Source organism: Endozoicomonas acroporae, from assembly GCF_002864045.1.
Lineage (GTDB): Bacteria > Pseudomonadota > Gammaproteobacteria > Pseudomonadales > Endozoicomonadaceae > Endozoicomonas > Endozoicomonas acroporae.
Window position 1 is genome coordinate 1 of the sequence record NZ_PJPV01000171.1, and the last position, 57,671, is coordinate 57,671.

Sequence of the window (57,671 nt, forward strand, 5' to 3'; positions counted from 1 at the left end):
TTATTAAGAAGATTCGTTTATTGTCCGTGAATAAACAGACTTGAACGGATGCCAGTAGGCCGGTCTGATCATTTTTTAATCAAACTGTCCGGGTGGCCTGAATTGACAGGTGTTTGTAAACGACTCCAGAGCGTTGATATCACTGTTAGCAGAGGGTTTTGTATAGGAAAGAATAAGTAGCTGGCCATATGGAATCACATATTTCTGGCTACTTGGGCAGGTGCTATGCGAGGCACAACGGAGGGAGCATAGCCGTAGCTATGTGACCGGAGTTGTAACGAAGCAGAGCACCTGAACAAGGAGTCAGAAATATGTGATTTCATATGGTTAGCTACTTACAATATTGCTGTTCGCCGTAAATCACAGGGCTGTTATTAATGATCTCTTCTGTCTGAATCGTGATTTCCTGGTCTTCCAGCCCAATCACGTCAGTGCAGCGTTCACTGTTTCCGGAAAGTGAGCTGCATTCCAAAGTAGCAAAAGAGAGAGGGGCCCATAGAGTGAAAACGATAGGGGGAAAGCACTTTAGAACGATCGAGAAAATATTATACAACATAACTGATTACTGTCAGTGCCATCACTTCGCTCACACTGAGATAAAAGATGGCCAGACCCTGTTTTATTATTCTAACGTCTGACTGATGTTACAGACTCTATAGAGTTGGAAACCAGCCTTATCAGATCAGGCTTATATACCTAGTGTGACGGATTTTTCACCCAAAATCCATCCGGTCAAACAGCGTCGTATAACAAAGTGGAGATTGATGATGGCTGGTTAGTCCGGAGTCACTGTAAATGTCATCGTATCGATGTAAGTGCCTGCTGGCTTATTAATATCTGGCACTATCACCTCTACGATCATGTTTGTTGATGAACATTGATAGTCATCGGTGGCTGAAAACCCCTCTTGGTTACTATTTTTATCGTAAGACTTACTGGTTGCTTTGGAGTCTGTAACTGTAAGTTCATAGTTGATGTAATTGTTATCTCCATTTTTCAGAGCGAATTTTTGTTCAGGCCGACTGGTTCCAGTCAGGCTGGATGCTTCCAGTGAAAATGTATTAGAACCCATGGCATAAACACAGAACCGGTGGCTACCTTTGGCAGAGTTTCCACTGGGAATAAGGGGAATATTGCCCAGTTGTGATATTTGAATAACAGGCAATATCTTAAGTGTGACCTCAAATTCCATCCAGGCGGGACCAAGGCTTTTACCGTCCATAGTGGATTCAGAACTAAACCGGAAAAGGCTGCGATAGTTTCCTGTCATTCCAGTTTTCAGGATGTCTTCCTGGCGAACAGTCGCAGTAATAATCAGCTCATTATTTCTGCACAGGCTAAACCCATTATTGCCAGTCAGGGTGATCGACTGCCCTGGTTTAAATTCAGTTTTATCCTGGGGGGCTTTACCCGCAACAGATTCGATTTCAAGGGTTACAGGTACAGAGTGGCCGCCATTTTTCAAGATATATTTGCTATCAGATGCGGGGCCATAAATACTGACTTGCGGATCAAACATTGTACGAGGTCTGCCTTCTAAATAGGCAATGGTACAAAACTGCCTTTTACCGCTGGTTTCGGTATTTCCGGGAACAGACTTCTGGCCATTCCAGTCAGGCAAAGGCAGCATATCGGGCAGGCGCTTCACTTTAACCCAGTAGTTACCGTCCTGATCACAGTTGTTGCCAACACAGTCTCTATCACCATAGGCCGTTGTTACTTGAAAAGCGGTAATGCAGAAAAGAAAGAACAGGCAAGTTGAGAGAGGTTTTGCCTTTTTTTTATAGGTTTGTGTGACCACAGCGCTCACAGTATGTCCTGATAAATAGGGATTGGTTGGTTATGTTTCCAGGTTTTGACAACCTGTAGCGTTCTGCAGGCTGACTAACGGGTAGAAATGACATTATTCGTCAATAGCATTTCGCCCGGTAATCGCCAGCTGGCCTTCCAGCAACGGTGCACACTGGGCATCGGCAAGATCGATGGTGCCCATCTGCAATACATAACCGGCATCCAGTGGTTTAACCGGTAGCTGACAGAGCCAGCCATTGTTCAGTTCTACCTGCAGGTTACCGACATCGGAACGGGTTTCCAATTGGAACATACCGATATCGTCTGTGCTGCCAGGGTAGAGGCCACCGTTAATACGGGCGCCTTCCAGTGGTAGACCGTTCAACAGTAGTCGTCCAAACAGCAGCTGCAGGGGAATCGCTTCGTAATCCAGAGTCACCACATTGCCGGGGTAGAGGGTGACGGTCTTTTCCCGCTCATCAAAGCTGTACAGGGTTTCACCGGCCGGGCTCAGGCTGACCCGGTATTGCTCGTAGGGTGACAGGGCAATAATGGATGGGGAGCCGGCAATGGCATAACCACGACGCTGGCCGTTTACCTTGACGTCAAATACATCACCGGGGCGGCCATCCAGATTCACCACCAGGGCGCTCTCGGCACGCTCTTCACCACCCAGGGCAAAGACTTCACCATCCGTCAGAAAGCTGGTGCTCATACTGCCGCCCCAGGAGGTGATACTGCTGTCACTGCTCCGGGTATGGCTGGCACTGAAGCTGGCCCGGCCATAATGGTTGGCGTACTGCACGCTGCCATCCATACGTTCATCACCGGTGCCGCCTTCAACGCCGGCATTGAACCGCAGATCACCATCCAGCAGATCGCCATCATCCCAGGAGGTAGAAATCCGCAGTCGTTCAGAACGGTCAGTTACCCCATCGCGCTTGCTGATCTCAGCCCGTGGCGTGGCCCGAAAGTCCCAGTGGTCATCACGATAACGGAAACTGAAACTGACCAGGCCAATCCTGGTATCGCTGGATTTGCCCAGGCTCAGGGTCATATCGCCATCGTAATCAAAGGTGCGGAACAGGGTACGGCGATAGTCCAGGCTGTGAGTACGGGTCGGGTCCAGCGGGTCATTATTGTCGTCAAAGCCTTGGTTCAGGCTGTAACGGTAGCCCAGGCTGCCATCGAATAGGGGCATGGAAGCGGAAAGCGAGTGCTGCTCAAAGGCGTTGCCAAACAGGCCGGGGATGTCATTGCCATCATCATCAACATCATCGGTCAGTGACTTATTGTGCCATAAACGACGATAGTTGCCTGAAAGGGATAAGTCTCCCAGACTCAGACGACTGTTGACGGTAAAACCCTTGCTGCCATTATCCGCCAGCATCAGCGATGGTGAGATCTCATAACGGTAGCCAAAGTGGTAAAGCCCGAACTCCATCAGGGCATCGTCATTATTGATGGCCACCGCACCTGTGGCGGCCAGAGTATCAAGCACCCGGCGACTGGCTCCGGCGCGGGTCAGCCATTGTTCCGTCAGCTCTGGCAGGGCTTTCTCCGCTTGACGGTTCACCACCCGGCCGGTTTCCATAAAGAACAGCCATTCGCCGTTGGGTGGAATCTGGCTCTGCTTGGCAAAGAAGCGGGTTTCCGTGGTGATCCGATTGCCGCTCTCATCGAGAATACGAATTTCAATATCGTAAGCGCCACTGGGAAAGCTGCTGGTATCCAGCTGCTGGGAACCTGCCTCGAAGAACTCACTGTCGATCAGTCGGTCATCCTTGCGCACTTCCACCCGGCCACGGGTGGGCAGGAACACTGCCACCGGCATACCACCGGAGAAGTCCAGGTCTTCCCGGGTATTGTTGGAACTGTTAATGCGCAGGCCGACCATCGGCTGGTCAGAGGTCAGGTTGAAGCCAAAACCGCTGGTGGATAACAGGCCAGCGTTGTATTCAACCCCTTCAAAGTCCCGCTGGCCGTACAGCTGATTGACAGAGAAGTGGCTGGTATCGGAATAGTCCCAGCTCCAGTAGAGGCTGTTCTCTTCCCAGGCGGCCATGGTCAGGCCGTTGAGTGTATAGCTGTTATCGCTGCCCTCGGCTGTGGAGCCGGAAACCGCCGCAGAAAAGTTCTGCATCAGGGCAAAGCCCGCATCGGAAGGGGGCAGGTATTTGCGCACATCGGCGGCGCGGGTCAGCATAAAACGACGATTGATGAATATATCCACACGGAAGCGGGATTCGTCAAAGATTACCCCGGCCACCGGCGTTTCCAGGATACCGCAGTTTTGTGATGAATCATTCAGGCACACCCGATCACTATGGCTGTTCAGTTCGCCGGTCAGGGTGCTGACAATAAGGGTAGGGTCATTCAGATTACCAATCTGGCGCACCAGCTCGGCGGGGTTGGGCAGTTCAATAATGCCGGGGCTGAACGAGGCCAGCTGGGAGCCGATATAGCGGTTGCCGAAATAGATATCCACCAGGGATTGCTGGGTGCTGCTGAGATCTTCAAACCCGGCGGGCGGGTTGTTGGCGGCGAGAAAAATAGGGCCGTTGGCAAATGCCATGTGACTGACAGCGTACATGGAGAATGCATAAAGCAAGTTAACGATGCACTTCCAACGACGCATAATGATTGAAGCTATCTCCGGTTGATTGTTTTATTGACAACGCTTATTGACTCTTGTGGGTTGTTGTGGCTGTTTTTGAACCACAAAGGCACAAAGGCACAAAGTTTTTTTCCTCAAGGTTTGAGGAGGTTTTTGTTCCCATATTTTTTATGGGGATATTTTGTTTAGAGGTCGGCAACCTGGGAGTGGTTGCCGACATTGGGTTTATCTTGCTTCAGGGGCTTTCATCGGCAGCTTGGCTGGATGCACGATGAAAGACCTGACCCCGGTTTTTTGACCCCGGTTTTTGACCCCGGTTTTTGCGATGAAAGACCTGATCCCGGTTTTTCTTCGGTTATCGTAACCCCGGTTGTCGTTCGGACTCCGGTTTTGCGGTCTTGTGCTTATATAGGAGCAACTGTTACGGTAACAGTGTCTTCAAAAGTACCTTCTGTATTGTTGGGAGTTCCATCTAAAGCAACGGCTAACTGGTTAACACATGTACCAGAGGAAACTTTTGGATCTGTCGTCTTTGGCAATGAACCAGTGGTTGTTCCATTGTTATTTGAACCAGCTCCCCACTTGAAGATATCTGAGCTATCAGAAGCTTTTTGTAGAGCAACACTATATAAAATTGGGTTTCCACCTCCATCATTACCCAATGTCAAATTATTTGTACCCGTACCATTACTTGACTCGATAGTCATGTTGTAATTGGCTGCATTGGTATATACACAAACAGGTGTAGTGGTTTTCTGGTTTGGGTCTGGATTTTCAGTTCCTGACACCTGATTTGCGATCAATGTAAGATCTTCTAATCCGTAAACTTGTATTTCTGTAGCATTAAACAGAGTAATTTTGAATGAACCTTCAGATGATGTTGCACTCAGCTCACCATCTGTAGCAGCAACTGCTGTGACAGCCCCAAACACCCCCCCAGAAACCGCCGCAACCAACGCCAATGCTTTTATCGTTTTCATTTTTACCCCCACGCAGTGCTTAACTGCCCTTCACCTGTGATTACATTATAATCAATTGTCGTTTAGTTGATGAATAGAGAAAAGGGAAGTATCAAGAGTGAACAGCCACCAGAGACATATGCCTAAAGTTAAGCCTAACCAATCACAATCAATAATTCACACCTTCCAAAATCCAATCACAAATACTTCCGGACAAACACCAATAATGCTTAACCTCCAACCAAAGTCTTCTACTCAAAGAGCCTGATTTCTGTTGCAAACACTTGGCCACTCATTATATTGAACCCTGATTGTTAAATATTACGGACAAATACACAAGACTTTTGAGACCTGTATCACAATAAATTTTGCAATTTCTCTGTTTTTACCAGTGGCGCGATTGCAGCAAAAGGCAGAGGAAACTTGCCTCGGAGGCACGGAGACAAGGAGGTTGCAAAGTTTTTTCTTTACCGGATATTATCACAAATCTGGAAGTTACTTCAGAACTATTCCTTAATATCTGCCATAAATGGCACTCTTACTCCCCGGCGTTCACCAATCTGACCTGATAACGGGGGAAGACAGCGTCAATCGAGATCAGTTCCAGGCCTTCTGCCTGAGCCTGGGCAACCAGCAGGCGGTCAAACGGGTCTTTGTGAATCATGGGCAGCAAGCCGGACAGCTCAGCATGGTAAGGGGTGATAGAGAGCGGTGAAAAGCCTTCATCTTCAAGGCAGGATGTCAGTTGGTCAGGGGCATTAAGTTTACCGATTCTTTTTTTTATGGCGATTTCAAGCATGCTGGCCGCACTGATATAAACCACATTTTCAGCATTGGCAATTAATGAGCGGGTACGCTGGCCAAGCCTGGGGTTATCATCAAGCCACCAGAGGAAGGCATGGGTATCCAGTAACAGGTGTCTGCTCTTCATTCCCCGCCCCCGAACAGGTCAATTACGGACTCATCTGCCTCGTCAAAATCATCGGACAGGTGAATTTTGCCTTTGAGCAGTCCAGGCTTACGGGCTTTTCGCTCACGGTACGGAATCAGTTCAAGGTAGGGTTTGCCAGCCCGTGAGATCACTACCCGCTCACCACGCCAGGCGAGCTCTCCCAGCTGAGATAAGCGACTTTTAGCCTCATGCATATTGATGATACGGTCAGGTTCAGAAGCGGGTGACTCAGACATAGGTAAATCCTTCAGTTTGATTAGCTAACAATAGCTAACCTTTGAGGCACTGACAAACCAGTCTGAATGTCATGTCCTGACATTATGTTATCAACGAATGAACTGTTAATCCCTTCTTAAGCTTTTACGAGCAGCAGGCGAAAAGCGCCCCCAACCAATACCCCCCACCCCCCAAATACCCTATCATCACCCCTCTACCACTAATCGGATCTGCCCATGCTTGATGTTGTCCTCTACCAGCCGGAAATCCCCCCCAACACCGGTAATATTATCCGTCTCTGTGCCAATACCGGATTTCGTCTGCATTTGATAGAACCCCTGGGCTTTGAGCTGGATGATCAGCGATTGAAACGGGCGGGTCTGGATTACCATGAGTTTGCCGAGCTGAAGATTCACCCGGACTACCCGGGCTTTCTGGAATCCGTCAAACCAGGCCGGGTGCTGGCTCTGAGCACCAAGGGAACCAGTAATTACAGCTGCTGCACCTTTCGAGAAGGGGATGCCCTGCTGTTTGGCCCGGAAACCCGTGGCCTGCCAGCAGAGATTCTGGACTCTTTGCCGAAAGAGCAGGTGCTGAGATTACCCATGCTCCCGGACAGTCGGAGCCTGAACCTGTCCAATACCGTGGCGGTGATGGTTTATGAAGCCTGGCGGCAGATGGGGTTTGTTGGTGGGCGGTAAGCGTTGTTAAACCACAAAGACACCAAGGCACAAAGGAAAAGCTTGTCACTGTTACTTTGTAGCCTTACTGCCATATTGTACGCAATAAAAAGGCACAAAAGACTTCGTGTCTTTGTGCCTTTGTGGTTACAAGCTTTCAAAGCAAAGCTATTTGTTAATTAACCGCTTCCGGCTGCTGCTTGGCAGACTGCTGTTCGCGGGCCTGCATATACAGCGCGTCGAAGTTGACTGGTGCCAGCATAAGCGGAGGGAAGCTGCCGCGCAGTACCAGGTTGTCGATGGCTTCGCGGGCATAGGGGAACAGGATGTTCGGGCAGAAGGCACCCAGGGTACGATGCAGTTCTTCTTCATCCAGACCTTTGGCCAGGAAGACGCCTGCCTGATGTACTTCAGTCACGAAAGCGGTTTCCTTCTTATCTGAAGGGTTTTTGCCGGAACCGTTTTCCACGGTTACCGTCAGGGACAGAACCACTTCGTACAGACCTTCTTCAAGAGGGCGGTTGCTGGTGCTCAGGTCCAGTTTGACTTCTGGCTGCCACTGCTTCTGAAAGATCTCAGGGGCCTTTGGTGATTCAAAGGAGATGTCTTTCGTGTAGATTCGCTGCAACGCAAACTGCGGAGCCTGCTGTTGTTGAGAAGCCTGCTGATGATTTTCAGCCATTGTCATTTCCTTACTTTTGATGAGCTAATGATAAGCCAAGCGAATATCGCATTTTGGTAATGATCGTGCAGATTGTCCAGCCAGAGCCTATTTTCGGACCACTGGCAGGTTGTCAGAGGCCCAGGTGGACATACCACCCTGTAGTCTGACCACATTGGCAAAGCCCTCGGTTTTCAGGGTTTTGCCAACACTGCCGCTGTGCTGCCCCATGGCATCTACCACAATAATGGTCTTTTCGCGGTATTTCTCCAGTTCACTGGAACGTTCCCTGATTTTTGTATAAGGAACGTTAATGGCGTTGACGATATGACCTTTGGAAAAATCTGCCTTTTCCCGGACGTCGATCACCACGCCCTGGTCCTGGTTGACCATCTGGGTCAGCTGGGCGGTGGAAACGCTCTGCCCACCCTTGCGCATTTCAGTAAAGGCCAAAGCGCTGGCCAGCGCCACCAGTGCACCAACGTGCAGGGGATGGTTAATGATAAACTCGATGAATTGTTCCATGCCGACAAGCTGTCAATCTATAAATTGAAAGGTGGCAAGTATACTGATCCCGTCTCAGGAAAGTAAGGGAATGACGACGGAAAAAAGTGCTGGCCGACTTTTTGTGCGCCTTTTTGTATGTACGGTGCGTTAGTACAAAAAGCTATCGCCAACTAAAATGACCTACAAACGCTGTCGGTGATATTTGTGCGGAAAGTTTCAGAAAATTGCAGAGACTTCCAGGAGATATCGCCGGTTGACACCCCCTGGTGTGATAGTTTGCGCTGTTCACTCAAGAGCAGGTATTGCACTGGAAACCGGCGGCAAAGCAGGTAGAATGCCAACCATTCCACTCACCATAAGGTTGGTTCAAGAGATCGCGCTGATAAGTCAGACATTCAGCCTCTTCACCAGCCTTCCCGTTCGCCAAGGTTAAGACCCATGACTGATAAGCGCACACCTACCGCCCTGATCATCCTTGATGGTTACGGCTACCGTGAAGAAAAAGACAGCAACGCCATTCTGGCCGCCAAAACGCCGGTAATGGATCGTCTGTGGCAAGAGAACCCGCACAGCTTCGTTTCCGGTTCCGGAATGGACGTTGGCCTGCCCGATGGCCAGATGGGTAATAGCGAAGTTGGCCATATGAACCTGGGTGCAGGCCGCGTGGTTTACCAGGAACTGACCCGCATTACCAAAGCCATCCGGGACGGTGACTTCTATGAAAATGAGGTGATTACCAGCGTTGTCGATAAAGCCATTCATGCCGGTAAAGCCATTCATATTATGGGGCTGGTATCTCCGGGTGGTGTTCACAGCCATGAGGACCATATCCATGCCATGGTTGAACTGGCTGACCGTCGTGGTGCCAGAGAAGTCTATGTTCATGCCTTCCTGGATGGCCGTGATACACCACCGCGCAGCGCTGAAGCGTCCCTGGCAAAGCTGGATGCCATGTTGCAGGAAAAAGGCATTGGCCGTGTTGCCAGCCTGATTGGCCGTTACTACGCCATGGACCGTGACAACCGCTGGGATCGTGTCCAGCAGGCTTATGATCTGATCACCGATGGCCAGGCCGAGTTCACTGCCGCAACCGCGGTTGAAGGCTTGCAAGCCGCTTATGAGCGTGACGAGAACGACGAGTTTGTTAAAGCCACCGTGATTGGTGCTGAAGCCGCCAGACTGAACGATGGCGACGCACTGGTATTTATGAACTTCCGTGCTGACCGTGCCCGTGAAATCACCCGTGCCTTTGTTGATCAGGACTTCGATGGCTTCCAGCGCAGCCGTGTGGCCGATCTGGCCGGTTTTGTGATGCTGACGCAGTACTCTGCGGACATCGATGCCCCCTGTGCCTTCCCGCCCAGCGAACTGGTGAACACGCTGGGTGAATACATGGAGAAACTGGGTAAAACCCAGCTCCGTATTGCGGAAACCGAGAAGTACGCGCACGTTACCTTCTTCTTCAGCGGTGGTCGTGAAGAGCCGTTTGATGGCGAGAAGCGAGTGCTGGTGGCCTCACCAAAAGTCGCTACCTACGACCTGCAGCCAGAGATGAGTGCTCCGGAAGTCACTGATCGTCTGGTTCAGGAAATCCGCAGTGGCGAGCACGACCTGATCATCTGTAACTACGCAAACTGCGACATGGTTGGCCATACCGGTGATTTCAATGCAGCGGTTAAAGCGGTGGAAGCAGTAGACGCGAGCATTGGCCGTGTGCTGGAAGCCCTGGACGAAGTCGGTGGCCAGTGCCTGATTACCGCGGACCATGGTAATGCCGAACAGATGGAAGACCCGACCACGGGTCAGGCTCACACTGCCCACACCTGTGAGCTGGTGCCACTGGTGTATGCTGGACCACAAAGCATTCAGCTGAAGGATGGTATTCTGTCTGACCTGGCACCCAGCCTGCTGGCGCTGATGGGTTTGGAACAGCCTGCCGAGATGTCAGGAAAGTCCCTGCTGGTTAATTAAGCTGCTCTGTTTTTTCGATTAAAGTCTGAAGATAAGTGACAGGCTTATCTTCAGATGTTGTCGGACAACACAGGTTAAATGCCTTCACGTCGGTTTCTGTCAGGATAGTGATGGCTTTGATGATATTGCTTCGGGTGAAAGGGGCGGTCAGAGTCAGGTTCTACCGCCGAAGAATGCCTTTGAGTCGGCACTGGCTGTGTATGCCAGTTTCGATTGAGTTCTACATTAGATGATATGGCGGTGCGCACTACTTGCACAGTTTGTTGATCAGGGAGAGATCTGGCCAGTAAAAGATCATCAACATAGGGAATCTCGGTAAAACCCTGCGCCAGTAAAGCATCCGGACAGAATTTACTTAATTCTTCCGGAGTAGCTTGAAAGGTTGTCTGTTTGTATTGAGTCACTTCTCTATAACAAACTGATCTTGTCGGCTGGGACTGACATGAGGGGCTGTCATCATTTGGCTGTGAAGTGGCCTGATGCATGAAAGAAGTAGGTTGGGCTGATGCACACGGTAGACCGTTTGCAGTCTTGGTGGTCATTTGGGTAGGTGAAAATGGTGTTTGTTGAGGCCTGTCTGGCATCGATGTCTGCGAAAATTGGCCGGGCAATGGATATTTGCCTGACTGACCAAAATAGGAATTAAAATTATTCATCGGTAGCGTACCTTTAAATCTTTTATCAAGTTATTTCGGTCTCACGATTTTTACAAAGTATCATAATAGATGAATATTTATTTTTAGTTTGATTTTAAATTCGAAAAGAAACATTTATTTCATTTGCAGCGGTTATCAAAGATCTGAGGAGTTGTTCAGATCCCTGTCGGTAAAGACAGGGATCTGCAAGGCCCTGATCGATCAGGAAACAATATCCAACAGTTCCACTTCAAAAACCAGCGTCGTGTATGGACCGATGGCACCACCGGCTCCACGCTCACCATAAGCCAGGTGATAAGGAACAAACAGCTTCCACTTGGAACCTGTGCTCATCATTTGTAGCGCTTCCGTCCAGCCGGCAATCACACCGGATACCGGAAATTCTGCAGGCTCTTCCCGTTGCACCGAGCTGTCGAATACGGTTCCGTCAATCAGTGTGCCATGGTAATGGGTTCTTACCGTGCTGGCACGGGTTGGTTTTTCGCCATCGCCTTCAATCATTATTTCAAACTGCAGGCCGGATTCCGTGACCTGAACACCTTCACGTTTGGCATTTTCCGCCAGGAACTGCTCACCTTCGGCAGCAAGCACCCGGGCCTTTTCCGCTTCTTCTGCCTGCAGGCGTGTTTGCATTTCAGTAAAGGCCGCGTGCAGGTCTTCGTGGGCAACAGCGCTTTCGACACCGTTCAGGGCATCTGCAAGGCCAGCCAGAACCGCATCAATCGATAAGCCCGCGATGGGGTTGGAGGCCAGTTGATCGCCCATCTGGCGACCAATACCGTAGCTGACCCGCTCTTCCATGGTTTGGTAAATATCAGACATCAATTATCAACTTCATATAGGAATTAAGCGTGGGAGTATATCACGATTAGCAGGCCATCCATTGATATCTGATGGTCAGCAATACCTGACTGTCTACAGTATGAACTCACTTGGTTAATTGCCAATGTGTGCATATTAATTGGTTCAACCCATTTTCAGGCGATGGAGTTGGCAGGCCCAATCATCGCGATCAGTGCTTTGATAAAATCCCTCCCCTTGATCTGGTAATTATTCACAGGCGGATTGGTCAATAGCAAGTCGTTAACCCTGTGCTCAAAGTCATGACGGCGAACATGGTTACGCAATTTCATTTGCAGATTCTCAGTCAGTGCATGAAGGCGTTGTTGTTCCTGAAGCAGGTCCGTCAGGTAGTCTGGCTCTTTGGGGGGGGCAGCAGATGGCAGGGCGATAAACTGTCTGGCTTTATTCAGGGTCAGCAGGGAGCGCATAAACAAGCCATAAATACGCTCATTGGGGCTTTCAGGGTGATTGAAAAGAATGGTGCGTGGTATTGGAAATACCGTGCCTTTCTGCAATTGTTCGGTCAGTGGGTCAAGGTTATCAGCGAGGTATTCCAGCGTATTGTTCAGTAATTTGATCTCTTCATTAAACGGCAAACACCATACCGGCCGATCAACGCCGGAAACCTGAATGGCTGCTGCCTTCGCATCGGTTACTCTGTCATCAATATTGACCTGGAGTCCCATTGCTTTCATGCCCAGATCACCGTCTTTCAAATCAATATTGTAGGCATATGGCAGTTTAATCGCCCGACACCCCGGGACTCGCCAGATGACGACCCCCTGAGGAATGTCTGAATCCTTGTCGGTATTCAGTGCCCGCAGTTTTTCAACGAGCGTTTCGGCAGACACTTTTGTCGTGCAGATAATGTCAATATCATTAAATGATAAGCAGCGGTTCTGTAAAAAACGCGCGTATGAGCCGGTAACCAGGATGGGTGGATTGGTATGAGAGTGGTTGATTTCCTGGATAATCTCCAGAGCTTTCAGCGTGAGCCCATTTAACTGCGGAACCTGATTGTCAGAACGCTCCGGTCCACCTGTTGCTGGCCGCTCTGTTGAACCGTGCTTTTGAGTTTGAGCCGCATTGACGGTAACTGCGGCAGACGTATTTTCTGTTTCTTTGAGGTATTCCTTAACCTGATAAGGGTATGGAGCTGCTCTGCCAGGATTGACGGAGGATGGCGCTGGAGAGGCAGGGGCTGCATATCCACGTCGGTTATAATTGATCCGCCCCGGAGCAATGGCATGTTCCTGTCTGATCAGTAACTCATCCATCAGGTTGGCTGCGGAACTGTATTGTTCAAACCAGCAGCCCAGGGCATGGCGCAGGCTGCTTCCCCGGGGAAAACTCTGAAGGGACTCCAAAACCTCATTCTTATGGACTTGTCGTCCATTAACCGGGCGTCCGGTGATACAGCAGTGTGCCAGGAAGAAAAAATGCAGGCGTGAGTTCTGAAATGAGCACCTCAGTGTTGTGATGGATTGCAATACCTGTTCTGCTGACACGCTGCGATGATCAATGGTCAGTTCATACTGCATCGCCATGAACTTCAATACACATTTCAGCCGCTTCTGGAGATCTTTAGCCGGTGCGCTGTTTAAGATTTGCCAGGCCGTTTGAATGATCTCCTGATCTTCGTTGACTTCATCGTACCACTGAGGTTGTTTCAACCTCTGCATCAGGTATTCAGCTTGCCTTGAAGAATGATTCCCGGAGGCTTTATCAAATGCTGCCAATACAATCTGGTTGTCCAGGGTGTTGCTATTCACTTCACTGGCATTCAATGCCAGCTGAGCATAAAAAATTGCTCTTTCGAGCAACCAGTTGCCCCGTTCATAGGCCTTGATCACTGCATCCTGGCTGACCTTCCGGCCATTCAACAGCAGGCCTCTCAGGCAACATTGTTCCTTGAAGCGTACTAACCCCAGTTTGCCTTCCGGACTCTTCGGGAAGGCCCTGGCCACTGCATCCGGCGTGACCGGCTGGCCATTCAACAGGAGGTCTCTCAGGCAACACTTTTCCTTAAAGCGCGCCAGCCCCAGCTGGCCTTCTGAAGTATCCGGAAAATCCTTGATTACCGCATCTGGAGTGACCGGTTGGCCATTCAATTCGATTCCCCTCAGGCAACACTCCTCCCTGAAGCGCGCTATCCCCAGTTTGCCTTCCGGACTATTTGGGAAACCCTTGACCACCTCATCCGGTGTGACCCGCTGACCTTTCAACCTCAGCCCCATCAGACAACATTGAAGCCTGAAGTGCGCTACGGATATTTTACTCTCAGGATTATCCGGGAAAGCCTGAACGACACTATCCGGTGTGATCTGCTGGCCATTCAACAGCAGGCCTTTCAGGCAACATTTTTCCTTAAAGTGTGCTATGCCCAGTTTGCCCTCCTGACTATCCGGAAAATACCTAATCACGTCATCCACAGTAAGCTGCTGGCCATTAACCGACATTCCCCTCAGGCAGCATTCCGCCTTGAAGCGTGCCAGAGCCAGCATTGCTTCAGAGGCCTCATAACCCTTAATCACTGCATCGGTTGTCACCGGTTGGCCATTCAACAACAGCCCCTTCAGACAACAATGTTCTTGAAAGTGCGCTATCTCCAGTATTGCTTTAGTGGCCTGAAAATCTTTAATGACTGCTTCCGGTGTAACCCGTTGGCCGTTCAACTTCAGGCCCTTCAGGCAACATTGTTCCTTAAAGCGTGCTATCCCCAGTCTACCTTCCGGACTATCCGGGAAATCCTTGACTACTGTCTCCGGTGTGACCTTCTGGCCATTCAAGGCCAGGCCCATCAGGCAACATTGTTCCTTAAAGCGGGCGATCTCCAGCGTTGCCCTGACTGCCCGAAGATCCTTAACCACTGCATCCGCAGTGACCGGCTGCCCGTTCAACGGCAGGTTGCTCAGGCAACACGACGCCTTAAAGCGCGCTAACGACAGTTTGCCTTCCCGGCTATCCGGGAAATCCTTAACCACCGCATCGGCTGTAACAGGTTGGCCATACAACGGCATTTTCCTCAGAAAACATTCCTGCTTGAAGCGCGCTATCGCCAGTTTGCCTTCCGGACTACCCGGGAAATCCTTAACCACCGCATCCGTTGAGACCTGTTGGCCATTCACCGGTAGTGCCTTCAGGCAGCATTGCGCCCTGAAGTACGCTGCCCCCATTTTGCCTTCCGGATTATTCGGGAAATCCTTGATCACCGCATCCGGTGTGACCTGTCGGTCATTCAACGGCCAGCCATTCAGGCAGCACATTGCTTTGAAGCGTGCCTGCTCCAGTGCTGCCCTGGCCATCTGAAAACTCTGGATTATCGCATCGGGTGTGACTGGCTGGCCATTTAATGGCAGGTTCTTCAGAAAACATTGCTCCATAAAGTAAGCCAGTTCCAATTTTGCCCCGGCCATCTGAAAATCCTTAACGACTACATCTGCTGTGACCGGCTGGCCATTCACCGGCAGGCGGTTCAGGTAGCATTGCGACTTAAAGCGCGCCAGCTCCAGTATTGCCCCGGAGACCTGAAAATCCTTAATCACCACGTCCGTTGTGACCGGCTGGCCATTCAGCATCAGGTCTCTCAGGCAACATTCTGCCTTGAAGCGCGCTATCTCCAGTATTGCCCTGATGGCCTGAAAGTCATTAATTACCGCATCTGCTGTGACCGGCTGGCCATGCAATGGCAGCTTCCTCAGGCAGCATTCCTCCTTGAAGCGAGCTATCCCCAATTTGCCTTCATGGCTATCCGGAAAAGCCCTAACCACCAGATCCGGTGTGACTGGCTGGCCATTCAATAGCAGGCCTTTCAGGCAGCATCGCTCTTTAAAACGCGCCAGCTCCAGTGTTGCGCTGGCTGCCTGGTAATCCTTGGCCACCGTATCCGCTGTGACCGGCCGCCCGTTTAACATCAGGCCCTTCTGGCAACATTGTTCCTTAAAGCGGGCCAGCTCCAGTGTCGCCCCGGCTGCGTGATAATCCTGAACCACAGCTTCTACTGTGACCGGCTGGCGATTCAACGACAGACCGTTCAGGAAACATCGCTCCTTCAGGCGCCCTATCTCCCGCATTGCTCTGGCTGCCTGATAGTCCTTGACTACCTCATCCTGTAACACTGGTTTGCCATTCAACATCAGACCCTTCTGCCAACACAGTTCCTTAAAACGTGCCAGCTCCAGTGTTGCGTTGGCTCCCTGAAAATCCTTGATCACCGCATCCGGTGTTACTTGCCGACCATGCAATGCCAGGCCCTGCAGGCAACATTCCGCTTTGAAGCGCGCCAGCTCAAGCATTGCCTGGATTGCCTGGAAATCCTTAACCACCGCCTCCGGTGTCACCTTCTGGCCAAGTAACAACAGGCCCTTCAGGCAACACTCTGCCTTAAAGCGTGCTATTGCTAATTTGCACTTATTGTTTTGACCCGGTTTTCGGTTGAATTCTTGAATGACCCGATCCGGCGTCACTTTTTTATTGCCAGCCAGCACGTTCTCCAAGCAGAGTCTTTGCAGGAAAAAGCCACTTCTGATCGACGTTGTATCATTGCTAAAGGCGGTAAGCACTTCAGCCACGGTAATTACACGTCTTTGTAACTGTTTATTTTGCCAAAAAGATTCTTCCAGTTGCCTGCCATAATCCGGGGTGGAGGCTCTGCCTTTACCTTTATATTTATAAGACTGACGGTTTGCGACACTTTTACCGTTAAATGTACTTCTGCTGCGAGCAGAAGGCCTGCCTGAACCTGCTTCCCGGTTACCAGCAGACACGCGCTGGGCATAGGTTGATACCGTTGTTTTCAGAATAAAACCCTGAACAATCAGACTTTAAATACCGCCTTTGACCACAAAATGATTATTAGGTTCATCAGCCAACCTGTAAAAGCGCCATAAATGCTTTATTGCCAAACTCAACATCTAAAAACTGCACGACGCTGGCTGGCAATGACCTCACCACTCGATCTGACCTGCCACCATGGCTGAGAGAAAGAAAATCATGGAGCAGATTGAGCATATTGCTGTTGGTCAGTGATGAACTGGTTCTTTTGCAGGATGCAAGCCTGGATGGACTGATTGACTTATGTTCCAGCCAATATCTCTCTTCAACCGTTTCAATACAGACAGAAAAAGCGATGAGTAAGTCTTCTTCCTGCACGGGATCAATCTCAACGAGACCCTGCAAATCTTCAGAGGGTAAGGAGCTGCCTAAAATCTGTTTGCCAAGGTCTTGAACTTTTTCTCCAAGATGTTCAGGACAGACGAGAACGTTCCAGTATTCAATGAGAGATTGCTTGACCTCATGGTAAGGTGCCAGACGATCAATCCCCGCTATTCCCCGATTGTGCAAAAATAATAAAAGATGGAGATAAACATAAACCGGCTCTCCAACTTCTCTACCGAACTTTGCACCTAAACCGTCGATATGCTGCTTTCTGTTGTCAATAAGCTGAGAAAGAGAAGGAAGCGTGCCACGTCGGGCCTCTGAAAAGATATTGTTCAGTACAGGAATACGAACATGATGTTTGTGATAACGCTCTATTTGATGAAAATCAGTTCCCGTAATTCTTTGCAGCTGAGCAATCTGACCAACCAGCGAACTCATATGACTTGGCAATGCAACCGCTGACACTCTGCTCGATGGAAAAACCTGATGTACTTCATAGGAACCAATCGTCCTTTCCGGTGCAGAAGCGCTCATCCGGTTTTCTGCAAGACCGATTTCTGGTTCAGACCTTTTCCGGGAAGAGTCAACTAATGGAGGTTCTGACATCCGTTTTGCACCAGGAACCCGGTGCCCGACAGACGAGTGATAATGAGTATCCATGATATTTAAGTTTCAATTGCCAGGGTTGTTGTCTTAAATTCCTTGCTCCCATGTAAATCCTTATCAACAGTGCCTATTCTAGCCCGGATATTTCATAAACTGCCCCGAATCTCGCGCACGACCACATGGATGTGGGAGATAGGGTGACGCAGGATGCCGAAGCCGAGGACTTTGTCGCTCTAAGGGATTTTGTGAGGGAGCGCGGTACCGGGGAGTACGGTCGACTGAGCAAAACTCCCTTAGAGTGGCAAAGGGCAAGCGAGATCGGGAGCACGTTTATGAAACTAAAGTAATAGTTCTTATGTCTTAACTTAATACCCGGACCGAAATGGGGGCTGAGAGTCGTTCCATACCGGGCTTCATTGATAGCACCTGAAACAGGAAAGGACCAGGAACCATGTCTTTAGCAGTACTGACCAATATTTTCATCATGGTAGCGTTGCTCTATCTGCTCTACCGTTTCCAGAAACACTGCCTGCCGTTCAGCTGGCAGGTATTTATTGCCCTGGGTATGGGCGTGGGTTACGGAACCTGTTTACAGCTTTTTTATGGTTACCCTTCTGAGACCCTGACCGAGTCCATCAACTGGTTCAATATTGTTGGCAATGGCTATGTCAGTCTGTTGAAGATGATTATTGTGCCCCTGGTCATGGTGTCCGTGATCTCGGCTATCCTGAAGCTGAAAGGTGCTGGCACCCTTGGCAGGATCAGCGGCTGGATTCTGACATTGCTGATGGTCACCGTGTCTATTGCGGCCGCCATTGGTATTATTTCCGCCCTGGGTTTTGGTTTGAGTGCCGAGCCCATTACCTCCGGTGTTCGTGAAGCGGCTCGTGGGGAGCAGCTGCTAAACACGTTGACCAGCATAGAAAACCTGTCAATTCCCTCCATGCTGATCAGTCTGATCCCTGCCAACCCGTTTATGGATATGACCGGAGCCCGCAGCACTTCCATTATCGGCGTGGTGATTTTCTCTGCTTTTATCGGTGTCGCGGCGCTGGGTCTCCATCCTGAGCAGCCTGACGAGACCAGCCACTTTGAGCGAACCGTTAACGCTGTCCACGCCATTGTTATGCGTATCGTGACGATGGTATTGAATCTGACCCCCTTCGGTATCCTGGCCTTAATGACCAAAGTGGTGGCAGGCAGTAACGTCACCGACATACTGCAACTGCTTCAGTTTGTTATTGCCTCTTATGCAGCGCTGATTGCCGTGTTGGTGGTTCACCTGATCATGGTCACCATGGTGGGTGCCAACCCCATCCGGTTCATCAGGAAAACGTTGCCGGTACTGATCTTTGCCTTTACCTCCCGGAGCAGTGCGGGCACCATGCCGCTGACCATTCAGACTTTGACGAAGGGCCTCGGGGTTTCTGAAGGCGTGGCCAACTTTGCCGCATCTTTCGGTACTACGATTGGGCAGAATGGTTGTGCGGGCATTTATCCGGCCATGCTGGCCGTGATGATTGCCCCCACCGTGGGTATTGACCCAACCAGCCTCAGCTTTATCGGCACTCTGATAGTGACCATCGCTATCGGCTCGTTTGGCGTGGCCGGTGTGGGTGGTGGCGCAACCTTTGCGGCACTGATTGTGCTCTCGGCCCTCGGCCTTCCTGTTGAACTGGCGGGTCTGTTAATTTCCATTGAGCCAGTGATTGATATGGGCCGGACTGTCGTCAATGTCAGTGGTGCTATTACCACCGGCTTTGTCAGTGGTCGAGCCATGGGTGAGGTGGATATGGAAACCTTCAACCGCAAGGCTTCCCTTGAACTGAATCAGTGAATGCTGTGGATTTTTTTCCAGGAGTCAATCCGGTGCCCCCGCCGGGTTATCCGGATGATTTGCCAATATCTTATTCAATGTTGACTTTATGCTATTCAGTGGCCTGCTGACAAAACCATTGCCATTATCAAACATGTGTAACGTCCTCTCTTCAAAGGTATTACCTTCTATTGCTCTTGGCAGAGCATCAATGGATTTTTTGTATTCACTGATAATGCCCCGTCCTTCTTTCTCTATAGTTTCAATCAGAAAGATGAACTGCTCTATAACGTCCAAATGACCGGGGTCTACAAGGGAGTAATTAACCTCGGGACATAACCTGCCATCGATCCTCTTTTTTGAATCGTATTCAGCCAGACCAGAAGACTCATACTCTTTCTCGATCAACCGAACCGCCACATTATAATTTGTGCAGGACTTTAACAAATCAAAATTCCCTTTATTTTTTTGCATAATCGTGTGATCAGCTATTTTTCTGTGAATCTCCCGCTTTCCTGTAGTGTATTTTTCTGTTTTTATCATTTCCATCAGTCTCGATGTCAAATTGCGGAAATAAAAAACAATCCCGTGATAGCAATCTTGGGGCAGTGTTGATTTGCCTTTCTGATTTATGCTGTCAATAGATGCTTTATCACTCTCTTTAAAAGAGAGTGATTCATAGATTTCAACACTACTCATGGATTTTTTAATTTTCCCACGAAGGCATTGGTCAATGTGCCTCTCGATATTGATCAGCAGTTCCACGGCTTCACAAATACGCTCGAAGGCACTCATATTATTTTCGATCCAGAGAACAAATTTTGGACTTAATTGAGTGCTCGAACCGGAAAAAAGATTCTTGCGATGACCATCAGCATCGACCCAGGCCATCCAAAGGGCAAAGTTTTTCAACATAAAAATTTCAATATGCGTCCTTAACGATGGGTTAAACTCATATTTATTTTTATACCAGTCAGGTGCTTTATCCGGATCATAAGTAACAAGCTTACTAATTATTACCTCGGATACGGAGCCATTACATGGACGACGGATCTTTTCCGCTATCTCACGGATCACCTGACCATTGGTAAATCGATAGGTCTTCTGGTCAGATTTTAAGAGACTGCCCGTGGCTGAATTCAGAGACCTGTTGTCAGATGTCGAAGAATAGCGAGACCTTCTGTCAGTAGAGGACCTTCTTTCAAGAGTAGACGTTGTTCCTATCGAGCCTGAACCGTTAAAGGATCTGTCACTGATGCTCGTATCCGAAGTAAAATCTCCACCGCCAATGTCTTCAGCCCCATTAACTGATGACTGGTTCGTGGGTAAACTTTGAAATCTGATGTTGAAAGATTTTCTGCTATCTTCGTCGTTCAGAGAGGTGAAATTCAAGGCAGGTTGAATCTTCACGACTATCCTTCCCCTTTCCAGGGAAATTTTATTATCAGGCAGGCTACCAGTGAATGTTACCACTTCCTCTCTACGGCTAACGTCATAGGGACCCATAGATCCAGAACTTGCGGAATCAGCATTTGTTTGAGTTGATTTATGAACAGGAGTTCGTCCTGAGAGATCGACCGATTCAGTTTGATTGATGACCGCATCCATAAATGATTTGCGTCTCCTTGAGCAGCAGGAACCAACCCGGCTAATCTGTCAGGCTGACTGAATGATTTTTCAATACGGTAGTCAATGTTGACTTTATGTCCTGTAATGGCTTACTGGCAATACCATTATCAAACATATGTAACACCCTTTCCTCAAAGCTCTTACCTTTTACCGCTCTTGGCAGGGTATCAATACAGGTTTTGTAGTTACTGAGAATGGCTCTGGCTTCTTCCTCCAGGGCTTCAATCAGGACGAGTAACTGCTTTATAACATCCAGGTCTCCGGGTTCAACCTCGACGTCCAACGGTTCATCGGCCCTCCTTTCTGAATCGTATTGAGCCAAAACAGTCAGTTCATATTCTCTCTTGATCAACCTGACCGCCAAATTATAATTTACGCAGGCATTTAACAAATCGAAATTCCCTCTCTTTTTTTCCAGAATCGTATGGTCGGCTATTTTTCTGGCAATCGATGCCTCGTCTCTCTTATATTTTTTCGATTGTATCGCAAGCTCTAATTTCGAGATGAAGTTGCTGAAATAGAAAAAAATGGCAGAAGAGCAATCAGATAACAGTTGTGCATCTCCACTTCGACTTTTGCTTTTGATGGATGCTTTATTGCTTTGTTTAAAAGACAGCGTTTCATAAAGCGTAACACGATCTATGGGATTAGTTCTGCTTGACCCACGAAAGCATCGGTCAACCTGACTTTCGATACTGGTAAGCAGATTCGCAGCTTCACAAATACACTCGAAGACATTGGTATTATTTTCAAACCAGAATACAAATTTTGAACTCAAAGGATAACTCGAAAGATCAGCCGGACCTGTAAAAAGATTCATGCCTTTACCATTCGCATCACGCCAGCCCATACCATTGGCAGCGCTTTTCAAGATGAAACTTTCAACAGTAGTAATCAAAGACCTTATATGCGTGTATTTACTTTTGTACCAGGTAGGTACGGTGCTTGGATCATAAGTGATAAGCCTGTTAAATATTATCCTGGATAAAGGGGCTTTACGCCGACCCGGGACACTTATCATGTCAGCGATCTCACAAATCTTCTGGCCATGTTTGAATAGAGCGTTACTGGCAGAATTCAAAGAACTGCTGTTAGAGTCCATAGAATAGCAAGACTCTCTGCCAAGAGACGCCATTTTATCAAGAGAAGACGATGTTACTGTCAAAGCTGAACCGGGAACAAACCCTTCAGTGACGCTTGTATCCGAAGATACCGAGTCCTCCCTCATTGCTGGCAGGGCTGATTGCCTGGTAATGCTCTGAACATGAGTTGCTGAATGACTATCAATACCGGAGTCTCCAGAACTGTGAGATCCGGAAGCTGTATTCACTGGTAATGACTCACTGTTGTCCACATATGCACATTCAACATAGTAATCCCAGTCAAGGTCTTCTCTGCCACCATCTTCTGCTTCTGTCAGGTTTGTGTATGTCTGATTCACGGGTAAGCTGCGAAATCTGATGCTGAAACTTGTGCCATTGGCCTCTTCGTTCTGGGCGGTAACATTCAAAGTTGGATAAATCTTCACGACGACTCTGCCCTTTTCTACCGTAATTTTCTTATCAGGCAGACAACCGGTAAACATTACCACTTCATCAACATCTACACGACTGACGTCATAAGGCCCCAAGGATCCGGACGTTCCTGCATCAGGCTCCGTTTGAGTTGATTTATGAACAGGCGTTTGGCCAGAAAGATCGGGTGATTGAGTGTAATTGACAACCGTATCCATAATGATCTGCTTCACCTTGACTGTCAGCATTCAAGTGGATTTTTGACTGCAAAGCATAACGTCTGCCGGATAATCTGCAGAAATTCTTTGTTTATTTTTGTTAAATCGGGTTGATCAACCCGATAGCAGGAAAATTTTCCAAATCACCCGGCAGCCCCCCCGGGGCATGGCCTAAAAGTTCTTTCCGGTTGTTCTGGGATAAAGTGGGTGTCAGATTGGTAAATCCCAAAACCGCGCAACCATCAACGGGAAGTAACAGGTGAACAGCCCCCTCATTGACACAGATCAATATCTGCATACCCAAAAATAAAACACACTATGCGTATAAGCCGTAATGGATCTGATACTGTGACTAAAAAAAATACCGCCTTTAAACGATCTTCGCCGGGTGCGCTCTATTGGCTCTCCCTGTTTGCGGGGCCACTGGTCTTACTACTCACGCTGGTCATACCACCACCTTCCGGTATGGAGCAACCTGCCTGGTATATGGTGGGTGTGGCAACCATGATGGCGATCTGGTGGGTATCGGAGGTAGTGCCCATCCCTGTGACCTCATTATTGCCAATGATACTGGTGCCACTGCTGGGCATCGCCAGCATCAAGGAAGTGACGGCACCCTATGCACACCCAACCATCTATCTGTTCTTTGGCGGTTTTATGCTGGGTATGGCCATGGAGCGCTGGAATCTCCATAAACGGATTGCCCTGCACATCATGCTGAAAACCGGTGTGCGACCTGACCGCCAGATTGCCGGCTTTATGATTGCCACGGCCTTTTTGAGTATGTGGGTGTCCAATACCGCCACCAGTGTGATGATGCTGCCGATTGGTCTGTCCGTTGCCTCCATGGTAAGCGGCAATAATGAAGGTGAAAACAGTGCATTTGCCAAAGCGTTACTGCTGGCCATCGCTTACAGTGCCAGTATTGGTGGACTGGCAACCTTGATCGGTACCCCTCCCAATGCCCTGCTGGCCGCCTTCCTGTCTGAAAACTACAACATGGAAATTGGCTTTGCCCAGTGGATGATGGTGGGCCTGCCCATGAGCCTGTTGATGTTGTTGATTGCCTGGGTCTGGCTGACCCGCTTGGGTTTCAAACTGTCCACTGAAGAGAACCCTGAGGCCAGAACGGTATTTCGTGAGCAGCTGAAAGTACTGGGCCCAATGAGTCGTGGCGAAACAACGGTTGCCATTATCTTTGCCATCACCGCCATTTCCTGGATTACGAGACCTTACCTGAAGGCGTTTATTCCCGGTCTTTCTGACACCATTATTGCCATTGCCGCGACCATCAGCCTGTTCATCATTCCGGTGAAACACGATAAGCGTGTTTATGTCATGTCCTGGGAAAAGGCCCGGGAAATCCCCTGGGGTGTTCTGCTGCTGTTTGGTGGTGGTCTGACTCTGGCAGCGCAGATCAAAAATACCGGTCTGGCCGGCTGGGTGGCCGAAGCCATGACGATTGCCAACGGTCTGCCGGTGCTGCTGGTCGTTGCTTTCGTGGTGACCGTTATCACCTTCCTGACCGAACTGACCAGCAACACCGCAACGGCTGCCGGCTTCCTGCCATTGATGGGTGCCCTGGGTGTGACGCTGGGCATTGACCCGGTGATGCTGGCAGCACCGGCGGCCCTTGCCTGCAGCTTTGCCTTTATGATGCCCGTAGCGACTCCGCCAAACGCCGTGGTGTTTGGCTCAGGAAAACTGGCAATAACCGATATGATGAAGGCTGGCTTTGCCCTGAATATTATGGGTATTTTGCTGGTGACACTGGTGGGTTATTTTCTGATTGGTGCCAGCCTGGCCTGAATCGACTGTCGGATTTAACACCGACCCGCCGTTCAATTCCGACAAAATCCAATGAGGCTGTCTGGGAATAGACAGCCGCTGCTGCGGTAACAGTAAATTCCGGGCAGCCTCCAAGTGAACGGCTTTCAATCCGAGTTGTCCAATGCTTGAAGTCAGTTACTTTTTTGCAAGGAACGACAGCAATGCAAGCATCAGCCTCCCAAAGCAGTGATTCGAAAACAGCTCATGGTTTACCATTGCCCACATCAGAAGCCGCCCAGTCAAACCGTCCCAAAAGTATTGACGCTCCGTGCTGGCGTGGCTTTTCGACCAGGGTTGAGGATATCGCAGAAAATGACCGGTTTCTCAACCATGTCGTTGCGGCAACTCGCAATGAAGTGGTAGGAAACAGCCATCTTGTCACGGATTTTGGCATACATTATCCCAGCCTGAATCCAATCGATCTGGTAAGGATGACATTGCATCGCGGTTCTTTTGTTACCGGGCAAGTGAAAAAAATGAATTTGGGCTACCAGTGTTTACAGGAAATATTTCGACAAAACCATGATCTATCCAACATCAGAACTAGCGATATATATTTCAAGTTCTCTTCAAAAAACGGTTTTGGTGATTGTGGCCCCCAAGTTTATCAGTGCCGGAAAAACTTGTTAAAAGCAGGTGTTCCCGCTGATATTATCTGGGTGCTGCAATTTGCTAACAGACGCAACAGCGATACTCCACATGATGGACATTGTATGCTGCTAATTGCCGATAACCAGTCTATGGAGCGGTTGTTTGATCAAATGAATATCGTTACCGCTAAATACGGTGTTGAATATAAAAATCGACCTGGAATTGCCATGGATGTTGCGGATTTTTTTTTCTTGTTACAGGAAAAACTACCAAATTTGATTTTTGTCGATCCTTTTAATGATCGGATCATTCCGGGTAATGGGTTAAATACAACCCCTGTAGAAATTTTTCTCAACTTTGGGTTACGCGGAAACTACTCTGTTTCTTTTACAGGGAGTAATGATTACCTCCCGATTTCAGATGATGAGCTTGAATTTTTTGAGCAGAAAATCAAGGGTGATAAGGAAGCGGTAAAAGCTATGCAGGATATTAAAATGGTAGTACATAATATTAAGTTAATCGGTTTAATCGACGCCTCAGAGATTGCTTTACGACTTAAACAAAAGATAACCGTTAGTATCGGCAAGTCAGAATTTGGCCTCGCTTTTCGTCAATGCGCTTATTATAAAGCCAACAGCGTATTCGATTACTTGTATGATCATGCAGGCGAGCTGGATTTTGATCTTAATTCATCCGGAAATTCTGGCAATACTGCACTGGATTACGCCAAAAAAGCGGGTAATTCCCATGTCATAGCCCGGCTAGGAGGCTGACCGAGAATAGCGCCCGTAGCGAGGATGGCAGAAAATTGAGGATAAAAAGTCGAAAATTTTTAGTGAATAGTGGTTCTATTTGCTAAAAATTTTCGACTTTTTAGACCAATTTGCTGCCACCGCAGTAGGGCAGTCTATTCTCGGTCAGCCTCCTAGAAGCATTAAAAACTGCCTGTTCCGGATCAACCTGAATCAAATTCACCATCCGGAATTCTTGCATTCAGTCGTCTTTCTTCTTCGCCCTTGGGTGAGCCTTATCATACACCGTGGCCAGATGCTGAAAATCCAGATGGGTATAGATTTGTGTGGTGGAGATATCGCTGTGCCCCAGCAGTTCCTGAATTGAGCGCAGGTCACCGCTGGATTCCAGCAGGTGGCTGGCAAACGAGTGCCTCAGCATGTGGGGATGAACCCCCACCGGCATGCCCGCTTCCCGGGCAAATTCCCTGATACGGTTCTGAATCTGTCGGGTACTGATGCGCCTGCCCAACTTTGACAGAAACAGGGCGCTACCACTCTCACCCCGAACCAACTGTTCCCGAAAAGTGAGCCAGTGTTGAATTGCCTGCCGGGCTTTGCTGCCCACCGGGATCATCCGCTCTTTGCTGCGTTTCCCAAGCACTTTCACTTGGGAAAACCCATTGGAAAAGCTGTCCAGGTTCAGTGCCGCCAGCTCGGCCAGACGCAAACCTGACGAGTAGAAGAGCTCCAGGATGGCCAGATCGCGGCACTTCAGCGGATCACCCTCCGCCTGACCATGGGGGTCATCCAACAGATGATTGACCTGGTCGGCATCCAGCGTCACCGGCAGCGGTCGGCCGGTTTTCGGTGCCCGGAGCCGTTGCGCCGGGTTATTGGTTACTTCACCCCGGGTTAACAGGTAGTGATAAAAACGACGAAGTGATGAGATCAGCCGCTGCAGGCTGCGACTGGATAACCCCTCTTCGTGCCAGAGTCCCAGCCATTGCTTTAACTGCTTCTCGCTAATCGTTGCCCACCCCTGAATATCACTGGCGGTAGCCTGCTGCATCACACGGGCAAGATCACGCTGATAGGCCGACAGCGTATGGGGTGAGTGCTGCTTTTCATAGCGGAGGTAATCCAGAAAAGCCGCTATTGATGGCTGCAGGCTGTTATTAACCGGAGAATCGGAAGAAGAGTGACTCATGAATGCAGCTGTCGAGCCAGAATTCGACTCAGGATATCGCCCAGGTAACTGATAAACAGGGTGCCCATGCTGGCCTTGAAATGGTGTTTATCCTGACTGCCCAGCGCCAGAACCCCAAGCTGCTGCGGTTCACTGAGGGCATAGTTCAGGGGGGCAATGGCCACCGAGCCAACATGCTCGGCCTGCTCCTGAAACAGGAAGTCCAGCTCTGCCTGAGTCACCTGGCCACAAATGGCTTTGCCACTGGTCATGATGGAACCCAGGGCTTCCACCACCACGTCGGTATGTTCAATCCTGACGGGCAGGTTCATCGGTTGGTCACTGAACAGAATCAGCGAATGGAATTCAATACCAAACTCATGGTTAAGGCTGTCACCGATTACTTCCACCAGCTGCTCCAGATCCCTGCTCTCCAGCAGGGCCAATACCAGCAGCCGCATACGCTCAAACAGCTTTTCATTGGCTTTCGCATTGTCCGCCAGACGGACCAGCTGATGTCGGTAATCCAGCGCCCGTTCCCGCAACAATGCGACCTGACGCTCAACCAGCGAGATCGCATCCCCGCGCTGATGGGGCAGGGTCAGATCCAGCAGCAGATCGTCACGGCCCACAAAAAAATCAGGATGCTCTTTCAGAAAGTTGGCAACCTGCCTGGGTTTCAGAGCTTTCGGCTGATCAGGCGTTTCCTGCTGTCCTTTGTCTCCTGCGTCTACTTCAACGATCTGTTCGGTCATTGTCTCTGGCCCTTAGGAACTGTCCTGAAATAACTTCCACATTTTCGATGTTATACCAGTAAAGAAAAAACCTTGCCACGGAGCCACAGAGGAACAGAGGCACAGAGAAAAGAAAAAATCTTTTCCTCCGTGTCTCCGTGCCTCCGTGGCAAAAAAAGGCAGTTATTCAGGTACAATTCCTTAGTAGATTTATAGCCGGGTGTATCCTTCATAAACCCGGGTTGCTGCGCCTGTCATCATAACCGGACTGCCCTCTCCCGGCCAATAAATAGACAGGCTACCCCCGGGCAAGTTCACTTTAACGGTATCGCCCAGCAAACCTTGCAGGCGTCCTGCCACCACAGCGGCACAGGCACCGGTGCCACAGGCGAGGGTTTCACCAACGCCGCGCTCAAATACCCGCAGGTTAATTTCATCGGTACTGAGGACCTGCATAAATCCGGCGTTACATTTTCTGGGGAAATCCGGATGGGCTTCAATCATCGGCCCCCAGGTGTCCACGGGAGCCCTGTGCACATCAGCCACCCGATAAACGCAGTGGGGATTGCCCATGGACACGGCAGAAACCTCGATAACCTGGCCATCAACCATCATGGGATAGGTCACTGAACGCTGCTGCGCATTAAACGGCACCTGTTCAGGGTCCAGCCTCGGCATCCCCATATCCACGCAAACCTCGCCATTGCTCTGAATCGTCAGCTCAATGTTGCCCCCGGCGGTTTGTACCCGGATCCGGTCTCTGCCGATCAGCTTTTTGTCCCGGACAAAACGGGCGAAACAACGGGCCCCATTGCCACACTGCTCCACTTCACTGCCATCGGCATTAAAGATGCGGTAGCGAAAATCCATATCAGGATTGGTCGGGGGTTCAACCAGCAGCAGCTGGTCAAAGCCGATCCCAAACCGCCGGTCCGCCAGGCGGCGGATTTTTTCCGGCGGCAGGCGCAGATTCTGGGACACCATATCGACCACCATAAAGTCGTTACCCAGCCCATGCATCTTGGTGAAATGTAGCAACATATAGTTCATTCTTTCCTGATACTTTACGACGGCAGCAGGCTTTCTGAGGCAAACTGCTCGGCAACGGTTTCCCGGCGACGGATCACATAAGATTGAGTACCATCAACCATGATTTCTGCGGCTCGATTGCGGGTATTGTAGTTGGAGCTCATAACAAAACCGTAGGCACCCGCCGAATACACCGCCAACAGATCGCCTTCCCGGACGGCCAGATTCCGTGCCTTGCCCAGGAAGTCGCCACTTTCACAAACAGGCCCGACAATATCATACACCTGACTATCCACATCAGCGTGCTGCACCGTATTGACAATGGTATGCCAGGCACTGTAGATGGACGGTCTCAACAGGTCATTCATGGCTCCATCCACAATGGCAAAATGCTTCTGCTCAGTCGCCTTGATCAACTCAACGCGGGTCAGCAGGATACCCGCCTGGGCGGCAATGGACCGACCCGGTTCCACCACCAGCATCACATCGCCATAGCCTCGCTCAACAAGGCGCTGTTTGACCGACACCAGATAATCGGCAGGTGAGGGAATCGTCTCATCCTGATACTGAACCCCCAGGCCACCGCCAATATCCAGATGCTGCAAATGAATCCCCTGCGCCTGCAACTGATCCATTAACAGCAGCAGACGATCCAGCGCATCCAGGAAAGGCTCGGTGGTGGTCAGCTGGGAACCAATATGGCAATCAACACCCACCACCTCAATATGGCTCAATTCAGCAGCCCGGGCATAAACCGCAGGAGCCCGGTTAATATCAATGCCGAACTTATTATCTTTCAGGCCAGTGGAGATATAGGGGTGAGTCCGGGCATCCACATCCGGGTTGACCCGCAGGGAGATGCGGGCCACTTTAGCCATTGCCAGCGCTTCTTCCTGAATATGCTCCAGCTCCTGTTCTGATTCAATATTGAAGCAGTGGACACCCACTTCCAGCGCCCGGCGAATTTCATGACGCTGCTTGGCCACCCCGGAAAACACCACCCTGGCGGGATCACCGCCTGCCGCGAGCACCCGTTCCAGCTCCCCGACCGAGACAATATCAAAGCCAGCCCCCAACCGGGCGAGAACATTCAGCACCGCCAGGTTGCTGTTCGCTTTTACCGCATAACAAATCAAATGGGGGCTGTCAGCCATGGCCTGATAATAGGCCTGATAGCTGGCTTCCAGGGCTCGTCTGGAGTAGACATATAAAGGCGTACCATACTGGCGGGCCAGCTGTTGCACCGGAATCTCTTCGGCAAACAACTCGCCATCGGCCGCTGGTTCAGCGGGCTGAAACGTAAACCACTCCATAAGGTGACTGTTCCCCATTTCACTTATTTATTGATGTAATTAGCCAGAACTGCTCTTTATTCAACGACTGTTTCTGCCAGAACAGCCGACGCATCGGCCAGTGATGATGCTGGTTGATAAAGGTCACCTTTCTGACCACAGCCTGTGAGCAGCAACACGAAAAACGCAGCAGCGGCCAGAGCGGAAGTTTTCAGCCGATGGTCAGCAGTGAACAATCTCATAATCTGATCCTTAATTCTGAATAGGCCACAGTATAACTGTCTAATTAGCGATGGCTCTAGCCCGAATATTTCATAATTGAGATGACTCTGCATGCGGTGGCAGCACTTTCTTTTCATGCAAGGCTCTATCAGCAACGCCGGAAGCAGGCTAAAATTCCCCCCATTCAGATTAAATTGCACCGAGACAGGAATGAAAGAGCGTCAATATAATGAACTTCTGGATGGCCTGATGCTGGCCATCGAAGACGCCATAGACGATGCCGGACTGGACATTGACTATGAAACATCAGCAGGCATTCTCACGTTAACCTGTGAAGACAACAGCAAAATTATTCTCAGCCGCCAGACCCCGCTGCTACAGCTATGGATGGCCGCCCGCAGTGGTGGATTCCATTTTGACTACGATGAGGAGCAGGGGGACTGGCTGCTCGATGGCCGGGGAGACACCTTTCTCGCGGTGCTCAACCGCTGCCTTACCGAACAAACAGGCGACGCTGTTCAGCTATCTATTTAGTTAATGTCGCTTCCTATTACCCGCAAAATTACAAGTCGCCCGTCTTTTTCGGGCAGCGGGCAGCACTGAAACTTCATATTTATTGTCAAAATTCCCATGGCACGACATTCATGGCCTATACTCCAGCCGGTTTGTGACAGTCTCCTCTGGTATTGGTTCTTTACCATCAGGACAAGATTAGAGAACCGGAACCATCATCATCTGCTCTTCTGTCTTATTAAACTCAATACCCCAGGCTGTCACCCACTCCCAGTCAATATCATCCTGATAGGCTCTGGGACGGATCAATACAATAAATAAAAGCCTTCTGCTTCACTGGGTGATGACTCAGAAGCTGCGATAGAGGGTTGCAGGAGATTGCTGGAGACAACACTGAAGCTCTTAAAAAAACATCAGTAGCATCGGGAGATCATCACTATGAGTAACCTGTACAAAACGGACTTTTATCAGTGGACCCGTCAGCAAATTGATTTACTGAAAAAAAACAAGTTTCGGGCTCTGGACCTGGAGAACCTGATTGAGGAGGTAGACGACCTTGGCCAGGAAAAGGTCAACACGCTGGAAAATCATCTGACCCGGATCCTGGTGCTTCTGCTCAAATGGCATATTCGCACCTTCAAAGAAGACCTGCATGCCTTGAATCGCTGGTACCGCAGCTGGTTTATGGTGATTGATTACAGCCTGGCAAAAGAACGGGCGATAGTTAAACGACTGTTGATGAAAAACCCCAGCTTGTATGGACTGTTGGATGAAAGCCTGCTGGAATGTTATCCCGTTGCCTGCCGGGATGCTTCCCGGGAGCTGGAAATACCGGAGGATGAGTTCCCGGATACCAATCCGTGGTCCATGGAACAGATTATGACGGATGGGTTCCCGCCGGGGCCGGAGTAGGTTTTGAAACCATGATGAACACCAGGGTTCACCCCATTGTGTCACTATGGCGGTCCAGTAATTATGCTGCCACCGTCAACTTAACGCCCAGTGCTTTTAAAAGACGGTGGACGGTATCCCACTTTGGCTGCACCTTGCCATTAAATGTCTTATACAGGCTTTCCCGATTTAATCCGGTTTGCCTGGCCATTTCTGCAACTCCTTTATGCTTGACTACATCGCCAAGGGCAATAATAAAGACTTGTGGATCTTCATCAAGATAGGCTTTGGTGAGATAGTCCGCAATCTCATCATCTTGCAACATCGCAACAGGATTGAAAGGTTTCAGTTTCAGACTCATCACTCAATCCTCCAATTGATCCAATAGTGATTTCGCTTTTTTAATGTCTCTACTTTGGCTGGATTTATCGCCACCACACAGAAGAATAACCAGCTGGCGGTTACGGATCGTGAAATATAAACGATAACCTTTGCCAATAAACACCCGCATCTCACTGATACCACCACCAATCATCCTGGTGTCGCCCAAATTCCCAGCCCTGGCTCTGGTAATACGCAGGGCAATAGCTTTAGCTGCGGTACGGTCTTTAAGCTGGCGATACCAGTCATCGAATATTTCTGTGGACACGACATTATATTTCATTTCTACAAAGTAGCTTACAGGCTACATCATGGCAAGTAACCAGGTTGTCCAGAATTTTCATATGGTGATTGATTTCAGCCTGAAAAAAGAACGGGCAATAGTTAAGCGACTGTTGATGAAAAAAACCAGCTTGTATGGACTGTTGGATGAAAGCCTGCTGGAATGTTATCCCATTGCCTGTCGGGATGCTTCCCGGGAGCTGGAAATACCGGAGGATGAGTTTCCGGATACTAATCCGTGGACCATGGAGCAGATTATGACGGATGGGTATCCGTCGGGGCCGGAGTAGGTTTTGAAAACATGATGAACACCTGGGTTAGCCCGCCAACCTCGCTCCAGACTTGTCGGGCAGGACCAGATCAGTGCTGCCTGAGCCGGTCAACAATCCACGTTTTAATCAGCGCCTGACGGCTGATACCGATTGCGCTGGCTTCTTTATCCAGTTCATTCACGACCCATGCAGGGAAGTCAATGTTAACCCTTTTGGCGGCAAGGTTGGGCCGTTGAGGATGGTCGGTGTCGAAGAATTCCAGTACGTCTTCGCCATCGTCGAATTTTTTATCAATATCACTGGCTTTCATAAAGGTTCACCTCATTTTTTCTGGATCGGCGTACTGAGATAATTCTGAGACAGTCTCCCCGTTGTGTCGCTATGGCGGTCCAGTGTTTAGTTGTTATTTGACCAATAAAGAGTAATCGTTCCTCATCGGTCTTTACCTTCGATTGCAGGCAGATCAGTCTATCATCCTCCCATAAGGTGGCTGCCTGCACAAAGTCGATGCCATGCTTATCCTTGTTGGCAAGACTTTTTTCTTCATCGTATTCAAATTGGGTATTACCCATTTTTAATACCATATTAGTGTATAAAAAGGATAAATATAACTTATTAATCTCAATTAACAAGCCAGTACATGGTTTCAATGAGTTTGACGGGTTGTCGTGCCTCCGCACTTCGTTCGTCCTGAGTCTGTCGAAGGACCCATAGGGCCTAAAGGCGGAAACTCCGGACTCTGATAGATCGTGCCAGGCACCCTTCGACTCCGCTCAGGGTGAACGGAGATTTTACACATCAAATTCATTGAAATGAGTTACCAGAGTAGCGTCTTCGGATAGGCTCGGTAGCGTTACCACAGAGGATCGAGGTACTGTGCGTGACGGTTGGTTCCGGTTTCAGCTCTTATGGGAACCGATCTACGTCAAAACGCAAAAAACCCGCCGGAGCGGGTTTTTTGTTGCCGGAAAGTCCAGCGAAGGCATTGCTGCTAAGCAACCACTTCGGTATTAGAAGTAGTAGCGAGCTTGCAGGATCAGCTTGTCGTCAACGTCAACATTAGCAACTTTGGTCTTCTCGAACTGGTAAGTAGCAGACAGCTGAACTGGACCTTGAGTGTAGATTACTTCTACAGGCATGTACTTCAGTTCGCTGTTTCCAGCGTTGTTGCTCTTGTCTTTCAGTTGGTTGTAACCACCACCCAGTTTGAACATTTCGTTCAGCTGATAGCTGCCATAGAGTTCAATACCTTTAGCCTTTTCAACAGCACCCAGTGTACCGTCTGCCAGGTTCTTCAGATCTGCATAAGTGAAAGCAGCGTAAATCTTGTCTGCTTCAAGCTTGGCACCAACAATAGCAGATTTAGATTTGTCTTTAGATCCTGCTACAGAAGTATCTTTAACTTCAGCCTGGTTGTATGCAGCTCCGATACTCAGCCCCATTGGCAGGTTGTAGCTGCCAGCTACACTGTAAGAACCATCACGTACCATAGTGGACGGGATAACAATACCACTAACCTTGGTTGAAAGTTTTCTTTCACCCAGCTGAACCTGTGCAGAGATATTCAGCCCCATGATACTGTGGTTATACTGCAGGGCGTCGTCAGCACGGGCAGTACCCAGCTCATCACCAAAACTGGTGTATGTGCCGGAAGCTTCACCACCGGTGGTAGCAAACATGTCAGTCCAGCCAGAAACAGTGGAGTAAGTAGACCACTGCTTACCGAAGGAGATAGAACCATACTGGTCGTTCTTGGCACCAACATAGCCCAGACGGTTGAAGAAGAAGTCGCCTTCGCCACTGTTAGTCGTGTCAAAGCCCCACTCAGCCTTGGCAAAAGCGGTAGTCGCTTCAGTCAGTTTGTGTTCGAAGGCAAAGTTGATACGGCTGCTGTCGCCAGTAGATTCGCCGTCAGTCTGGTCAACATAACGCATACCAACGTGACCACCGATGGTCACTTTGTCAGTACCGTTGTCAACAACAGTAACAGCCATAGCCTGGCCAGCCATCATGGAAGCAACAACAGCTGCAAGAATTTTCTTTTGCATGGAGCTTACTCCTGAAATTGTGTGTGATGTGTGTGCTTTTTTCTGTCGCCTTTCTTCTTATGCATAGCCCGGGGCAAAAGCTCCGCACCGATGCGGGCGACTTAATTTGGGCGTAATTATTCAAGAGTTGTTAAACCAAGGTCACATTACATAATTGAATTTGCTTATGATTTTTTTCGCTGCCGCGAGAATGAAAATCAAACAGCATTTGATAATAAATAATCAATGAAAGTGCGGAGACCTTGATGGATAAGGGATTAAAATAAATCACCAAGAAGAGAGTGAGTTAAGATGATCAAATAATCGGGTAGGTAAATGCCGAGATAATGGGTGAAATACGGCATTCCCGATTAATAGAAATTTGCATTCCGTTGATGTACATCAACGCTGAAATAATCAAAGCCAATACGCAACCAGTTATCTGTTAATGGACTGCTACCAGCCAAACAACTTCAGGTTTCTGGCCGGACGAAAGTTGGTTGAGAGAACAGCATGTTGATTCGGGTTGTACCTGACCTCGGCATGCAGTTTCTGGTCACGGAGCAGGGCCGGAATATTTCTCACATAGAGGTTATGGTAATACACCTCTTTCAATGTCTTGATCATTCGGTGGCTAAAGTCCCCCTGGCTGCTCCAGGCAATAATACCGGGGCTTGGTAAAAAAGCATCGGCTGCGGTCTCTCTGTCGCGACTGGCGGATACCACCATCATATAGGCAGGAATGTCCCTGTCTCTGCCTGTATCAATTTCTTCGATAATATCCGGATGCAGCGAGTTATAGACATAGCGATAGGGCAGGTCAAACATGGTGCCGGAGTGGCAGGTGTCAACGAAGATCAGCAGCCTTGTGCTGTTATGAAAGCGTTTGAAGGCATGATGCAGTTCATCATCGGAAATAACATCGCGACCACAGACCAATAGCTCATCCATATGATCTGACTCATCACCACTGGTATCCGGTCTGCGGGTACCGTGTCCGCTGAAACTGATGATTATGCGATGTGGCCGGGCTTCACTGTGGGTTTGCTCTGCCAGACGTTCAATTTCCGCGAGGACGATGGATTTTTTGAGTGGGCCAGATCGATCAGTCTGTACCTTCAGGGAGGTTGTCGGGATGCCCTTGCTGGTGGAGGCCCAGTTAAAAAAGTTCCAGGCATCATTACGGCAACCACCTAATGTTGGTACTTCCGGAATCTGATCGTAGTTTTGCCCGGTAAACAGTCCCTTGATCAGATGCATATTTTCAAACTCGAAATAGAAGTCAGTGTCCAGTGGACACTGGTTGTCATAACAAACGGTCTGATCATCAGGCAAATCTGAATTGAAAGAACAGTAGGCGTTGAGTGGCGATAGCAGTATTAATGACAGACAGATAAGCTGCGTAATCGTGCTGAAAACAGACTGCTGAATTCGGGCTATACAGAAAGTGAGCATGGTATGCCTCATGCTTGCAAGCTTGAGAAGTGATGAGTGTCGGGTAAAGATACCCGGGAGGCTGAACGAAGATAGACGCTTATTGAAATATAGTGGTAAATCGCAGAAAAAAACAACGGGTCATGCTTGCAAGCTGAACAGCTTTCCTTATAATCAGCGGCGTCTGGTGAGGGATGGAGTTCTTTCCTGATTCAGATGTTGATGGTGGGCGTAGCTCAGTTGGCAGAGCTCCGGATTGTGATTCCGGCGGTCGAGGGTTCGAGCCCCTTCGCCCACCCCATCTTCCCTCCCTTGCAAACCTTCCAATTCTTACCCCCATGATTGTTGATCCTTCAGCATCTTTATAAATATGTCGTATTTTGCCTGGTAAAAATCAGCCAGCTGCTGGTCGGGTTCTATTCGTTCGTGATAGCGACTCATGGCTCTCATGGCATCCTCAATACTGTCGTAGATACCCGCGGCCACCGCTGCGGTGATGGCTCCGGACAGCAGCATATTTTCTCTCTCTTCCGGAATGGCCGCAGGAATATTGAGTATGTTGATATGTTCAGTGAGCAGTCGTTGGTTCTTTGCCAATCCTCCGGTGGGGATCAACAGTTCAATGTGATACCCGGCTTTTGTTAACTTCTCTAACTGATAGCGTGCATCCAGGGCCAGGGCCTGAATACTGGCAAGGTACAGCACAGCAAGCGACTGATGACTTTTATCCAGGGTAAGGCCGGTAATCATTCCACGCTGTGGTTGATCCACTTCAGGCGCATCAAAGTAAGGGAGCATATGCAGGTGCGCGGTCAGTTTGCTGACACTGTCAGCGTATTCCGATCGATCGTTATCCGCCAGCTCATAGAGAATCTGATTAAGGTATTCATGAGCCCCGATCCCCAGGCTGACAGCGATATCATAGATTGAGCTGTAAGCCGGGTGTGAGGTAATGATGTGATCAATAAAGGCACCTGCCGCCGTTTGCCGGGCGTATATCAACGAGTAACCTTCCAGCACCGAAGGGTAGGGGCCATCTGCTCCATCGCAGGTCAACCTATCCCTGCTGAACGCGACGTAGTTGGATGAAGTTCCACCGATAAAACTGACTCTTGTGGTAATACAGTCCAGTGGTTGCTGGCTGTCCGGGTGATTGCTGGCCAGTATCGTGGCGAGGGCGCCGCCATAGGCATCAACGATACCTGTGGCAACCGGGGTTCCCTGTTTGAGGTTCAGTTGGTCAGCGGCACTTTGGCACAGGCCATCCCCGATGGCTGCACCAATCTCAAGGGATTCACCCTTGAATCGTCCCTCAATATCAATATTCAGTTGGGCAGCAGCATTTTTGGTAAAGGTATGACTGGTCGAATCAGGTGTTCTGGTCAAGCAGGCCGTTAGCTTCCAGGTGACATAATCATAGAGGTCGAGGATGCAGGTGGCGGCTTGCCAGGTTTCCGGCGCACACTGGAAGAGCCAGAGTAATTTACAGCAGTTACTCCTGGCGTTGATGCCAGGACCCGCATGGCCAAATAGTCCCGGGTGCTCTCTGGCGATAGTGGCAGCCTGTTGACTGGCGCGGCTGTCCATCCAGCCAAAAGTGTCAGCACGATTGCTCCCGGGCAGGTGAACAGGTTGCATCCGCTGGTCCAGCAGAACCAGGGAGTAGGTGGTATCAATACCGATCCCGATAATATCCTCCTGATTCAGCGGGTGTTCAGCGATTAATCGGTTAACGCCGGTGACCAGGGCCTCCCAGATATTCCCGGAACAGAACTCCATGGTACTGGCTGTTTTCCAGATCAGAAGTGGCTCTTCATTATGGGCAAGGACATGCCCTTCCGGGGAAACAAAAGCGCTGCGCAAACTGTGGGTGCCAACATCGATACTGAGCAAAACAGGCCGCATCTGTGATAATGTCCTTGAAACAGTGTTTCGGGTAAGAATAGCTCCGTTCCTGCATTTGGACAGGGGTGTTTTAAGGTGGGTAAATTCATGCACATGAGCAGGATAATCGGGCATCGGGGGCTGGCAGGAGAGGCTCCGGAAAATACCCTGGCAGGCATCAGGCTGGCTGCTGAGCACGGGCTGAAATGGATCGAGGTGGATGTTACTCTGTCAGGTGATGGTACTCTTGTGCTTTTTCATGACCGGCGACTGAACCGTACCACCAATCAAAAAGGTCGCTTGAAGACGTTAACCTGCTCTGATCTGGCAACAATCGATGCCGGAAGCTGGTTTTCAGGGCAATTTTCGGGTGAGCCGATTCCTCAGCTTGGAGCGGCGCTTAAGCTTATAAAAGAACTTGGGCTTGGGTTGAACCTTGAGCTGAAAACCAATGGCTGCTCAAAGTCGAGGTTGGTAGAAGCGGTAGTAAAGACCTTGGCCGAGGTTGAGTTGCCAAACGATCGGCTATTGGTTTCCAGTTTTAATTATGCGGCACTTGTCCGTTTTTCAGATTGTTCCGATATTCCGGTTGGCTGTTTGTTTGAGCGATTGCCAATGAACTGGCACAAGAAAGCATTACGGGTCAACGCGGTATCCATCCACCTCAACAGTAAGCGAACGGCAAAACGACACATTTCGCGAGTAAAGTCCAAAGGCTATGAACTGTATTGCTACACCGTTAACTCTCCGGCGGTTGCCAGACAACTGATTGATGATGGCGTTGATGGTGTTTTTTCTGATTACCCTTTGGCAGATCACTAAAAGCATGGTGGTTGAAGTCCCGGTGCTGACCGGAGAAATCACGCCGCAAAAAAGAACAGGCTGGGTCAGCCTGCTCATGGTGAACTTTAAAGCTCGTCCACTTCTCTCAGGTATTTGAACAGCTTTCGCGCCGCTGCCGGGGGCTTATCCTGAGACGCTTCTTTCTGGGCATTACGGACCAGTTGGCGGATATGCTGGTGGTCAGCTTCCGGGTAGTGCTCCAGGTATTCAGTTAATACAGTGTGACTGTCATCATCACGAATCAGCTGGTCACGCCACCGCTCCAATTGATGAAACCGGCGGTTGTACTCTTCACTGGAGGAATCCAGCTGGTTAAGCAGCTCCATGATCGGCTCAATGTCCTGGTCTGCCATCAGTTTGCCAATAAAGCCCAGATGACGCTTTCTGGCATTGTTGCTTTTGATGCGCTTGCTCTCATCCAATGCTGCACGCAGGCGATCATTCAGTGGCAACTTATCCAGCAGTGCCGGTTTCAGTTCCATCAGCCGGGCACCAATGTTCTTAAGCTCATCCATGTCCCGCTTCAGCTCAGATTTGCTGACATAGATGATTTCCTCGGTTTCTTCATCGTCCCAGGCTTCCTGGATACGACGGCTCTTTTTACTCATAGAGAATGGCCATTGATGGGAATCTGCCTGATGTTATTTATCAGAAAGCAGTTCCATGGATGGAAAATGGATTTCCCGGTATTTTACTTCAGAATGCTTTTCAATTGGGATGTTTTTCCGCAACTCCCGTTGTCGTTTTGTTGCGGGCCTGGTGTGTCGGTGAGCTCCTGTTATACGGTTTCAGTGCAATTGATGGGTTCTTTTATTGAACTCCAAACTCCGTTCGCCTTGAGCGGAGTCAAAGGCGGAAACTCCGGACTCTGATAGATCGTGCCAAGCACCCTTCGACTCCGCTCAGGATGAACGGGGTTTGGGTGCCATTGAGAGAGGAATTTATCAATTACATTGAAACCATGTACTGTGGCGAGGCCGGATATAAATGACAGTTGTCTTGCAACATGGCGTTACCATTTATGCGTCATCTGGCAAATCACGCAGAAATATCTGCCAGAACGTTAAGCACCCTGTCTATCTCTTCTGGCGTATGGTAGTGGACAAAGCCTATCCGCAGTAACCCATCCCGCTCCTGAAGCTTGAGCCGGTCAAGCAGATCCAGTGCATAGAAATGGCCGGACCAGGTATAGATACCGTGCCGGGCCAGCAGTTGTGCCAGCCTGGCCGAGGATTGTCGGTGGTGGGCCAGGGCAAAGGTGGGGGTTCGGTCAGCCGTGGTATCAGAGCCGTACAAGGTGAACCCGGTCATGTGGTTGAGACCATCAAGAAACCGTTGCGACAACTGTTGCTCGTGCTCCTCGATCCAGCGGGCCGACGTCTGCAATCCCTTGCGGTCATGGTCAGAACCGGTGAGCCAGCCATGGTATTGAATGCAGGCCAGCAATCCGGCAATCGCGGTAAAGTTCTGTGTCCCTGTCTCCCAGCACCAGGGTGGCTGGTCATTTGCTGCACGGACTTTATAGGGCTTCAGGCTGCACAGCAGTTCTGGCCGACCATACGTCACCCCCAGGTAAGGGCCGCAGAACTTGTAGGCCGAACAGGTCAGGAAATCCACATCCAGGGCCTGCACATCCGGTAACCGGTGGGCGGTGTAGTGAACGGCGTCAACATGGACCAGGGCATTCACGGAGTGTGCAGCCCTGATCAGTTCTGCTGCCGGGGTGATGCTGCCGGTCACGTTAGAGGCCAGGGTAAACGCCACCAGTCGTGTTCTGTTGGACAGCAGGCGCTCAAGCTCTGTGACGCAGAGATTTTGACTGGCGGTAAAATCCATCGTCCGGACCGTACATCCCCGTTCCTCTGCCGCCAGCACCCAGGGGGTGATATTGGCGTCATGGTCTAGCGATGAAACAACAATCTCATCACCCTTTTGCCAGGTTCTGGCGATGGCTCTGCTCAGCGCCAGGGTCAGGGAAGTCATATTGGCACCGAAGGCAATGCTGTCAGCAGGGGCATTTAATAACTGCCCTGCGGCCTCCCTTGCCCGTTCCAGCAGTGCCATGGTTTCTTCACTGGTGGCAAAAAAACCACCCAGGTTAGCGGAACCCGATTGCTGGTAATCCGACATGGCACTGATCACCGATACCGGAACCTGGGTACCTCCCGGCGCATCAGAATAGACGGCCCGCTGGTTTCCCTCTAACCGCTCAAGGGCTGGAAATTGCTCTCGGATGCGCTGGAGGCTGGTTGAGGTATGCTGTTTTTCCACTGTTCATCCTCCAGGGTTACCGTAATAACGAAAACATCCCGATGCCCGGAGACTTCGCCACTGCTGACCTGCAGCGCAGAGGTATAGTGATAGACCCGACGGTCATTACAGTAAACAATATCCCCGGGCAACAGCGTAGCACTATAGGCAGGTTTTTGTTCCGGATGATAAAAAATTCCAGTCTCGGCCCCCTCGACGTTTTTGCGGTCAGTGCAGATGATGGCAATCAAGTCGAAGCCATCCTGGTGAATGCCTTCCGGCACTGGCAAGCCGTGATCAGCGCCGGAGCAGGTGATCCGGATTTGATGCACGCCATAAACGGTACGTGCCGGATCAAGACCGAAAAAACCGTTTACCTGTCTGAACAGGGATTGAAATTCCGGCAGCTCAGTCAGGGTCGGTTCAATTTCAGCAAATTCCCGCAGAATGTCGCCACTGAGATAATTGACCGAACGGGACTGGACAAAGTCATCGTGGGGTAATCTTTCCAGGCGTTCTGCAGGCCCGGTAAAGCGGGAGTAGCGGCGAAAACGGTAGTGACCGCTGACATAACGGTCAGCGGCAAGATTGGCAAAAAAAGGCGCAAAAGCGTTCAGGTCAAGATCGGTCAGCCGCTGATGTGAAAAGGTAAAATCAGGTGAAATAACAGCCATGGTCACCCTCCTGCCATTACTGATGCTGTTCTACAGTGTCTGCAACATAATAGACGACATAATCGCTACGCAGCGTGCCTGGTAAAGCTGGGCAAGCGTTTTTTTACCGGTTTGGCATCAGCTGCCATTGCCTCCGAATGGTCATTCTCCGTCCTGACGTTTGAGATCATTTGTATTGCTCAGTAAGGTATTGCATGAATCACCAGTTAGTTTAGATAAATTAGTGCACAAGGCTCTCTGCGCAAGTCTGAATCTTAATAAACTGCTTTTAGGGCAGATCCCGAATAAGTCAGCGGCTGGTATAAATAGTTTTTCATGGGATACGGCAGCGGCAGGTAGTCAGAGCCTGATGCCAGGACTTTTGCCAAGGGCAACCGGTTCTCTACCAGCCTTGAACGAATGCAGGTTCGGGCGCAGGCCATTAGCGTCCTCGGTTGATAAGCAGAAATGTAATTGTGCAGGGCATCAACAACGCCTCTGGCTGCAGTAATGTCCAGTGCGGTTTTACCAGATGCATTGGGAATATTGGCATTGGCACCATTGGCCCGCAGACTGTCAACGATCTCCGGCCGGTCTTTCTGAAGCGCCAGATGCAGTGGGGTATTGCCTGATCTGCCGGGTTTATTGGGATTGGCTCCATAGACCAGCAAGCTATTGGCCATACTGTTCATTCTGAAATGGAGAGCCCAGTTAAGTGGAGTCTGACCCCGCTTGTCAGGAATATCTGGATTGGCACCTGCTTGCAGTAACGTGTTAACGCCCTCAACTTTGCAGTGAAGTATCGCATAGAGCAGCGGAGTCTGGCCCTCGGAGTCAAGGGCGTTGATATAGGCACCTCTGTCAAGCAGGCAATTCAGGATCCTGGTGATCACTGTCTCGTTTATATTAAGAAGGGCCGTATGCAGTGCTGTGTGACCACAAATGTTACTGGCGTTCAGGTCGGCTCCCCTGTCCAGCAACAAATTGAGGGCCTTATAGTTGCCCAGTTCTGCCGCTTTCAGCAAAGGCGTACTTTGATCTTTCAACAAAAAGGGGGCAGGAAGATTCGGATCTGCACCGCGATCCAGTAGCGTCTTGACAATACCTTCCTCTTCCAGAAAGTGGATGGCAAAATGCAGAGGGGTAGAGCCACTCGCAAAGCAGATATTGGGGTCAGCTCCCTGGTCCAGCAAACAGTTGACGGTGGCCAGGTCATTATGCAGGATTGCTGATAACATCAGCTCTGGTAAATCAGCCGTCGTTGCCGACAACTGCCTGCTACCTGAAACAGCCACTGCAGATTCTGAATGATCGACTGATGTCGTGTTTTCAGGTAGTGGGAAAGACGCTGCGGATGGGGATTCCACGCTGGCATCGTCTGCCATTTCCTGCGAATGGTCATGCTCCGTCCTGACGCTTGGTAACATTGTTGTGTTTCCGTTCAAGATATACAAAGAACAGCAAATCGCTTAAAGAAAATAGTTCACAAGGTTCGCTACGCAAGCCTGAATCTAAATGACCTGCTTTCGGGGGACAATTCCTAAAGAGTCAGCGGCTCGTGTAAATAAGCCCTTATGTGATTGGGCAGCGGCAGACAGTCAGAGCCTGGTGCCAGGGCTTTTGCCAGCGGCATCTGGTTCTTTATCAGCCGTGAACGAATGCTGGTTCGGGCGCAGGCCAATAGCGTCTCCGGTTGATAAGGAGGCATGATATTGTGCAGGGCATCAGCAACGCCTTTGGCTGCTGCAATGTCAAGCGCAGTTTGACCAGACGCATTGGGAATATTGGCACGGGCACCATTGGCCAGCAGAATATCAACGGTATCCCGCCGGTCTTTTTGAAGCGCCAGATGCAGAGGTGTTTCGCCTGACTTGCCTGGCTTATTGGGATTGGCGCCATTGGCCAGCAGGCTATTGACCATACTGTTGATTTTGGCAGGGACGCTGTACAGTACAGCCTTGATAAGTGCAGTCTGACCCCACTTGTCAGGAGTATCTGGATTAGCACCTCGTTGCAGTAAAGTGTTAATGCCCACAATGCTGCCTGTTTTTACCGCCCAGAGCAGCGGAGTTTGGCCGTCACAGTCAAGGGCATTGATATCCGCACCTCTGTCCAGCAGGCAATTCATGATCTCGGTGATCGCTGTCGGGTTGTTACAAATAGTGGCCAGATGGAGCGCTGAGCAATTCGAATTGTCACGGCCGTTCAGATCGGCTCCCCTTTCCAGCAACAAGAAAACGGCCTTGTCATCGGCCTTCATTGCAGCCAGTAGCAAAGGCGCAAAACGGCAGGAGGCCGGGAGATTCGGATCCGCTCCGCGATCCAGCAGCGTCTTGACAATATCTTCCAGCTTGCCATAGATGATGGCCCAATACAGAGGGGTATGGCCGTCCTGGCAGCGGGTATTGGGGTTAACGCCACGGTCCAGAAGGTGGTTGAGAGTGGCCAGGTCGTTATTCACGATGACTAATTTCATCAATTCTGCCAGATCTGTCAACTCACTCGTCGTGGCAGGCAACTGCCTGCTGCCTGAGACCGCCACTGCGGATTCCGAGTGCTCGACTTCTGACGTGTGATCAGGCGGTGGGAGGGTTACGGATGGGGGAAACGAGCTTGCATCGGCTGCCATTTCCTCCGAATGATCATGCTCCGTCCTGCCCCTAGAGAACATCGGTGCTTCCCCTTTCAAGGTATGTAAAGAACACAAATCGCTTAATGAAAATAGTGCACAAGGCTCAGTGCGCAAGCCTTGATAAAGGTTGCTGATTAGACTCTGAATCTGCAATTGATTATCTATCTGATGCATTATTAACTTCACAGCGGCACAATAGTTGAAAACCCCCGTAGGCATAAACACAACAGATCAGGTGCAATCATGGGCGAACCTTCCAATGCAGTGCTGGATCCACGAAGTGAAGAGACCAGGCTGAAAACACTGGCCGGAGATATTCTGGCAGAGGCCGCCAGACAGGGAGCGGATGCCTGTGAGGTGGGCATCAGTATGGATGCCGGCCTGTCGGCCAGCGTCCGTATGGGCGATGTTGAAACGGTTGAGTTTAACCGTGACCAGGGGCTGGGCATTACCGTCTATCTGGGTAAGCGAAAAGGCTCTGCCAGTACTTCTGACAGCAGTCCAAAGGCCATCCGTGAAACGGTAAAAGCCGCCTGCGATATTGCCCGTTACGCGTCCGAAGACCCTTATGCGGGTTTGGCTGACCCCGTGTTAATGGCTGACGGTGATGCGTTGCCGGATCTTGACCTGTATCACCCCTGGGGAATCGATGCCGGGCAGGCGATTGATCTGGCCATGCAATGTGAGGATGCCGGACGCGCGTTCAGTAATAAAATTGTCAATTCCGACGGTGCCAGTGTCTCCAGCCATCAGGGTTGTCGTGTCTATGGCAACAGCAATGGGTTTATTGGCAGCTATGTGTCCAGTCGCCACAGCCTGAGTGCGGTGTTGATTGGTATGCAGGGTGACGAGATGCAGCGGGATTACTGGTATACCGTAAGCCGTAATGCCAACGAGCTGGAAAAAGCGGTTGCTGTTGGTAAGACAGCAGCGGAGCGCACGGTGCGCCGACTGGGAGCGCGAAAAGTAGGTACTGCCGAGGTGCCGGTACTGTTTGCACCGGAGGTGGCTTCAGGTCTTATTGCCCATTTTCTCGGGGCGATCAGTGGTGGCAGCCTTTATCGACAGGCCTCTTTCCTGTTGGATCACCTGGGTAAACCGGTGTTTCCAGAATGGATGCGTATCCACGAGCAACCATTGCTGAAAAACATGCTGGGATCCGCCAGTTTCGATAATGATGGGCTGGCGACCTATGCCAAGGACTTTATTACGGACGGTGTGCTGCAGCATTATATTTTAAGCACTTATTCTGCCCGCAAACTGGGGATGGACAGCACCGCCAACGCCGGTGGTGTTAATAACCTGTTTGTACAAAGCAATGCAGGCGATCTTGATGCGCTGCTGAAACAGATGGGAACCGGGCTGCTGGTTACCGAACTGATGGGGCAGGGGGTTAATACCGTCACCGGTGATTATTCTCGTGGTGCCGGTGGCTTCTGGGTCGACAATGGCGAAATTCAGTTCCCGGTGTCAGAAGTGACGATTGCTGGCAACCTGAAAGATATCTACCGGAATATTGTTGCCGTGGGCAATGATGTCGACAGGCGTGGGAATATCCAGACCGGTTCAATTCTGATCAGCAGTATGAAGCTGGCGGGTGAGTGATTGTTAAAAGACAAAAGAAGGGAACCACAAAGGCACAAAGACACAAAGGTTTTTTGGGCTTTTGAGGTTCAATGTTTAAAAGCTATTCTCGGACAGCCGCCCAGGGCAAGAGTAGTAAGAGCTTTGCTCTTACTACTCTTTTGCTCTTCTTTGTATCTTTGTGCCTTTGTGGTTCAAAACGCTACCCATAGAAAACAGTGGCCAGCCCAAGGAATGAGAGGAACCCCACCACATCGGAAATCGTGGTCAGGATAATACTGCCAGCAAGGGCCGGATCAATATTTAATGATTTCAGTAAAACCGGCAGCATCGCTCCAGTGACCACGGCAACACTCAGGTTGATCACCATGGCGCAGGCGATCACCAGGGAAATAATCGGGTCATCAAACCAGAACCAGGCGATGGCGGCCACCAGGGTTGCCCACAACAACCCGTTGAGAAACCCGGCAACCAGCTCCCGGCTCAGCAGCCAGCGGAGGTTGGTCTTACTGATTTGCCCTAGCGCCATACCTCGGATCACCAGGGTCAGGGCCTGACTGCCGGCATTACCTCCCATCCCCGCAACAATCGGCATCAGCACCGCCAGGGCCACCACTTTATCGATGGTTTCCTGAAACAGACCAATGACCGAGGCGGCAATAAAGGCGGTAATCAGGTTGAAGCCCAGCCAGACCGCCCGGCGTCGTGCCGTTCGCAGGGCCGGGGCGAAGGTATCTTCGTCGTCATCCAGACCGGCCATGCTCATCATGGAGTGTTCGGCCTCTTCCCGGATCACGTCCACTACATCATCGATGGTGATCCGCCCAAGCAGTTTGCCATTGTCGTTCACCACCGGGGCGGAGAGCAGGTCCTGCCGTTCGAACAGCTGGGCTACCTGGGTATCCTGCATATCCGCAGGAATCGGGTCCAGGTCGGTTAACATCACTTGTCTGACAGTAGCACCCGGTTCGGTTGTCAGCAGTAAGGTCAGGGGCAGGCGGCCGATGTATTCATCCCGGCGATTGACCACCAACAGGCTGTCTGTGCTATCCGGAATGCCTTCATGACGGCGCAGGTAACGAAGCACAACATCAACGGTGTTATTGGGGCGCACCGTAATGGTGTCGGTGTTCATCAAGCCACCGGCGGAATCCTCCGGATAGGCCAGAACCGCCTCAACCCGCTGTCGGTCCTGACTGTTCATGGAGTCCAGCACCTGTCGGGTGATGGTATCTGGCAGTTGTTGCAACAGGTCGGCGATGTCGTCAACATCCTGACCTTGAGTAATGGCTTTCAGTTCGGCAATGTTCATCTGGTCAAGGAAGAACTGGCGAACGTCTTCGCTCAGTTCCTGCAGCACATCGCCTTCCAGTTCACGGTCAATCAATCGCCATAACAGGCTGCGTAACTTTGGTGGGGAGGACTCCAGCAAGTGCGCGGTGTCAGCCGGAGGCAAGGTGTTCAACATGGTGCGCAATTCTGCAGAGACACCGTGCTCAAGAGCATCATTAAGTTTTTTCAGCTCGGCTTCACCGATGCTCAATTGCAGTTGCTGCGCCATTATTGTCTGCCTGAAATGATCTGCCTGAAAGATTTGCCTGAATGATCTGCATGAACAGTTTCTGCGCATCCGGTAAAGGCCGGATGGTCAGGGAAAATGAAAGATGGTCTCTATGGTAATTGCAGTGGCTACTCCCCGCAAAGGGGGGGAGTCTGTTATTCTTCTTCACCAAAGCGGTCATCAATCAGCTCACACAGGGCAAGGCAGGCGGCCTCTTCATCATGGCCGTCACAAAGGAGCTCAAGCTCCGAACCCTGTCCTGCCGCCAGCATCATAACCGCCATGATACTCTTGCCATCCACCTTGCGCCCATTGAATCCGATTTCAATCTCACTGGCAAACGCCGATGACGTGGAAACAAACTTGGATGCCGCTCGGGCGTGCAAGCCCAGTTTGTTAATGATTTTTTTTCGATAGGTAATCATTATTCGTGAAGCTCTCTGTGTCTAACCTGAACCCGATCCAGTTTACTGGTAAACAGGGTGCCCAGTGTTTTACCAATATAGACTGAGCGGTGCTGCCCTCCAGTGCAACCGATGGCAATCGTCATATAACTGCGCTGGGCTGACTCAAACCGCGGAAGCCATTTTTCGATAAAGGCACTGATATCCTCCACCATTTCGACCACCAGGGGATCATCCTTCAGAAAGTCGATAACCGGTTGGTCCAGACCTGTGTATGTTCTCAGGGATTCGTCCCAGAAAGGGTTGGGCAGGCAGCGCACATCAAAGATAAAGTCGGCATCTGAAGGAATGCCGTTTTTAAAGCCAAACGATTGAAAAAGAACCGTCACACCGCTTTTGTGATCAGCGCAGAACTCCTGTTTGATCATGTCCCTCATCTGATGAACAGAGAGCGATGTGGTGTCGATTTTCAGGTCTGCCTCAATCAGCACTGGCGTAAGCAGCTTTTTTTCTAACGCGATGGCTTCTCTGAGCGACGTCTGGTCATTACTGAGCGGGTGCTTTCTGCGTGTGGCACTGTAACGGCTGACCAGCTTTTCGCTGTCGGTGTCCAGGTAGAGTACCTGACAATGGATGCCTTTGTTCCGAAGGGACTTCAGCAGATCAGGAAAGTTATCCAGAGTTCCGGGCAGATTTCTGATATCAATGCTGACGGCCATCCTGGGTGGAGTTGAATGATGGCCTTTCAGGGTATCCGGCAATTGGTTCAGCATACTGGCCGGAAGATTGTCGACACAATAAAAACCCTCATCCTCAAGGGTGTGCAGAGCTGAACTTTTTCCAGAACCGGAGCGCCCGCTGATGATGATAAGTTTCATAGCTGTTCCTTATATGCTGCCTGAGCGTTGCATGTCTGTAGGTATTGAAAGCTGACCCTTTCTCTATTAAAGCAACTTTTGATCAAGAAGCCTACCGGATACCGTTGACCTGTGGTGGAAAAAGCAAACCGATGGCAAAAGTATCCGGAGTTGCTGGAAATCCTGTTAATCAAAATGTGTTAAATGGCTGACAGCGCCTGGTTGCGGGATTCTATCAGGGTGCAGGATATTGGTCAGGCTGTTTGTTTTTTCTGATTCTAATGATTCCATTTGGCCAACTACTTAAAACTCTGTTAGTGCTTCTGACAATGCTGTTATTCATTTAATAGCAGCGTCATCCTAGAATTCAAATCAGAAGGTAATTGGTGAGAGAGGTTAATTAAATAATCTCTCCTGATTATATGAAACAATCCTATCTTGTTAAAGGAGTAACATCATGGACGCACCACTGACTAAACCACCATTACTCGCAATTACTTATCAACCATTAGTTGAAACGACTGAACATCCATTAGCTGAAAAAACTTCTTCACCAGTTCCTGGTCCGCGTGAGAAAGATCAGGTACCTGAGGATTTTGGCAGGTTCTATAACCACATGGTAAGGCCACTGGAAAGAAAGTTTGAAGATGGTCAGCCCAAAATAATAGAGGTTTTTATTGGCGGTCGGGATAAAGCCGAAGATAAACTGGCCAAAAGCCATATGGCCTACCTTCAGCGCAAGGCTGATGCTATGCAGAATATCAAACCGGCTATCGATCCTGTTGTCCAGACAGAACAGGAAAGCCCCATAGAAAGCGACACCAATCCCAAGGTGGAGGTCATGCAGGACGAACCGGCTTTGGAAACTGTTCCTCAGACAAGTTCGGAAAGCTCTGAAGACAATTCCTCTGGCTTCTTCAAAAAGCTGAAGCACTGGGCAATTAAAGTTGTCAAGGTTGTTTACAAGTATACCGGTCTGAAATTTATTGTTGATGCAACCAAAGGTAATAATAAATCTGAACCTGTTGCTGATACAGTCCAAAGCCAGGATGAAGCTGTTGCTGATACCGGCAAAAGCAAAGATGAATCTGACGTTGACAAAAGCAAACGTGAACCTAAAGCTGTTGCTGATTCAGTCTTAAGAGTGCTTGAATCGAAAATTGATATATATAAAGCCAAAGAGCTGGTCCGCAAGCCTGACAGGGCTAAAATGCTTGTAGAACTTAAAGCTAAACAACTTTCTCGAGGTGTTGTTGCGCCGATTACACCACGTACTGCAGAGAGCTCGCCCTGCTGCGGGCAGAAGGGATACGATCTGACCGGTCTTCACAGTGCGAGTACCGTCTTTGCTGAAGAAAGAGGTAAAAAAGCCTTGGAGAACATTGCTGAAATTGAAAAGAAACGAGCTGAGGTTGAAACCAACAAAGCACAAGAAAATTTTGACAAGGAAAAAAAGGTTACATTCAGAAATAAAGCAAAAAGTGCTGAGTTAAAGTATGGCAGAGTTGGGTTGGCCTACTACTTTTCACGAAAGCAAGAGTCTTCTGAAGTGCAGAAGGCCAAAGAGGCTAAGGACATCAAAATGGCCAAGGGTCATAAGCGACAGGACTCTCAAAGCCCTGTGTCCGAAACCCCGATTGTTCCATCAACTGTTTCGCCCAACGTCACTAAAAAAGACCCAAAGGCCGACAGGTATGCAGCAATTCGTGAGCTTGATGAGCAACTTAAGGTTCAACGGTAATTGGCTAAAACCCTGTAAGCCGCAATGCATTTTGTCCGGGACTCAAAGAAGTGTGTTAACAACAAAAGATAAGAGCATTGTGATACGTTGAACCTTTCAGGCCATCATTACCTATGATGGCCTTTTTTTGTCACGTTATTCACTGTTCACTCATAGTATGATAGAGCATTGTCGTATTGGTAGCCGAACGTATTTTCTGAAGGGTCAGGGCAGAATGAAATCGCCCGGCCAGCGCCCTTAAAATTTCAAGATGTTCCTGGTTTTCCCCTTCTGGCACGATCAACGCGAATACCAGGTCAACGGGCTCACGGTCCACCGCATCAAAATCAACCGGTTCCGCCAGTCGTATAAAAAGACCGATAGGCTCCGGGCAGGCTTTACAGCGACAGTGGGGAATAGCCACGCCATTGCCCAGTCCGGTGGTGCCAAGACGCTCCCGGGAAACCAGCGCTTCAAACAGTTCTTTGGCATTGATTTCGGGGGCTTCGTTGCTGATGCGTTCAGCGATAAATTCCAGGATTTTCTTTTTGCTGGCCCCGTGCACCCCGTCAAGGGTGCGCTCGGGGGTTAGGATGCGATGAATAATCATGCTGAATAAGAATGGCAACCTGATAAATCAAAGGGCATGGCCACTGGCACCCTGTTGCCTGTCCAGGGCTTTCTCTTTTCGCTTAACCAGCTGCCGATCCAACTTGTCCGAGAGCAGGTCAATGGCTGCGTACATGTCTTCGTGCTCGGCGGTGGCATTAATCTCGGCCCCGCGGGTATGCAAAACGGCTTCTGCTTTCTGCACCAGCTTTTCGACACTCAGGGTCACCTGTACATTGGTGATATGGTCAAAATGTGAACCAAGACGCTCCAGTCTTTTGATCACATAGTCGTGCAGAGCTTCTGTTACCTCGACATGATGTCCACTGATGTTGACTTGCATGTATCGCTCTCCTGAATCCCATTATCCAGATAATCACCAGTCCGCGGGATTTTTCGTACTGGCTGAGTTCGATTCTATCACTGTCGGTGCAGCTTGGAACGCCCTGAGACAAAAAAAACTGCTTTTTGAGCGGTGTATCAACTAGGGCACTAACTGCTTACGTTCATTGGATGGCGGAATATTCATGGACTCACGGTATTTGGCAATGGTGCGCCTTGCTACCTTGATGCCCTGATCCCCGAGAATGGTTGCAATTTTATTGTCACTGAGGGGTTTGCGCGGTGTCTCTTCAGCAATAAGTTTGCGGATATGGGCCCGAATAGCCGTGGAGGAACACTCCCCCCCTTCCGTGGTGCTGACATGGCTGGAAAAAAAGTACTTCAGCTCGTAAACACCCCGGGGAGTATGCATGTACTTCTGAGTAGTTACCCGGGATATCGTCGACTCATGCATGCCCACCGCCTCGGCAATATCTGCCAGCACCAGGGGTTTCATGGCTTCATCCCCTTTTTCCAGGAACTCCTGCTGATAGGCAATAATCTGACTCGCCACTTTCATCAATGTTTCATTACGGCTTTGCAGGTTTTTCAAAAACCAGCGGGCTTCTTGCAGATGGTTCTTCATGAACACATTGTCGCGGCTGTTATTGGCTCTCTGAACCATGGACGCATAATTATTATTAATGCGCAGTTTGGGCAGGGCGTCGGAATTCAGTTCCACCGTCCAGCGTTCCCTGATTTTCCTGACGGATATATCCGGAACCACATATTCGGCTTCTGTCTGATCAATGGTGCTGCCGGGTTTTGGGTGGAAGCTCTGAATCAGGCGGAGGGCTTCTCGCAGCTGGTCTTCTTTCAGTTTGGCATGACGCATGATGCTGGCATAATCACGGGTGCCAAGGGACTCAAGGTAGCGGGTGAGCAGTTTTTCCGCATTGTTGAAATGGGGTGTTGAGGGCGGCAGCTGACGAAGTTGAACCAATAGACACTGTCTAAGGTCAACACTGCCACAACCCACCGGATCGAATTGCTGCACCCGGTGTTGCAGCACATGGATCTCTTCAATCTCCAGATCGTCCAGTTGGGATTGAAGAGAGACAAACAGGTCATCCAGCGTGCAGGTTAAATAACCATCCGGATTAACCGCCTCGATGATCGCCAGACCAATCAGCCGATCCCGGTCGCTCATGGGCACCATATCCAGTTGCCATTCCAGGTGATCCTGAAGTGACTCCACAGCGGAGGATTTTGCCAGGGGGTCATAATCATCGTCACCGCTGCTGGCCGGCAGGCTGGAGTACACGTCGTCCCAGGCGGAGTCCACGGGCAGTTCATTGGGAATGCTGTCTGACCATTCCGCCATCTCCTGAGGCTCAGGTTCTGAGGCTTTTTCGCTCAGATCAACGAGCTCTTCCTGTCCTTCACTGCTGGCGGTGTCCTCTGTCTGGCTATCGTCGGACTCCAGCATGGGGTTGGACTCCAGGGCCTCCTGAATCTCCTGCTGAAGATCCAGGGTCGATAGCTGTAGCAGCCGGATGGCCTGTTGCAGCTGCGGCGTCATGGTCAACTGCTGGCCCATCTTGAGCTGTAAGGAAGGCTTCATAGGCAACCGTATACCTTTACTTCGTTTTCCGTGGAGGCCGCAGAGGCTTACTCTCCATGTGCGGCTGATTATAAACCCATAGACGTTTCTGAAACCATAGCTTTAGCAAAAAATGTGCAAAGATTGAATACGATGAAATTACGTGTGTTTTTGTGTGGGTTATAAGCGCTTTCCGCCTTTAAAGTTCGGTCATAACGACTGTCAGAATGGTTAAAAAAAACTACCCGATCATTATTTGACATTGGTCATTTACAACCAATAGCTCCAGAAATAACCTGCGCGAAATTTAGCCATTTTCAGGATTCCCTGTGGATATACTCATCGTCATACCCGTGGTTGCACTGGTTATATACGCCATCGTGAAGAACTACAGTGCATCAGCCTCGCTGGCTATTGCCGGTATTGTCCTGCTAAGTGCTGCCGCGTTGATGGGGATAAAAGATATTCTGCCAGCGGCCAAGGCCACCGGTTTTATCCCCTTTGACCTGTTTCAACTGATGAACACGGTATTCAGCTTCCGCATGGCCAGCCTGGGTCTGACCATCATGGCCTGTGGTGGTTTTGCCAGCTACATGTCCCATATCGGTGCCTCAGAAGCGCTGGTTCGACTGGCCGTTAAGCCCATCAGCCATTTTCGCTCACCTTATATGGTACTGGCACTGTGTTATCTGCTCAGTGTTGTGCTGCAAATGTTCGTCACCTCGGCAACGGGCCTCGGTCTGCTGTTGATGGTGACGCTGTATCCGGTGCTGAGAAATATCGGTTTAAGCCCGGCTTCAGCGGTTGCCGTGATCGCTTCTCCGGCGGCGTTTGAAATCGGTGTCACCCAGGTGAATGCCAACTTTGCCGCCAGCCAGTCCGGACTGGAAATTACCGAATACTTCCTGGATTATCAGGCCTGGATCACCGTCCCCATGGCGCTGGTGGCGGCGGCCCTGCACTTTGTCTGGCAGCGTCGGTGCGACCTGAAAGATGGCTATATGGTTGCCGAGCATGTGGGTGAGGGCATCGAACATACAGACGGTGACCAGAAAGACCCGGCCCCGGCATTCTATGCGCTGCTGCCCATGATTCCTTTCTTTCTGTTGTTGATTTTTTCCAAAATGATGGTGTCGTCCATCAAAATGAACCTGGTCATGGCCATGCTGATCAGCGTATTTGTTGGCATGTTCTGTGAAGTGGTCCGTACCCGCAAAATGAAACAGTCCCTTGATGGCTTTGATCAATTCCTCAATGGTATGGGTGCTGTTTTTGGTCCGGTGGTAGGTCTGATTATCGGTGCTGAAATTTTTGCCACAGGGTTAAAACATATTGGTGCCATTGACTCCCTGCTCGGTTCTGCCCAGGAGCTGGGTATCGGTGCTGCCGGTATGACACTGTTTATGGCCACGCTGATTGCCGTTGCGGCCATTATGATGGGCTCTGGCAATGCGGCCTTCCTGTCATTTGCCACCCTGGCACCAGAGGTTGCCAAAAGCTTTGGTGTGCCTGCGGTGGCCATGCTGCTGCCCATGAACTTTGCCGCTTCCATGGGCCGTTCCATGTCCCCCATCTCGGCGGTCATTATTGCCTGTGCCGGTATTGCCAAAATCTCACCGTTTGAAGTGGTGAAAAGAACCTCGGTACCGATGATTGGTGCGTTTGTGGTTGGTATGGCGTTGCATCTGATTTTGTTTGTCTGATCCTTTTCTCCCCCGCCTGGCGCGGGGGCGTTTTTTTAATATGATCCTGCGTTGTTCTAGTTCAGGAAAGCCCTAATACCCGAACATCCCGCTCAGTGCAGCATGGGTATCAACGCTTTTACGCACTGGGTTATCTCAAAAGCCACCGTGAGTTGACTTGGTAGATAAAAAGTGGGTGTCTTTTTCTTTTCTTTCTCTGTGTTCTTAAAAATTGTCCTTGACTCAATCCAGGAATCAAGGCCTGCCCCCAATACTTTGGGTTTTGGCAGTGAGACTAAGACCCAGAGCCTGCATAACACTCAAGACGGTTTTCAGCGTTGGGTTTCCATCATCACTGAACGAGCGATACAGTTGCTCCCGGGAAAGCCCAGTTTGTCTGGCAATGTTACTCATACCTTCAGCCCTGGCAACAACACCAAGCGCTTTGGCAATATAAGAGGCATCGCCAGTCTCAAAAGCATCAGCGATAAACACCTCCACGGCTTCCGGACTGTCCAGTGCCGCAGCAGGGTCATAATCGTATAAGGGTTCAGTCATTATTTTTCCTCCAGCATTTTGCCAGCTGTTTAGCAAGTTCTATATCTTTGTTCTGCGTGCTTTTGTTTCCTCCACATAGAAGAAGAATGATCTCATCTGACGGAATTACACCCGATAACCAGGGCCATAATGAATTCTCAGCTCACTGACCCCTTCTCCAACTGGGGCAAGGCAACGTCACCGGGCAGGCCATTAGCCAGACGAAATACCCGAGCCGCTATAGTGGCTTTTGCCCGGGGATCCTTCAGCTTTTGCTCCCACTTGCGGTAAGTCTCAGTTTCTTTAATGGTGATCATGGGATAAATTGTAGTCTTTAAACTACAGTATGGAAAGTCTATCTATCCTCAGGTTCGGGCTGAAAAATAGGAAGAATAGGACGCCTACAAATTCAACCATTAATGACAAATTTATGGGTGTCCTTTTCTTTTTTTCGATTTTTTGTGACCCCGATTTTTTTTCTTTTCTTCGGTCATGAACAACCAACTATGCTGAGTGCCGGACCCTGTGGGATGGCTATTAACTGGCGGGTTTTATTTTTTGTACATACAATAAATCCATGAAGTACGAGTATGATGCTGACAAAGACGCCACCAACCAAGCCAAGCATGGCCTGTCGCTGTCTGAGGCTGAGCACCTGGAATGGGACACGCTCTGGGCATGGCAGGACCGTCGCTATAACTATGAAGAGCAACGGATGGTAGGTCTGGCGTACCTTGGGTTGCGTTTGTGTTGTGTCGTCTACACCGATCGCGGGGATGTTCGCCGGATCATTAGCCTGAGAAAAGCCAACAAACGGGAGATGAAGCGCTATGCCAAAGCTTAAGCCGGGCACTATATGGCCCACCGATGAAGAAGACGCCGCCATCAATGCCGGGATCGCGGCCGACCCGGACACCTTTGAGATCACTGATGAGATGTTTGAGCAAAAGCGAGCCTCAGGTCGACCCAGGGCGGAGGAGACCAAGGAACGCATTACCATACGATTGTCGCCTGAAGTGATTGCGTATTTCCGTGCCACAGGCAAGGGATGGCAGACCCGTATGGACGATGCATTAAAGGAGTATGTAGCTACCCGGCATTCCTGATCTTTGTCCAACAGGCTGTTGGACAAATTCCCTGGGAGGCTGACCGAGAATAGACTGCCCTACTGCGGTGGCAGCAAATTGGTCTAAAAAGTGGGTGTCCTTTTCTGTTCTTCTAATAAACGGCATTTGTTGTGCACAATGAAAGACCTGACACTGTTTTTTAGTGCAAAGTACCCGGAAAACCAGCCTGCCACGCCATTGAAAGTGCTGCCCATTGCGGCACCTAAAGCCCATCGCCGACCAGCCAGACAATCACCCTTTGCTGCAACAATTACAAGCCCTACTGGATAACGGTGAAGCGCAAGCCATTATTGCTGCCATGCAGCTCAACGCCTGCATCATGATTGATGAGAAAAAAGGGCGCAAAGAGTCCTGCAAAAGAGGCCTCAAAGTCATCGGCAGTTTGACATTATTGCTTTATGCCAGAAGACAAAATCTCATAGGGTCACTCAAACCTATCACTGATGGCCTCCGGCAGAATGGCATTCGATATTCAGACTCAGTCATTCATGAATTACTGGAGCTTGAGGCAACATTATTAAAGGCCCGCTGACCGTGATCCGTAAAAGCTTTTATCTTGTCTTTTACGGACAACGGAACACGGTCAACGGCTTTCAGGATACGTAAGTACTCAAAAACAGGTACATAAGGAAAAATCACGTCCTATCGTCTAATCTGGTCTCTATGCTTGCGTCACCTCCTGAAGACTTGTCACCCAACCTGCTTGAGTATATTACTCAACTGCATGAACTGCTTAATCCAGCAACAGACTCGAATCGAACAACTCGAAAACGAGATCGCCCGTCTGAAGAAACTCAATACCCGACCCAATCTCAAACCTAACACCAAGCCGCCCGAAGATAATGACCAGGGGACTCCAGGGGCCGGACAGGATGAAAACGACAGTGATGATAAACCCGACGACAGCTCCGGCGACGATCACAAGCGGAAAGTGAACAAACCTGATGAGTCGACTCCACGCCAACGATCCCAACCACCATGCCCTCCTGTTTCTGAAGAAGAGGTTATTGCTCCTGAAGACATTCCCGAGGGTTCCGTCCGTCACGGTCGGGAGCCCTACACCGTTCAGGAGATGGAAATTAAGGTTAAAACTATTCGGTACTGGCTCGAACAATGGTTGACCCCGGAAGGTAAAACCATCACCCGGGAAGATCTGGACTTCTCCGGCGGCATGCCAGTGACGGTATTTT

55 protein-coding genes and 1 tRNA gene (1 of these 56 running past the window's edge) are annotated in these 57,671 nt (G+C 49.9%); 18 read left to right on the forward strand and 38 right to left on the reverse strand.

Annotated features, from left to right (window positions below):
* Positions 1–775: 775 nt before the first annotated feature.
* From CX664_RS22525 to CX664_RS22545, 5 genes are all read right to left on the reverse strand, one after another.
* Positions 776–1,810 carry a hypothetical protein gene (locus CX664_RS22525; protein ID WP_101748899.1) on the reverse strand — a complete coding sequence of 345 codons (1,035 nt, stop codon included), beginning with the start codon at positions 1,808–1,810 and terminating at the stop codon, positions 776–778.
* A gap of 93 nt (positions 1,811–1,903) precedes the next feature.
* Positions 1,904–4,384, reverse strand: coding sequence for a TcfC E-set like domain-containing protein (locus CX664_RS22530; RefSeq protein ID WP_180966592.1), 2,481 nt, complete (start codon positions 4,382–4,384; stop codon positions 1,904–1,906).
* A 428-nt stretch (positions 4,385–4,812) separates the two neighbouring features.
* The gene (locus CX664_RS22535) at positions 4,813–5,388 is read right to left on the reverse strand and encodes a hypothetical protein (RefSeq protein WP_101748901.1); all 576 of its coding nucleotides are present in this window, start codon (positions 5,386–5,388) and stop codon (positions 4,813–4,815) included.
* Positions 5,389–5,905: 517 nt separating this feature from the next.
* Positions 5,906–6,298 (reverse strand): type II toxin-antitoxin system VapC family toxin, encoded by a 393-nt coding sequence (locus tag CX664_RS22540; protein ID WP_101748902.1) that lies wholly within the window; start codon positions 6,296–6,298, stop codon positions 5,906–5,908.
* Positions 6,295–6,555 carry a type II toxin-antitoxin system Phd/YefM family antitoxin gene (locus tag CX664_RS22545; RefSeq protein WP_219622271.1) on the reverse strand — a complete coding sequence of 87 codons (261 nt, stop codon included), beginning with the start codon at positions 6,553–6,555 and terminating at the stop codon, positions 6,295–6,297. Before CX664_RS22545 ends, CX664_RS22540 begins: the two co-directional genes overlap by 4 nt.
* Positions 6,556–6,771: 216 nt before the next feature.
* On the opposite strand from CX664_RS22545, the gene trmL reads away from it, so the two are divergent.
* Positions 6,772–7,236, forward strand: a complete 465-nt coding sequence (trmL, locus tag CX664_RS22550) for a tRNA (uridine(34)/cytosine(34)/5-carboxymethylaminomethyluridine(34)-2'-O)-methyltransferase TrmL (RefSeq protein ID WP_101748903.1) — start codon at positions 6,772–6,774, stop codon at positions 7,234–7,236.
* Between the two features lie 154 nt (positions 7,237–7,390).
* On the opposite strand, the gene secB is transcribed toward trmL, so the two are convergent.
* Together secB and CX664_RS22560 are read right to left on the reverse strand one after the other, a co-directional pair.
* Complete coding sequence (secB, locus tag CX664_RS22555) at positions 7,391–7,897, reverse strand: protein-export chaperone SecB (RefSeq protein ID WP_219622272.1); 507 nt, start codon at positions 7,895–7,897, stop codon at positions 7,391–7,393.
* 87 nt (positions 7,898–7,984) lie between these two features.
* On the reverse strand, positions 7,985–8,401 hold the full coding sequence (locus tag CX664_RS22560; RefSeq protein WP_101748905.1) for a rhodanese-like domain-containing protein: 417 nt from the start codon (positions 8,399–8,401) through the stop codon (positions 7,985–7,987).
* Between the two features lie 420 nt (positions 8,402–8,821).
* On the opposite strand from CX664_RS22560, the gene gpmM reads away from it, so the two are divergent.
* Complete coding sequence (gpmM, locus tag CX664_RS22565; RefSeq protein ID WP_101748906.1) at positions 8,822–10,354, forward strand: 2,3-bisphosphoglycerate-independent phosphoglycerate mutase; 1,533 nt, start codon at positions 8,822–8,824, stop codon at positions 10,352–10,354.
* A 74-nt stretch (positions 10,355–10,428) separates the two neighbouring features.
* Here the strand turns inward: gpmM and CX664_RS26660 are convergent, their stop codons facing one another.
* From CX664_RS26660 to CX664_RS22585, 4 genes are all read right to left on the reverse strand, one after another.
* A complete protein-coding gene (locus CX664_RS26660) occupies positions 10,429–10,758 on the reverse strand; it encodes a hypothetical protein (protein ID WP_180966593.1) in 330 nt (109 codons plus the stop codon).
* Positions 10,759–11,211: 453 nt separating this feature from the next.
* Entirely contained in the window at positions 11,212–11,832 is a 621-nt protein-coding gene (locus CX664_RS22575; protein WP_101748908.1) for a BamJ family beta-barrel-assembly machinery protein, read from the reverse strand.
* Positions 11,833–11,987: 155 nt separating this feature from the next.
* Positions 11,988–16,619, reverse strand: coding sequence for a hypothetical protein (locus tag CX664_RS22580; protein ID WP_101748909.1), 4,632 nt, complete (start codon positions 16,617–16,619; stop codon positions 11,988–11,990).
* 97 nt (positions 16,620–16,716) lie between these two features.
* Positions 16,717–17,619, reverse strand: a complete 903-nt coding sequence (locus CX664_RS22585) for a hypothetical protein (protein WP_101748910.1) — start codon at positions 17,617–17,619, stop codon at positions 16,717–16,719.
* 451 nt (positions 17,620–18,070) lie between these two features.
* Between CX664_RS22585 and CX664_RS22590 the strand changes: the two genes are divergently transcribed.
* Positions 18,071–19,456 (forward strand): L-cystine transporter, encoded by a 1,386-nt coding sequence (locus tag CX664_RS22590; RefSeq protein WP_101748911.1) that lies wholly within the window; start codon positions 18,071–18,073, stop codon positions 19,454–19,456.
* A gap of 24 nt (positions 19,457–19,480) precedes the next feature.
* Here CX664_RS22590 and CX664_RS22595 read toward each other — a convergent pair whose 3' ends face one another.
* Together CX664_RS22595 and CX664_RS22600 are read right to left on the reverse strand one after the other, a co-directional pair.
* On the reverse strand, positions 19,481–21,043 hold the full coding sequence (locus tag CX664_RS22595) for a hypothetical protein (protein ID WP_101748912.1): 1,563 nt from the start codon (positions 21,041–21,043) through the stop codon (positions 19,481–19,483).
* Positions 21,044–21,083: 40 nt separating this feature from the next.
* Positions 21,084–22,418 (reverse strand): hypothetical protein, encoded by a 1,335-nt coding sequence (locus CX664_RS22600; RefSeq protein WP_146000234.1) that lies wholly within the window; start codon positions 22,416–22,418, stop codon positions 21,084–21,086.
* 726 nt (positions 22,419–23,144) lie between these two features.
* On the opposite strand from CX664_RS22600, the gene CX664_RS22610 reads away from it, so the two are divergent.
* Complete coding sequence (locus CX664_RS22610; RefSeq protein ID WP_101748949.1) at positions 23,145–24,605, forward strand: DASS family sodium-coupled anion symporter; 1,461 nt, start codon at positions 23,145–23,147, stop codon at positions 24,603–24,605.
* Between the two features lie 182 nt (positions 24,606–24,787).
* Positions 24,788–25,990, forward strand: a complete 1,203-nt coding sequence (locus CX664_RS22615) for a hypothetical protein (protein WP_101748915.1) — start codon at positions 24,788–24,790, stop codon at positions 25,988–25,990.
* 220 nt (positions 25,991–26,210) lie between these two features.
* On the opposite strand, the gene xerC is transcribed toward CX664_RS22615, so the two are convergent.
* The 5 genes from xerC to lptM form a co-directional block, all read right to left on the reverse strand.
* Positions 26,211–27,158 (reverse strand): tyrosine recombinase XerC, encoded by a 948-nt coding sequence (gene xerC / locus CX664_RS22620; protein ID WP_101748916.1) that lies wholly within the window; start codon positions 27,156–27,158, stop codon positions 26,211–26,213.
* Positions 27,155–27,892: a DUF484 family protein gene (locus CX664_RS22625; RefSeq protein WP_101748917.1), complete on the reverse strand. Its 738-nt coding sequence runs from the start codon at positions 27,890–27,892 to the stop codon at positions 27,155–27,157. The genes xerC and CX664_RS22625 overlap by 4 nt, the downstream gene beginning before the upstream one ends.
* Before the next feature lie 189 nt (positions 27,893–28,081).
* Positions 28,082–28,912, reverse strand: coding sequence for a diaminopimelate epimerase (gene dapF, locus CX664_RS22630; RefSeq protein ID WP_101748950.1), 831 nt, complete (start codon positions 28,910–28,912; stop codon positions 28,082–28,084).
* 23 nt (positions 28,913–28,935) lie between these two features.
* Positions 28,936–30,213: a diaminopimelate decarboxylase gene (gene lysA, locus CX664_RS22635; RefSeq protein ID WP_101748951.1), complete on the reverse strand. Its 1,278-nt coding sequence runs from the start codon at positions 30,211–30,213 to the stop codon at positions 28,936–28,938.
* Between the two features lie 56 nt (positions 30,214–30,269).
* Positions 30,270–30,434, reverse strand: coding sequence for an LPS translocon maturation chaperone LptM (lptM, locus tag CX664_RS26665; RefSeq protein WP_163370766.1), 165 nt, complete (start codon positions 30,432–30,434; stop codon positions 30,270–30,272).
* Positions 30,435–30,624: 190 nt separating this feature from the next.
* Here lptM and cyaY point away from each other — a divergent pair, with 190 nt between their 5' ends.
* Together cyaY and CX664_RS22650 are read left to right on the forward strand one after the other, a co-directional pair.
* Entirely contained in the window at positions 30,625–30,948 is a 324-nt protein-coding gene (cyaY, locus tag CX664_RS22645) for an iron donor protein CyaY (protein ID WP_101748919.1), read from the forward strand.
* Positions 30,949–31,365: 417 nt separating this feature from the next.
* A complete protein-coding gene (locus CX664_RS22650) occupies positions 31,366–31,839 on the forward strand; it encodes a DUF29 domain-containing protein (RefSeq protein ID WP_101748920.1) in 474 nt (157 codons plus the stop codon).
* Positions 31,840–31,900: 61 nt separating this feature from the next.
* Here the strand turns inward: CX664_RS22650 and CX664_RS22655 are convergent, their stop codons facing one another.
* Positions 31,901–32,179, reverse strand: coding sequence for an addiction module antidote protein (locus CX664_RS22655; protein WP_206679265.1), 279 nt, complete (start codon positions 32,177–32,179; stop codon positions 31,901–31,903).
* 3 nt (positions 32,180–32,182) lie between these two features.
* The gene (locus CX664_RS22660; RefSeq protein WP_101748921.1) at positions 32,183–32,482 is read right to left on the reverse strand and encodes a type II toxin-antitoxin system RelE/ParE family toxin; all 300 of its coding nucleotides are present in this window, start codon (positions 32,480–32,482) and stop codon (positions 32,183–32,185) included.
* Between the two features lie 28 nt (positions 32,483–32,510).
* Between CX664_RS22660 and CX664_RS22665 the strand changes: the two genes are divergently transcribed.
* Positions 32,511–32,771 (forward strand): DUF29 family protein, encoded by a 261-nt coding sequence (locus tag CX664_RS22665; RefSeq protein ID WP_101748922.1) that lies wholly within the window; start codon positions 32,511–32,513, stop codon positions 32,769–32,771.
* Between the two features lie 70 nt (positions 32,772–32,841).
* Here the strand turns inward: CX664_RS22665 and brnA are convergent, their stop codons facing one another.
* The 4 genes from brnA to CX664_RS22685 form a co-directional block, all read right to left on the reverse strand.
* Positions 32,842–33,063 carry a type II toxin-antitoxin system BrnA family antitoxin gene (gene brnA / locus CX664_RS22670; protein WP_101748923.1) on the reverse strand — a complete coding sequence of 74 codons (222 nt, stop codon included), beginning with the start codon at positions 33,061–33,063 and terminating at the stop codon, positions 32,842–32,844.
* Positions 33,050–33,325 (reverse strand): BrnT family toxin, encoded by a 276-nt coding sequence (locus tag CX664_RS22675; protein WP_101748924.1) that lies wholly within the window; start codon positions 33,323–33,325, stop codon positions 33,050–33,052. Before CX664_RS22675 ends, brnA begins: the two co-directional genes overlap by 14 nt.
* 438 nt (positions 33,326–33,763) lie before the next feature.
* A complete protein-coding gene (locus CX664_RS22680) occupies positions 33,764–34,801 on the reverse strand; it encodes a porin (protein ID WP_101748925.1) in 1,038 nt (345 codons plus the stop codon).
* Between the two features lie 435 nt (positions 34,802–35,236).
* The gene (locus CX664_RS22685) at positions 35,237–36,235 is read right to left on the reverse strand and encodes a caspase family protein (protein ID WP_163370763.1); all 999 of its coding nucleotides are present in this window, start codon (positions 36,233–36,235) and stop codon (positions 35,237–35,239) included.
* Between the two features lie 204 nt (positions 36,236–36,439).
* On the opposite strand from CX664_RS22685, the gene CX664_RS22690 reads away from it, so the two are divergent.
* Positions 36,440–36,515: transfer RNA gene (locus CX664_RS22690), tRNA-His, on the forward strand.
* A 29-nt stretch (positions 36,516–36,544) separates the two neighbouring features.
* Here CX664_RS22690 and CX664_RS22695 read toward each other — a convergent pair.
* Positions 36,545–38,119, reverse strand: a complete 1,575-nt coding sequence (locus tag CX664_RS22695) for an FGGY-family carbohydrate kinase (protein ID WP_163370762.1) — start codon at positions 38,117–38,119, stop codon at positions 36,545–36,547.
* A gap of 93 nt (positions 38,120–38,212) precedes the next feature.
* On the opposite strand from CX664_RS22695, the gene CX664_RS22700 reads away from it, so the two are divergent.
* A complete protein-coding gene (locus CX664_RS22700; RefSeq protein ID WP_163370761.1) occupies positions 38,213–38,920 on the forward strand; it encodes a glycerophosphodiester phosphodiesterase family protein in 708 nt (235 codons plus the stop codon).
* An 86-nt stretch (positions 38,921–39,006) separates the two neighbouring features.
* Here the strand turns inward: CX664_RS22700 and yjgA are convergent, their stop codons facing one another.
* The 5 genes from yjgA to CX664_RS22730 all read right to left on the reverse strand — a co-directional run bounded on the left by yjgA (position 39,007) and on the right by CX664_RS22730 (position 44,320).
* Positions 39,007–39,549 (reverse strand): ribosome biogenesis factor YjgA, encoded by a 543-nt coding sequence (gene yjgA, locus CX664_RS22705; RefSeq protein ID WP_219622274.1) that lies wholly within the window; start codon positions 39,547–39,549, stop codon positions 39,007–39,009.
* Between the two features lie 430 nt (positions 39,550–39,979).
* Positions 39,980–41,212 (reverse strand): cysteine desulfurase-like protein, encoded by a 1,233-nt coding sequence (locus CX664_RS22715; RefSeq protein WP_101748929.1) that lies wholly within the window; start codon positions 41,210–41,212, stop codon positions 39,980–39,982.
* On the reverse strand, positions 41,143–41,865 hold the full coding sequence (locus CX664_RS22720; protein WP_101748930.1) for a 2OG-Fe dioxygenase family protein: 723 nt from the start codon (positions 41,863–41,865) through the stop codon (positions 41,143–41,145). The genes CX664_RS22715 and CX664_RS22720 overlap by 70 nt, the downstream gene beginning before the upstream one ends.
* 254 nt (positions 41,866–42,119) lie before the next feature.
* A complete protein-coding gene (locus tag CX664_RS22725; protein ID WP_101748931.1) occupies positions 42,120–43,271 on the reverse strand; it encodes an ankyrin repeat domain-containing protein in 1,152 nt (383 codons plus the stop codon).
* Positions 43,272–43,384: 113 nt separating this feature from the next.
* A complete protein-coding gene (locus CX664_RS22730; protein WP_180966594.1) occupies positions 43,385–44,320 on the reverse strand; it encodes an ankyrin repeat domain-containing protein in 936 nt (311 codons plus the stop codon).
* Between the two features lie 399 nt (positions 44,321–44,719).
* Between CX664_RS22730 and pmbA the strand changes: the two genes are divergently transcribed.
* The gene (gene pmbA, locus CX664_RS22735; RefSeq protein WP_101748933.1) at positions 44,720–46,081 is read left to right on the forward strand and encodes a metalloprotease PmbA; all 1,362 of its coding nucleotides are present in this window, start codon (positions 44,720–44,722) and stop codon (positions 46,079–46,081) included.
* A 181-nt stretch (positions 46,082–46,262) separates the two neighbouring features.
* Here the strand turns inward: pmbA and mgtE are convergent, their stop codons facing one another.
* From mgtE to rapZ, 3 genes are all read right to left on the reverse strand, one after another.
* Positions 46,263–47,621, reverse strand: a complete 1,359-nt coding sequence (mgtE, locus tag CX664_RS22740) for a magnesium transporter (protein ID WP_101748934.1) — start codon at positions 47,619–47,621, stop codon at positions 46,263–46,265.
* A 155-nt stretch (positions 47,622–47,776) separates the two neighbouring features.
* Positions 47,777–48,046 carry an HPr family phosphocarrier protein gene (locus CX664_RS22745; protein WP_101748935.1) on the reverse strand — a complete coding sequence of 90 codons (270 nt, stop codon included), beginning with the start codon at positions 48,044–48,046 and terminating at the stop codon, positions 47,777–47,779.
* A complete protein-coding gene (rapZ, locus tag CX664_RS22750) occupies positions 48,046–48,903 on the reverse strand; it encodes an RNase adapter RapZ (protein ID WP_101748936.1) in 858 nt (285 codons plus the stop codon). The genes CX664_RS22745 and rapZ overlap by 1 nt, the downstream gene beginning before the upstream one ends.
* A 44-nt stretch (positions 48,904–48,947) precedes the next feature.
* On the opposite strand from rapZ, the gene CX664_RS26670 reads away from it, so the two are divergent.
* Both CX664_RS26670 and CX664_RS22755 read left to right on the forward strand, forming a co-directional pair.
* Positions 48,948–49,094, forward strand: coding sequence for a hypothetical protein (locus tag CX664_RS26670; RefSeq protein WP_163370757.1), 147 nt, complete (start codon positions 48,948–48,950; stop codon positions 49,092–49,094).
* Positions 49,095–49,339: 245 nt separating this feature from the next.
* Positions 49,340–50,623 (forward strand): hypothetical protein, encoded by a 1,284-nt coding sequence (locus tag CX664_RS22755; protein WP_101748937.1) that lies wholly within the window; start codon positions 49,340–49,342, stop codon positions 50,621–50,623.
* Between the two features lie 139 nt (positions 50,624–50,762).
* Here the strand turns inward: CX664_RS22755 and CX664_RS22760 are convergent, their stop codons facing one another.
* The 3 genes from CX664_RS22760 to CX664_RS22770 form a co-directional block, all read right to left on the reverse strand.
* Positions 50,763–51,212 (reverse strand): PTS sugar transporter subunit IIA, encoded by a 450-nt coding sequence (locus CX664_RS22760; protein WP_101748938.1) that lies wholly within the window; start codon positions 51,210–51,212, stop codon positions 50,763–50,765.
* A 27-nt stretch (positions 51,213–51,239) separates the two neighbouring features.
* The gene (gene hpf / locus CX664_RS22765) at positions 51,240–51,554 is read right to left on the reverse strand and encodes a ribosome hibernation-promoting factor, HPF/YfiA family (RefSeq protein ID WP_101748939.1); all 315 of its coding nucleotides are present in this window, start codon (positions 51,552–51,554) and stop codon (positions 51,240–51,242) included.
* Between the two features lie 141 nt (positions 51,555–51,695).
* The gene (locus CX664_RS22770; protein WP_101748940.1) at positions 51,696–53,156 is read right to left on the reverse strand and encodes an RNA polymerase factor sigma-54; all 1,461 of its coding nucleotides are present in this window, start codon (positions 53,154–53,156) and stop codon (positions 51,696–51,698) included.
* A gap of 308 nt (positions 53,157–53,464) precedes the next feature.
* Between CX664_RS22770 and dcuC the strand changes: the two genes are divergently transcribed.
* Entirely contained in the window at positions 53,465–54,838 is a 1,374-nt protein-coding gene (dcuC, locus tag CX664_RS22775; RefSeq protein ID WP_101748941.1) for a C4-dicarboxylate transporter DcuC, read from the forward strand.
* Between the two features lie 234 nt (positions 54,839–55,072).
* Here the strand turns inward: dcuC and CX664_RS22780 are convergent, their stop codons facing one another.
* The gene (locus CX664_RS22780) at positions 55,073–55,375 is read right to left on the reverse strand and encodes an addiction module antidote protein (RefSeq protein ID WP_101748942.1); all 303 of its coding nucleotides are present in this window, start codon (positions 55,373–55,375) and stop codon (positions 55,073–55,075) included.
* A gap of 137 nt (positions 55,376–55,512) precedes the next feature.
* Positions 55,513–55,671: a hypothetical protein gene (locus CX664_RS28015; RefSeq protein ID WP_241693368.1), complete on the reverse strand. Its 159-nt coding sequence runs from the start codon at positions 55,669–55,671 to the stop codon at positions 55,513–55,515.
* Between the two features lie 260 nt (positions 55,672–55,931).
* Between CX664_RS28015 and CX664_RS22790 the strand changes: the two genes are divergently transcribed.
* The 4 genes from CX664_RS22790 to CX664_RS22805 form a co-directional block, all read left to right on the forward strand.
* Positions 55,932–56,198 carry a BrnT family toxin gene (locus CX664_RS22790; protein WP_101748943.1) on the forward strand — a complete coding sequence of 89 codons (267 nt, stop codon included), beginning with the start codon at positions 55,932–55,934 and terminating at the stop codon, positions 56,196–56,198.
* A complete protein-coding gene (locus CX664_RS22795; RefSeq protein WP_101748944.1) occupies positions 56,185–56,460 on the forward strand; it encodes a BrnA antitoxin family protein in 276 nt (91 codons plus the stop codon). Before CX664_RS22790 ends, CX664_RS22795 begins: the two co-directional genes overlap by 14 nt.
* Positions 56,461–56,674: 214 nt before the next feature.
* The gene (locus CX664_RS22800) at positions 56,675–57,013 is read left to right on the forward strand and encodes a PIN domain-containing protein (protein WP_146000237.1); all 339 of its coding nucleotides are present in this window, start codon (positions 56,675–56,677) and stop codon (positions 57,011–57,013) included.
* A gap of 192 nt (positions 57,014–57,205) precedes the next feature.
* Positions 57,206–57,671: the 5' portion of a TcfC E-set like domain-containing protein gene (locus CX664_RS22805; protein ID WP_101748946.1), read on the forward strand. 1,691 nt of this gene lie beyond the right edge of the window; the window shows 466 of its 2,157 coding nt (coding positions 1–466); it begins with the start codon at positions 57,206–57,208; its stop codon lies beyond the right edge, outside the window.

Coding starts and splice junctions, on each gene's coding strand:
- cyaY (WP_101748919.1), top strand. CDS start 30,625: ATGAAAGAGCGTCAATATAATGAACTTCTGGATGGCCTGATGCTGGCC.
- CX664_RS28015 (WP_241693368.1), bottom strand. CDS start 55,671: ATGATCACCATTAAAGAAACTGAGACTTACCGCAAGTGGGAGCAAAAG.
- yjgA (WP_219622274.1), bottom strand. CDS start 39,549: ATGAGTAAAAAGAGCCGTCGTATCCAGGAAGCCTGGGACGATGAAGAA.
- CX664_RS22745 (WP_101748935.1), bottom strand. CDS start 48,046: ATGATTACCTATCGAAAAAAAATCATTAACAAACTGGGCTTGCACGCC.
- mgtE (WP_101748934.1), bottom strand. CDS start 47,621: ATGGCGCAGCAACTGCAATTGAGCATCGGTGAAGCCGAGCTGAAAAAA.
- CX664_RS22655 (WP_206679265.1), bottom strand. CDS start 32,179: ATGAGTCTGAAACTGAAACCTTTCAATCCTGTTGCGATGTTGCAAGAT.
- CX664_RS22575 (WP_101748908.1), bottom strand. CDS start 11,832: ATGTCTGATATTTACCAAACCATGGAAGAGCGGGTCAGCTACGGTATT.
- rapZ (WP_101748936.1), bottom strand. CDS start 48,903: ATGAAACTTATCATCATCAGCGGGCGCTCCGGTTCTGGAAAAAGTTCA.
- CX664_RS22615 (WP_101748915.1), top strand. CDS start 24,788: ATGCAAGCATCAGCCTCCCAAAGCAGTGATTCGAAAACAGCTCATGGT.
- CX664_RS22675 (WP_101748924.1), bottom strand. CDS start 33,325: ATGGGTAATACCCAATTTGAATACGATGAAGAAAAAAGTCTTGCCAAC.
- lptM (WP_163370766.1), bottom strand. CDS start 30,434: ATGAGATTGTTCACTGCTGACCATCGGCTGAAAACTTCCGCTCTGGCC.
- CX664_RS22755 (WP_101748937.1), top strand. CDS start 49,340: ATGGACGCACCACTGACTAAACCACCATTACTCGCAATTACTTATCAA.
- CX664_RS22560 (WP_101748905.1), bottom strand. CDS start 8,401: ATGGAACAATTCATCGAGTTTATCATTAACCATCCCCTGCACGTTGGT.
- CX664_RS22730 (WP_180966594.1), bottom strand. CDS start 44,320: ATGAAATTAGTCATCGTGAATAACGACCTGGCCACTCTCAACCACCTT.
- CX664_RS22760 (WP_101748938.1), bottom strand. CDS start 51,212: ATGATTATTCATCGCATCCTAACCCCCGAGCGCACCCTTGACGGGGTG.
- lysA (WP_101748951.1), bottom strand. CDS start 30,213: ATGGAGTGGTTTACGTTTCAGCCCGCTGAACCAGCGGCCGATGGCGAG.
- CX664_RS22590 (WP_101748911.1), top strand. CDS start 18,071: ATGTCTTTAGCAGTACTGACCAATATTTTCATCATGGTAGCGTTGCTC.
- secB (WP_219622272.1), bottom strand. CDS start 7,897: ATGGCTGAAAATCATCAGCAGGCTTCTCAACAACAGCAGGCTCCGCAG.
- CX664_RS22650 (WP_101748920.1), top strand. CDS start 31,366: ATGAGTAACCTGTACAAAACGGACTTTTATCAGTGGACCCGTCAGCAA.
- brnA (WP_101748923.1), bottom strand. CDS start 33,063: ATGAAAGCCAGTGATATTGATAAAAAATTCGACGATGGCGAAGACGTA.
- CX664_RS22585 (WP_101748910.1), bottom strand. CDS start 17,619: ATGTCAGAACCTCCATTAGTTGACTCTTCCCGGAAAAGGTCTGAACCA.
- CX664_RS22595 (WP_101748912.1), bottom strand. CDS start 21,043: ATGGATGCGGTCATCAATCAAACTGAATCGGTCGATCTCTCAGGACGA.
- CX664_RS22685 (WP_163370763.1), bottom strand. CDS start 36,235: ATGCTCACTTTCTGTATAGCCCGAATTCAGCAGTCTGTTTTCAGCACG.
- CX664_RS22625 (WP_101748917.1), bottom strand. CDS start 27,892: ATGACCGAACAGATCGTTGAAGTAGACGCAGGAGACAAAGGACAGCAG.
- CX664_RS22780 (WP_101748942.1), bottom strand. CDS start 55,375: ATGACTGAACCCTTATACGATTATGACCCTGCTGCGGCACTGGACAGT.
- CX664_RS22660 (WP_101748921.1), bottom strand. CDS start 32,482: ATGAAATATAATGTCGTGTCCACAGAAATATTCGATGACTGGTATCGC.
- CX664_RS22695 (WP_163370762.1), bottom strand. CDS start 38,119: ATGCGGCCTGTTTTGCTCAGTATCGATGTTGGCACCCACAGTTTGCGC.
- CX664_RS22535 (WP_101748901.1), bottom strand. CDS start 5,388: ATGAAAACGATAAAAGCATTGGCGTTGGTTGCGGCGGTTTCTGGGGGG.
- CX664_RS22725 (WP_101748931.1), bottom strand. CDS start 43,271: ATGTTACCAAGCGTCAGGACGGAGCATGACCATTCGCAGGAAATGGCA.
- CX664_RS22795 (WP_101748944.1), top strand. CDS start 56,185: ATGCCAAAGCTTAAGCCGGGCACTATATGGCCCACCGATGAAGAAGAC.
- CX664_RS22770 (WP_101748940.1), bottom strand. CDS start 53,156: ATGAAGCCTTCCTTACAGCTCAAGATGGGCCAGCAGTTGACCATGACG.
- CX664_RS22545 (WP_219622271.1), bottom strand. CDS start 6,555: ATGTCTGAGTCACCCGCTTCTGAACCTGACCGTATCATCAATATGCAT.
- CX664_RS22680 (WP_101748925.1), bottom strand. CDS start 34,801: ATGCAAAAGAAAATTCTTGCAGCTGTTGTTGCTTCCATGATGGCTGGC.
- pmbA (WP_101748933.1), top strand. CDS start 44,720: ATGGGCGAACCTTCCAATGCAGTGCTGGATCCACGAAGTGAAGAGACC.
- CX664_RS22665 (WP_101748922.1), top strand. CDS start 32,511: ATGGCAAGTAACCAGGTTGTCCAGAATTTTCATATGGTGATTGATTTC.
- CX664_RS22540 (WP_101748902.1), bottom strand. CDS start 6,298: ATGAAGAGCAGACACCTGTTACTGGATACCCATGCCTTCCTCTGGTGG.
- CX664_RS22700 (WP_163370761.1), top strand. CDS start 38,213: ATGAGCAGGATAATCGGGCATCGGGGGCTGGCAGGAGAGGCTCCGGAA.
- hpf (WP_101748939.1), bottom strand. CDS start 51,554: ATGCAAGTCAACATCAGTGGACATCATGTCGAGGTAACAGAAGCTCTG.
- dapF (WP_101748950.1), bottom strand. CDS start 28,912: ATGTTGCTACATTTCACCAAGATGCATGGGCTGGGTAACGACTTTATG.
- CX664_RS22720 (WP_101748930.1), bottom strand. CDS start 41,865: ATGGCTGTTATTTCACCTGATTTTACCTTTTCACATCAGCGGCTGACC.
- CX664_RS22530 (WP_180966592.1), bottom strand. CDS start 4,384: ATGTACGCTGTCAGTCACATGGCATTTGCCAACGGCCCTATTTTTCTC.
- gpmM (WP_101748906.1), top strand. CDS start 8,822: ATGACTGATAAGCGCACACCTACCGCCCTGATCATCCTTGATGGTTAC.
- CX664_RS22790 (WP_101748943.1), top strand. CDS start 55,932: ATGAAGTACGAGTATGATGCTGACAAAGACGCCACCAACCAAGCCAAG.
- trmL (WP_101748903.1), top strand. CDS start 6,772: ATGCTTGATGTTGTCCTCTACCAGCCGGAAATCCCCCCCAACACCGGT.
- xerC (WP_101748916.1), bottom strand. CDS start 27,158: ATGAGTCACTCTTCTTCCGATTCTCCGGTTAATAACAGCCTGCAGCCA.